The sequence below is a fragment of the Kitasatospora sp. NPDC093102 genome (genome assembly GCF_040683915.1).
In the GTDB taxonomy this organism is placed as follows: Bacteria; Actinomycetota; Actinomycetes; order Streptomycetales; family Streptomycetaceae; genus Kitasatospora.
The window spans coordinates 56374-112807 of record NZ_JBFBFA010000018.1 but is presented as its reverse complement, the minus strand read 5'-3'; the positions used below and the strand labels follow the sequence as shown (position 1 = coordinate 112807).

The 56434-nt window shown below is 73.6% G+C and carries 50 protein-coding genes and 1 pseudogene (2 of these 51 running past the window's edge); 19 read left to right on the top strand and 32 right to left on the bottom strand.

The window, feature by feature from the left end; genetic code table 11:
* Window positions 1-577, bottom strand: a pseudogene (locus tag AB0O11_RS22975) (AMP-binding protein); its annotated part reaches 1022 nt to the left of the window's first position; the annotation flags it as partial.
* 312 nt (window positions 578-889) lie between these two features.
* Between AB0O11_RS22975 and AB0O11_RS22970 the strand changes: the two are divergent.
* Both AB0O11_RS22970 and AB0O11_RS22965 read left to right on the top strand, forming a co-directional pair.
* Window positions 890-2149: a histidine kinase gene (locus AB0O11_RS22970; protein WP_363389999.1), complete on the top strand. Its 1260-nt coding sequence runs from the start codon at window positions 890-892 to the stop codon at window positions 2147-2149.
* The gene (locus tag AB0O11_RS22965; RefSeq protein WP_224283848.1) at window positions 2134-2781 is read left to right on the top strand and encodes a response regulator transcription factor; all 648 of its coding nucleotides are present in this window, start codon (window positions 2134-2136) and stop codon (window positions 2779-2781) included. Before AB0O11_RS22970 ends, AB0O11_RS22965 begins: the two co-directional genes overlap by 16 nt.
* A 19-nt stretch (window positions 2782-2800) precedes the next feature.
* Here AB0O11_RS22965 and AB0O11_RS22960 read toward each other — a convergent pair whose 3' ends face one another.
* Window positions 2801-3847: a hypothetical protein gene (locus AB0O11_RS22960; RefSeq protein WP_363389996.1), complete on the bottom strand. Its 1047-nt coding sequence runs from the start codon at window positions 3845-3847 to the stop codon at window positions 2801-2803.
* 610 nt (window positions 3848-4457) lie between these two features.
* On the opposite strand from AB0O11_RS22960, the gene AB0O11_RS22955 reads away from it, so the two are divergent.
* The 3 genes from AB0O11_RS22955 to AB0O11_RS22945 all read left to right on the top strand — a co-directional run bounded on the left by AB0O11_RS22955 (window position 4458) and on the right by AB0O11_RS22945 (window position 7556).
* Entirely contained in the window at window positions 4458-5651 is a 1194-nt protein-coding gene (locus AB0O11_RS22955; protein ID WP_363389993.1) for a peptidoglycan-binding protein, read from the top strand.
* Between the two features lie 159 nt (window positions 5652-5810).
* A complete protein-coding gene (locus AB0O11_RS22950; RefSeq protein WP_363389990.1) occupies window positions 5811-6476 on the top strand; it encodes a DUF2269 domain-containing protein in 666 nt (221 codons plus the stop codon).
* 60 nt (window positions 6477-6536) lie between these two features.
* Window positions 6537-7556 carry an MsnO8 family LLM class oxidoreductase gene (locus AB0O11_RS22945; RefSeq protein ID WP_363389987.1) on the top strand — a complete coding sequence of 340 codons (1020 nt, stop codon included), beginning with the start codon at window positions 6537-6539 and terminating at the stop codon, window positions 7554-7556.
* Window positions 7557-7687: 131 nt separating this feature from the next.
* On the opposite strand, the gene AB0O11_RS22940 is transcribed toward AB0O11_RS22945, so the two are convergent.
* Together AB0O11_RS22940 and AB0O11_RS22935 are read right to left on the bottom strand one after the other, a co-directional pair.
* On the bottom strand, window positions 7688-9235 hold the full coding sequence (locus tag AB0O11_RS22940; RefSeq protein ID WP_363389984.1) for an APC family permease: 1548 nt from the start codon (window positions 9233-9235) through the stop codon (window positions 7688-7690).
* Window positions 9236-9383: 148 nt separating this feature from the next.
* Entirely contained in the window at window positions 9384-11030 is a 1647-nt protein-coding gene (locus tag AB0O11_RS22935) for an amidohydrolase (protein WP_363389982.1), read from the bottom strand.
* A gap of 204 nt (window positions 11031-11234) precedes the next feature.
* Between AB0O11_RS22935 and AB0O11_RS22930 the strand changes: the two genes are divergently transcribed.
* From AB0O11_RS22930 to AB0O11_RS22910, 5 genes are all read left to right on the top strand, one after another.
* Window positions 11235-11894, top strand: a complete 660-nt coding sequence (locus AB0O11_RS22930; protein WP_363389980.1) for a TetR/AcrR family transcriptional regulator C-terminal domain-containing protein — start codon at window positions 11235-11237, stop codon at window positions 11892-11894.
* A 539-nt stretch (window positions 11895-12433) separates the two neighbouring features.
* Window positions 12434-12817, top strand: a complete 384-nt coding sequence (locus tag AB0O11_RS22925; protein WP_363389978.1) for a hypothetical protein — start codon at window positions 12434-12436, stop codon at window positions 12815-12817.
* Between the two features lie 4 nt (window positions 12818-12821).
* Window positions 12822-13919 (top strand): hypothetical protein, encoded by a 1098-nt coding sequence (locus AB0O11_RS22920; RefSeq protein ID WP_363389975.1) that lies wholly within the window; start codon window positions 12822-12824, stop codon window positions 13917-13919.
* Window positions 13920-14001: 82 nt separating this feature from the next.
* The gene (locus AB0O11_RS22915) at window positions 14002-14397 is read left to right on the top strand and encodes a roadblock/LC7 domain-containing protein (protein ID WP_363389972.1); all 396 of its coding nucleotides are present in this window, start codon (window positions 14002-14004) and stop codon (window positions 14395-14397) included.
* 79 nt (window positions 14398-14476) lie between these two features.
* The gene (locus tag AB0O11_RS22910; protein WP_363389968.1) at window positions 14477-14851 is read left to right on the top strand and encodes a hypothetical protein; all 375 of its coding nucleotides are present in this window, start codon (window positions 14477-14479) and stop codon (window positions 14849-14851) included.
* A gap of 149 nt (window positions 14852-15000) precedes the next feature.
* On the opposite strand, the gene AB0O11_RS22905 is transcribed toward AB0O11_RS22910, so the two are convergent.
* The 7 genes from AB0O11_RS22905 to AB0O11_RS22875 form a co-directional block, all read right to left on the bottom strand.
* Window positions 15001-16152: an NUDIX hydrolase gene (locus tag AB0O11_RS22905; protein ID WP_363389965.1), complete on the bottom strand. Its 1152-nt coding sequence runs from the start codon at window positions 16150-16152 to the stop codon at window positions 15001-15003.
* 113 nt (window positions 16153-16265) lie between these two features.
* Window positions 16266-17144, bottom strand: coding sequence for an SGNH/GDSL hydrolase family protein (locus AB0O11_RS22900; RefSeq protein WP_363389962.1), 879 nt, complete (start codon window positions 17142-17144; stop codon window positions 16266-16268).
* A complete protein-coding gene (locus AB0O11_RS22895) occupies window positions 17125-18321 on the bottom strand; it encodes a glycosyltransferase (RefSeq protein ID WP_363389959.1) in 1197 nt (398 codons plus the stop codon). The genes AB0O11_RS22900 and AB0O11_RS22895 overlap by 20 nt, the downstream gene beginning before the upstream one ends.
* Window positions 18318-19535: a glycosyltransferase family 1 protein gene (locus tag AB0O11_RS22890; RefSeq protein ID WP_363389956.1), complete on the bottom strand. Its 1218-nt coding sequence runs from the start codon at window positions 19533-19535 to the stop codon at window positions 18318-18320. Before AB0O11_RS22890 ends, AB0O11_RS22895 begins: the two co-directional genes overlap by 4 nt.
* Window positions 19536-19643: 108 nt before the next feature.
* Window positions 19644-19832 carry a DUF1508 domain-containing protein gene (locus AB0O11_RS22885; RefSeq protein ID WP_363389953.1) on the bottom strand — a complete coding sequence of 63 codons (189 nt, stop codon included), beginning with the start codon at window positions 19830-19832 and terminating at the stop codon, window positions 19644-19646.
* 628 nt (window positions 19833-20460) lie between these two features.
* A complete protein-coding gene (locus AB0O11_RS22880; protein ID WP_363389950.1) occupies window positions 20461-21375 on the bottom strand; it encodes a DUF4328 domain-containing protein in 915 nt (304 codons plus the stop codon).
* A gap of 476 nt (window positions 21376-21851) precedes the next feature.
* Window positions 21852-22529: a TetR family transcriptional regulator gene (locus AB0O11_RS22875; RefSeq protein WP_363389947.1), complete on the bottom strand. Its 678-nt coding sequence runs from the start codon at window positions 22527-22529 to the stop codon at window positions 21852-21854.
* 80 nt (window positions 22530-22609) lie between these two features.
* Here AB0O11_RS22875 and AB0O11_RS22870 point away from each other — a divergent pair, with 80 nt between their 5' ends.
* Window positions 22610-23503 carry an SDR family NAD(P)-dependent oxidoreductase gene (locus AB0O11_RS22870; RefSeq protein WP_363389944.1) on the top strand — a complete coding sequence of 298 codons (894 nt, stop codon included), beginning with the start codon at window positions 22610-22612 and terminating at the stop codon, window positions 23501-23503.
* A 66-nt stretch (window positions 23504-23569) separates the two neighbouring features.
* Here AB0O11_RS22870 and AB0O11_RS22865 read toward each other — a convergent pair whose 3' ends face one another.
* Window positions 23570-24217 (bottom strand): HNH endonuclease family protein, encoded by a 648-nt coding sequence (locus AB0O11_RS22865; protein ID WP_363389942.1) that lies wholly within the window; start codon window positions 24215-24217, stop codon window positions 23570-23572.
* Window positions 24218-24433: 216 nt separating this feature from the next.
* Window positions 24434-25879 (bottom strand): amino acid permease, encoded by a 1446-nt coding sequence (locus AB0O11_RS22860; protein ID WP_363389939.1) that lies wholly within the window; start codon window positions 25877-25879, stop codon window positions 24434-24436.
* Window positions 25880-26297: 418 nt separating this feature from the next.
* On the opposite strand from AB0O11_RS22860, the gene AB0O11_RS22855 reads away from it, so the two are divergent.
* A complete protein-coding gene (locus AB0O11_RS22855; RefSeq protein WP_363389937.1) occupies window positions 26298-26513 on the top strand; it encodes a hypothetical protein in 216 nt (71 codons plus the stop codon).
* A gap of 46 nt (window positions 26514-26559) precedes the next feature.
* Here AB0O11_RS22855 and AB0O11_RS22850 read toward each other — a convergent pair whose 3' ends face one another.
* Window positions 26560-27558, bottom strand: coding sequence for a deoxyribonuclease IV (locus AB0O11_RS22850; RefSeq protein WP_363389934.1), 999 nt, complete (start codon window positions 27556-27558; stop codon window positions 26560-26562).
* A 486-nt stretch (window positions 27559-28044) separates the two neighbouring features.
* On the opposite strand from AB0O11_RS22850, the gene AB0O11_RS22845 reads away from it, so the two are divergent.
* Window positions 28045-29127: a right-handed parallel beta-helix repeat-containing protein gene (locus tag AB0O11_RS22845; protein WP_363389931.1), complete on the top strand. Its 1083-nt coding sequence runs from the start codon at window positions 28045-28047 to the stop codon at window positions 29125-29127.
* 59 nt (window positions 29128-29186) lie between these two features.
* Window positions 29187-30221, top strand: a complete 1035-nt coding sequence (locus AB0O11_RS22840) for a methyltransferase (RefSeq protein ID WP_363389929.1) — start codon at window positions 29187-29189, stop codon at window positions 30219-30221.
* Between the two features lie 78 nt (window positions 30222-30299).
* Here AB0O11_RS22840 and AB0O11_RS22835 read toward each other — a convergent pair whose 3' ends face one another.
* The 9 genes from AB0O11_RS22835 to AB0O11_RS22795 form a co-directional block, all read right to left on the bottom strand.
* Window positions 30300-31022, bottom strand: a complete 723-nt coding sequence (locus tag AB0O11_RS22835; protein WP_363389927.1) for a class F sortase — start codon at window positions 31020-31022, stop codon at window positions 30300-30302.
* A gap of 103 nt (window positions 31023-31125) precedes the next feature.
* On the bottom strand, window positions 31126-31740 hold the full coding sequence (locus tag AB0O11_RS22830; RefSeq protein WP_363389925.1) for a hypothetical protein: 615 nt from the start codon (window positions 31738-31740) through the stop codon (window positions 31126-31128).
* 307 nt (window positions 31741-32047) lie between these two features.
* Window positions 32048-32368, bottom strand: a complete 321-nt coding sequence (locus AB0O11_RS22825; protein WP_049659041.1) for a TcmI family type II polyketide cyclase — start codon at window positions 32366-32368, stop codon at window positions 32048-32050.
* 5 nt (window positions 32369-32373) lie between these two features.
* Entirely contained in the window at window positions 32374-32829 is a 456-nt protein-coding gene (locus tag AB0O11_RS22820) for an SRPBCC family protein (RefSeq protein ID WP_363390056.1), read from the bottom strand.
* 1 nt (window position 32830) lies between these two features.
* Entirely contained in the window at window positions 32831-33091 is a 261-nt protein-coding gene (locus AB0O11_RS22815) for an acyl carrier protein (protein WP_363389923.1), read from the bottom strand.
* A 31-nt stretch (window positions 33092-33122) separates the two neighbouring features.
* On the bottom strand, window positions 33123-34361 hold the full coding sequence (locus tag AB0O11_RS22810; protein ID WP_363389920.1) for a beta-ketoacyl synthase N-terminal-like domain-containing protein: 1239 nt from the start codon (window positions 34359-34361) through the stop codon (window positions 33123-33125).
* 5 nt (window positions 34362-34366) lie between these two features.
* Window positions 34367-35623, bottom strand: coding sequence for a beta-ketoacyl-[acyl-carrier-protein] synthase family protein (locus AB0O11_RS22805; RefSeq protein WP_363389917.1), 1257 nt, complete (start codon window positions 35621-35623; stop codon window positions 34367-34369).
* The gene (locus AB0O11_RS22800; RefSeq protein WP_363389914.1) at window positions 35620-36045 is read right to left on the bottom strand and encodes a cupin domain-containing protein; all 426 of its coding nucleotides are present in this window, start codon (window positions 36043-36045) and stop codon (window positions 35620-35622) included. Before AB0O11_RS22800 ends, AB0O11_RS22805 begins: the two co-directional genes overlap by 4 nt.
* A gap of 41 nt (window positions 36046-36086) precedes the next feature.
* Window positions 36087-37262: a SchA/CurD-like domain-containing protein gene (locus tag AB0O11_RS22795; protein WP_363389911.1), complete on the bottom strand. Its 1176-nt coding sequence runs from the start codon at window positions 37260-37262 to the stop codon at window positions 36087-36089.
* Window positions 37263-37577: 315 nt separating this feature from the next.
* Here AB0O11_RS22795 and AB0O11_RS22790 point away from each other — a divergent pair, with 315 nt between their 5' ends.
* Entirely contained in the window at window positions 37578-39203 is a 1626-nt protein-coding gene (locus AB0O11_RS22790; RefSeq protein ID WP_363389908.1) for an FAD-dependent monooxygenase, read from the top strand.
* A gap of 57 nt (window positions 39204-39260) precedes the next feature.
* Here AB0O11_RS22790 and AB0O11_RS22785 read toward each other — a convergent pair whose 3' ends face one another.
* Both AB0O11_RS22785 and AB0O11_RS22780 read right to left on the bottom strand, forming a co-directional pair.
* Window positions 39261-40922: an APC family permease gene (locus AB0O11_RS22785; protein WP_363389905.1), complete on the bottom strand. Its 1662-nt coding sequence runs from the start codon at window positions 40920-40922 to the stop codon at window positions 39261-39263.
* A gap of 476 nt (window positions 40923-41398) precedes the next feature.
* The gene (locus AB0O11_RS22780) at window positions 41399-42025 is read right to left on the bottom strand and encodes a hypothetical protein (RefSeq protein ID WP_363389903.1); all 627 of its coding nucleotides are present in this window, start codon (window positions 42023-42025) and stop codon (window positions 41399-41401) included.
* Window positions 42026-42582: 557 nt separating this feature from the next.
* On the opposite strand from AB0O11_RS22780, the gene AB0O11_RS22775 reads away from it, so the two are divergent.
* Together AB0O11_RS22775 and AB0O11_RS22770 are read left to right on the top strand one after the other, a co-directional pair.
* Entirely contained in the window at window positions 42583-43062 is a 480-nt protein-coding gene (locus AB0O11_RS22775) for a hypothetical protein (protein WP_363389900.1), read from the top strand.
* Window positions 43063-43161: 99 nt separating this feature from the next.
* Window positions 43162-43422: a hypothetical protein gene (locus AB0O11_RS22770; RefSeq protein ID WP_363389898.1), complete on the top strand. Its 261-nt coding sequence runs from the start codon at window positions 43162-43164 to the stop codon at window positions 43420-43422.
* 54 nt (window positions 43423-43476) lie between these two features.
* On the opposite strand, the gene AB0O11_RS22765 is transcribed toward AB0O11_RS22770, so the two are convergent.
* Window positions 43477-43803 carry a hypothetical protein gene (locus AB0O11_RS22765; protein WP_363389895.1) on the bottom strand — a complete coding sequence of 109 codons (327 nt, stop codon included), beginning with the start codon at window positions 43801-43803 and terminating at the stop codon, window positions 43477-43479.
* Window positions 43800-44135: an SAV_915 family protein gene (locus AB0O11_RS22760; RefSeq protein WP_363389892.1), complete on the bottom strand. Its 336-nt coding sequence runs from the start codon at window positions 44133-44135 to the stop codon at window positions 43800-43802. Before AB0O11_RS22760 ends, AB0O11_RS22765 begins: the two co-directional genes overlap by 4 nt.
* 427 nt (window positions 44136-44562) lie before the next feature.
* Between AB0O11_RS22760 and AB0O11_RS22755 the strand changes: the two genes are divergently transcribed.
* Window positions 44563-46785, top strand: coding sequence for an NADP-dependent isocitrate dehydrogenase (locus AB0O11_RS22755; protein WP_363389889.1), 2223 nt, complete (start codon window positions 44563-44565; stop codon window positions 46783-46785).
* A 587-nt stretch (window positions 46786-47372) separates the two neighbouring features.
* On the opposite strand, the gene AB0O11_RS22750 is transcribed toward AB0O11_RS22755, so the two are convergent.
* Window positions 47373-47960, bottom strand: a complete 588-nt coding sequence (locus tag AB0O11_RS22750) for a YdcF family protein (protein ID WP_363389886.1) — start codon at window positions 47958-47960, stop codon at window positions 47373-47375.
* 123 nt (window positions 47961-48083) lie between these two features.
* Window positions 48084-49091, bottom strand: coding sequence for a cytochrome c oxidase assembly protein (locus AB0O11_RS22745; protein WP_363390054.1), 1008 nt, complete (start codon window positions 49089-49091; stop codon window positions 48084-48086).
* A 201-nt stretch (window positions 49092-49292) separates the two neighbouring features.
* Here AB0O11_RS22745 and AB0O11_RS22740 point away from each other — a divergent pair, with 201 nt between their 5' ends.
* Window positions 49293-50246, top strand: a complete 954-nt coding sequence (locus AB0O11_RS22740) for an NAD-dependent epimerase/dehydratase family protein (protein WP_363389884.1) — start codon at window positions 49293-49295, stop codon at window positions 50244-50246.
* Between the two features lie 225 nt (window positions 50247-50471).
* On the opposite strand, the gene AB0O11_RS22735 is transcribed toward AB0O11_RS22740, so the two are convergent.
* The 3 genes from AB0O11_RS22735 to AB0O11_RS22725 form a co-directional block, all read right to left on the bottom strand.
* Window positions 50472-54125 carry a hypothetical protein gene (locus tag AB0O11_RS22735; RefSeq protein ID WP_363389881.1) on the bottom strand — a complete coding sequence of 1218 codons (3654 nt, stop codon included), beginning with the start codon at window positions 54123-54125 and terminating at the stop codon, window positions 50472-50474.
* A 992-nt stretch (window positions 54126-55117) separates the two neighbouring features.
* Window positions 55118-56113, bottom strand: a complete 996-nt coding sequence (locus AB0O11_RS22730; RefSeq protein ID WP_363389879.1) for a 2-hydroxyacid dehydrogenase — start codon at window positions 56111-56113, stop codon at window positions 55118-55120.
* A gap of 135 nt (window positions 56114-56248) precedes the next feature.
* On the bottom strand, window positions 56249-56434 hold the 3' end of the coding sequence (locus AB0O11_RS22725) for a 6-phosphofructokinase (RefSeq protein WP_153465032.1). It continues 840 nt past the right edge of the window; the window shows 186 of its 1026 coding nt (coding positions 841-1026); its start codon lies off the right edge, out of view; the stop codon is at window positions 56249-56251.

The following is a 56434-nucleotide window of genomic DNA, read 5'->3' as shown; positions in this document are numbered from 1 at the left end:
CGGCGGCGGTCGGGACGGCGGGGAAACCGGCGGGCTTGGCGGCGCAGCGGGCGGTGAGGTCCTCGGGGCCGGTGCCGCCGTAGCGTAAGACGCGCAGGCCGGGGGTGTGCGCCCGCTCCAGCTCGTCCAGGAAGCGGTGGTCGCACAGGGCGAGGACCGGGCCGGCGATGCCGTGCAGCTCGGTCAGCTCGGCGGCCCGCAGCAGCGGCATGGTGGTGACGGCCACCCCGCCGGCCTTCAGCACGCCGAGCCAACAGGCCGCCAGCCACGGGGTGTTGGGGCCGCGCAGCAGGACCCGGTTGCCGGTGACGAGGCCGAGCTCCTCGGTCAGCAGACGGGCGATCCGGTCGGCGTGGTCGCGCAGCTCGCCGTAGGACCAGTGTCCGGTGGGGGTGAGCAGGCAGCGGCGGTCGGGGCCGAGGCGTTCGATGGTGTCGTCGATCAGGGCGGCGGCGCAGTTCAGGCGGTCGGGATAGGCCAACTCCGGGAGTTCGAAGAGGAGTTCCGGCCACTGCTCGAAGGGCGGGAGGTGGTCTCGACAGAACGTGTCCACGTGCGCTGAGGGGGAGAGCTCCATGGGCGGGCACCTCATCGTGCGAGCGGGGAGTGAGGCCAGTATGGCGCGTCGGTGACGTGAGTCAAGAGAGCGATACATGCATTCGGGCGACGGCCCCGCCGGCGCTCCCCGGGTGGCCCGGCTCCCCGCCGGTGCCCGCTGCGGCCGGGTGGCGCGGTCCAGGGCTTCGACGACGGGCAGCGCCGGGGCGGCCGGTATGGGCCTGGACCCACGACGGGGTGGGTCCAGCCACACCCCTCGGCCGACCCGGGCAGCGACGGGCTCCGCGGGGTGCAGAGTGGGAGCATCGAACGAAGAGCGAGGGGCGGGGACGTGAGACAGGCGGTTTCATGGGTCGAACGCGTGGGGGTGGGGTTCGTCCGGGCGTGCGCGGTGGCGGCCGTCACCCTGCTGATCCCGATGGTGTGGGCCGCCGCCGTGGCCCTGGGCATCTGGTGGGGCCCGGCCAATCCGTGGTCGTGGCTGCTGCCCGTGGTGCTGGTGGGCGCGGGCACGCTCGCCCTGGCCCGTCCGGTCTGCCGGGCGGTCCGCTTCCTGGTCGAGCGGTGGACGGGCACCGCCGTCCCGGCCGGCTACCGGACGGCCGGGCCGGTCACCCGGATGTCCACCGGCCACTGGTGGAACGGGTACGCGTACGAGCGCAGCCGCCGGGACGCCGTCATGGACCAGGCCTGGCGGATCTGGTGGAGCGACCCGGCCACCTGGCGTGACCTGCGGTTCACCGGGATCGCCCCGTTCGCGGCGGGCCTGGCCGCGGTGCTCCCGCCGGCCGCGGTGGCGGTGGCGGTGCTCGGACTGCTCCGGCCGGAGCCGGTGGCCCGGGTGGTCGGGGTACTCGCCGCGGTGGCGGTCGTCGCCGTCGCCCCGTACGCCTGGCGGCTGACGGAACCGGTGGCCGTCCGCTTCCTCGGCCCGTCCGCCGCGATGCTGCTGGCCGAGCGGGTGGACGAACTTACTGCGCAGCGGGCGGATGTGACGGTCGCGCAGGCCGCCGAGATCCGCCGGATCGAGCGGGACCTGCACGACGGCGCGCAGGCGGGGCTGGTGGCGCTCGGACTCTCGCTGGCGACCGCCGAGAAGCTGATGGAGACCGACCCCGAGCGGGCCAGAGCACTGATGCGGGCGGCGCGGGCAGGGGCGGCGAGCTCGCTGGCCGAACTGCGGGACCTGGTCCGGGGCATCAACCCGCCACTGCTGAACGAGCGTGGGCTGGTGGACGCGGTCCGCTCGCTCGCCCTGAACAGCCCGCTCGACGTCGTGGTCGCCGCCGACGGGCCGTTCCGGCTGGAGCCGCCGATCGAGTCCGCGGTGTACTTCGGGGCCGCCGAACTGCTCACCAACGCGACCAAGCACGCCCGGGCGACGAGCGTGCGGATCACCATCGCGCACAGCAGGACGGGCGTCGTGGTGGAGGTCCGGGACGACGGCCGCGGCGGTGCGGTGACGGGCAGTGAGGGCGGGCTGGCCGGACTGCGCCGCCGCCTCGCGGTGTTCGACGGCACCCTGGAGCTCACCAGCCCGGCGGGCGGTCCGACCTGTGCGACGATGGTGGTGCCATGCGAATCGTCGTAGCCGAGGACCTCTACCTGCTGCGGGACGGAATGGTCCGGTTGGTCGAGGCCTACGGGCACGAGGTGGTGGCGACGGCCGCCACCGGCCCCGAGACCCTGGACGCCCTGCTGACCTGGCGCCCGGACGTCGCCGTCGTCGACGTCCGGATGCCGCCGACCCAGTCGGACGAGGGCCTCCAGGCGGCCCTCCACGCGCGCCGGGCGGTGCCCGGACTGCCGGTGCTGATCCTCTCCCAGCACGTGGAGCAGCTGTACGCCCGCGAGTTGCTGGCCGACGGCGCCGGCGGCATCGGCTACTTCCTCAAGGAGAGCGTGTTCGACGGTGAGCAGTTCGTCGACGCCCTGGAGCGGGTGGCGGCGGGCGGGACGGCCATGGACCCGGCCGTGATCGGCGCGCTGGTCTCCTCCGCCCCCTCGAACCGGCGGCTCGACCGGCTCACCGGGCGTGAGCTGGAGGTGCTCGGCCTGATGGCGGAGGGGCTGTCCAACCAGGCCATCGCGCAACGGCTGTTCCTCAGCGACAGCGCGATCGGCAAGTACACCACCTCGATGTTCGGCAAGCTCGGGCTCACCGACGACGAGAACGGCAACCGGCGGGTGCTGGCCGTCCTGGCCTACCTCAACAAGCCCTGACCGCCGGCTCGTCAGCTCGTCAGCGCGCCGTCGCCCAGGAGGTGTCGGGGATGTGCCCCTCCTGCACCTGCCGGGCGCGCTCGGCGACCAGCTCGGCGAGGCCGGTGAACGCGGGCGCGGTGAGCTGGTGGCCCGGCCCCTCCGCGCGCACGATGAGCAGCACGCTGCCGACCCTGGCCAGTGCCACCGCCGACAGGGAGCCTTGGATGCGGATGGCGCTCTGGTCGCCGATCAGCGGGACGGCCACCGTCGGTGTCGTCCCGGCGGCCCGGTCGAGCGCGCTGTCGAAGGCGCGGGCGGTGGCCTCGGGGGAGGTGAAGGTGGCCACGCGGAACTCCACGGTCTGCGCCGAAGTCGAACCGAACGTCACGATGCCGTAGGCGAGTTGCTCGTCGCAGGAGTCCGGCAGCAGGCACGGCCGCTCGCCGTCCGTACCGAGCGCCGCCGTCGGCCCCCGCTGCACCCGCCAGTCGCCCGGCACCGCCCTCTCGTCGGGCAGCAGCCTCAGCACCAGCACCGGATTCCCCAGCGGCTGTGCGGCGTGCGCCAGGCCGGGCCCGCCCGGCTTCAGCAACGGACGGGAGCCCAGGTGCACGCCGAGCGCGACCAGCGCGGCGATCAGCACCAGGGCGAGTGCCAGCAGGATCCCCATGGTGCTTCTCCGGGCGGCGAGCGCCCGGGCGCGTGCGGCGGCCGCAGGGCCGGTCCGCAGCTGGACGGTGGTGGGGCCCTTCGGCGGCGGCGCGGACGGCGGACCGACCCGCAGCTGTACGGTGCCGGGCTCGCTCCGCAGCTGGACGGTCGGCGGATCGCCCGGCTTCCCGAGCCCGGTGGTGGCCAGGTACTGGGCGAACGCCTGGTCCGAGGCCAGCAGGTGTGCGACCGCGGCGGTCAGCAGCGCCCGTGCCCGCGCATCCCCCGGGCTCGCCTCCGCCGCCGCGAGGGCCCGGGCCCCCTCCGGTACCGTCCGCAACCGCGCCCGCACGACGTCCGCCACCGCCTGATGCGGCCCGTCGCCCAACAGCGCCGCCACCGCCTCCGGTGCCAACCTCCGGCCGTCCCCCATGGCAACTCCCCTTGCCGCACGAGTGGTTGCCCCTACGATCCCGGACCGCCACGCAGTTCGTACCCACGCCGAACGGAACGGAGACGCAACCGCAACCGCTTCCGGACGAACCCGGGCCGGAGAGCTTGGCTGTCGGGCCGGGGCGCGCAGGGCGCCCGGTGGCAGTGCCCGGTCGGCCGCGGCCGACCCGGCCCTGCGGGGGTCCGGGGCAACGGCCGCACCCGATGGGGTGATCGTCGCCGTCGGAGCTGAGCCGAACGAGTGATCTTCTGTCGAGGGCCGGCACAGGGCGGCGCAGGCCGACGCGGAGCGGTGCAGGGCCGGCGTGGGAACGGGCGGGCCGCTCAACCGACCGGCATGGAAAGGTGCACCGCCCGCCGCCCGTAGCGGGCGGCGGTCCGGCGGGGTGGAACGCGCCCCCGTCCGCACGATCTCCCGCCCCTGCGCGGCCGTTCGAATCGCACGCAGGGGCGAATGCCCCTGGCGGAGTCGAACGGCCGGGCGGGCATCGGGGGTTCACCGGCGGGAAGTTGCGCCATCAGGGTCAATCCGCGAGCCGTACCTGCCGATACCGGAGGTGATGCCCTCACGCCGTTCGGAGGAGCCCCCAATGCCCGAACAGTGGCTGCCCGGTGCCGAGATCCACGACCTCGGCGACCACGCGCCGACCGATCAGCAGTACCCGCCGAAGGCCATCGCCCACATCACCTGGGACCGCAACGCGACCGCCGCCGCACCGCAGGACTGGGTCCCCTACGAGAACCTGGTCGGCTACTTCACCGGCAGCGGCGCCGGCAGCGCGCCGCACCTGGTCTGGGACCCGTTCAGCGGTCGCACGGCACAGCTGTTCCCGGCCGATTCCCGCTCGAAGAGCCTGCTCAGCCCCGCCGAGAGCCCGACCCGCACCAACCGGGCCGGGCGGGTGGTGATCCAGATCGAGGCGGTGTTCTTCCCCTACTGCCGCTACCAGGGCGGCGTCTACGCTCGGCTGGTCGACACCCCGTGCGCGGGCTGGGACCGGATCCACGCCTGGATCTCCTCCTGGGGCGTGCCCGACGCCTGGCCGATGGGCCGGCCGACCGACTTCTCCAGCCACCGCGACGAACAGGTCTGGGAGACCCGCGGCGGCTGGTACGCGCACGCCCACGTGCCGTACAACGACCACACCGACCCCGGCTCCTGGCCGGACTTCACGGCCGGGTCCGGCGCCCCGGGCACCCCGCCCTCGCAGCAGCACCCGGTCCCCCCGGACACGCCCGCCCGCTACCAGATCAGCATCAACGGTCTGCCGTACGGCTACGGCGCCCAGGGCTACCAGGTGACGGCGGTCGGGCGGGCGCTGGTCTCGCACGGCTTCGGCGACCACTACCGCTCCGGCCCGGGCCCGAACTGGACGGACGCGGACACCGAGAACTACGCGGACTACCAGGGGAGCCTGGGCTACTCCGGGCAGGCGGCGGACGGCGTCCCGGGCGAGAGCTCGCTGCGCCGGCTGCTCGGCTACCTGCCCGGGCAGCGGACGGTCTCGGTGTCCCACGTGATCGCGGCGGCCCAGGCCGACCCGGGGGCCGAGCAGGGACATCTGACCTACGGGGCCGAGGTGGCGATCGTGGAGCAGGCGCTCGCCGACGAGGGGCTGCTCGAACAGCGCTGGGTGGACGGCTCGTTCGGCAGCCGGACGGTCTCCGCGTACGCGGCCTGGCAGCGGCGCTGCGGGTACCAGGCGGGGGCGGCGGACGGGATCCCCGGCCAGGCCTCGCTGCACCGGCTGGGCGCGGAGCAGGGGTTCGCGGTGACCGACTGAGTCCGGTGCTACTCCCGGGCGAGGCGAGGCTCGGCGGTTGCCGGGGGGCGCGTACTCGCCCGGGAGTAGGCGAGGTTACTTCCACCGTCAGATGCCGGATGAGGCGCGGACGGGAGAGCCTGGGGCCGTCCTCGTGACCCCGACTCGAAGGAGGTACCCGTGCGTTCGCCCACCGGCGCCGTCGCGGCGTCCGAACCGACGCCACGGCGGTCGGCGGCACCGGCGTCCGCCGGCCGGCGCCTGCGGCCGGCGGTGCGCAAACCGCTGGTCGTCCTGCACGTCGTCGCCTCGGTGAGCTGGCTGGCGCTGATGCTCTGCCTGCTCACCCTGGGCGTGACGGCGCTGACCACCGGGGACGCCGACCGGCTGCGCACCGCCTACCGGGCGATGGGGCTGCTCGGTGACGCGCTGATCCTGCCGCTGGGCCTGCTCACCTTCCTGAGCGGGGTGGCGCTCGGGCTCGGCACGTCCTGGGGGCTGTTCCGGTACTACTGGGTGAGCACCAAGTTCTGGCTGACGCTCGGGGCGATGACGGCCTCCGTCCTCGCGCTCACCGATCGGCTGCACGACGCGGTACGGGTGGCGGACGCGCATCCGACCGGCCCGATCACGGTGGCGGACCTCGGCTTCGTGCGCTACAACACGGTGATCGTCCCGGCGGTGGCGCTGACGCTCTACCTGTTCAACGTGGTGCTGTCGGTGTACAAGCCCTGGGGCCGCCGCAAGGCCAAGGCTGTGGGCGGCCGCAAGGCCAACGCTGCGGTGAGGCGCGCGGCCGAGGCCGCGGACGCCCGTCGGGGCCGAATACCCGGGGCGGGCGCCTGATCGCCGGCCGCCGGTCCCGGCCCCGGGCAATCCGGGGAATGTCCGCACGGAGGGCGGGCGTTGTCCACCCACGTGACCAGCGCCGCGCCCAGGACCAGGCTTTCCGTGCTCGACCGCTCCCGGACCAGACAGGGCGAGGAACCGGCCGAGGCACTGCGGTACACGGTGGCCTTCGCCCGCGAGGCGGAGCGACTCGGCTACCACCGGTTCTGGGTCTCCGAGCACCACGGCGTGCCGGGGGTGGCCGGGTCGGCGCCCACCGTGCTCGCCGCGGCGGTGGCGGCGGCCACCACGCGAATCCGGGTCGGCACCGGCGGGGTGATGCTGCCCAACCATCAGCCGCTGGTGGTGGCGGAGCAGTTCGGGGTGCTGGCCGCGCTGTTCCCCGGGCGGATCGACATGGGGCTCGGGCGCTCGGTGGGCTTCACCGACGGTGTCCGGCGCGCGCTCGGGCGGGAGAAGGACGCCGCGGACGAGTTCGGTGCCCAGCTGGCCGAACTGCTCGGCTACTTCGACGGTTCGCAGCAGACGCACCGGGGAGTCCACGCCCGGCCGGCCGAGGGCCTGTACGTCCCGGCCTTCGTGTTGGCCACCGGCGCGGGCGCCGACCTGGCCGCCGACGCCGGGCTGCCGCTGGTGATCGCCGCCGCGCGCGGGGAGGACCGGATGCTGGCGGCGATCGACCGGTACCGCACCCGCTTCCGCCCCTCCGCACAGGCCACCGAGCCGTACGTGGTGGTCTCGGGCACGGTGGCGGTCGCCGACACGGCCGAGCGGGCGCGCGAGCTGCTCGTCCCGGAGGCCTGGTCCGGCGCGTACTCCCGGACCCATGGCGAGTTCCCGCCACTGGCCCCCGCCGCCGAGATCCGCTCCCGGGAGATGACCGCCCGGGAGCGGGCCGCGTACGAGCAGTCGCTCAAGGGCCACATCGCGGGCACCCCGGAGCATGCCGCCGCCGAGCTGGCGGCGCTGGTCGAGCGCAGCGGGGCGGACGAGTTCCTGGTCACCACCAGCACCTACGACCGCACCGCGCTGCTCGACTCCTACCGGCTCCTCGCCGAAGCCGTCGGCCAGGCCTGAGCGGGCGGGGGAGGAGCCTGGCCGTCACCGGAGCCTGCCCGTCACCGGGGCCGGGCTGCACCGGGGCCGGTCCCCACCGGGCCCGGTGCGTCACAACCGGTGCCGTGCGTCACCGGGCCGCGTGCCGCCGCTCAGCCGGCGTCGACCTCGGTCGTCCCGAGCCGCGCGTAGACCTCCGGCCGCCGGGCCCGCAGCCGCCGGGCGATCCCGACGCCGGTCAGGAACACCACCGGCACGATCGCCACCAGCGGCCAGTTGACCTCCGGTCCGGCGCCGGTGAACAGGTCGAGCCGCCACACCACCAGCGCCGTGGCCCCGCACAGCAGCACGGTGGCGGCGAGCGGCGCCACGACCGTGCGGAACACCCCGGTGCTCGCGGCGGCCGCCCGGTTGCGGCGGAAGAAGGCGAACACGGCGAGACCGGCCAGCGCCTGGAGCACCAGGATGCCGACCACCCCGGGGGAGTTCACCCAGAGGAAGAACTGGTTGTACGGGTCCGCCCCGATCAGCGCCGCCACCCCGACGGCCACCGCCGCCAGCACCGACTGCGCGATGCCGCCGATCCACGGCGAACCGTGGCGCGGGTGGATCCGGCCGAGCGCGGCCGGCGCGGCCTGTTCGGTGGCCAGCGCGTAGCCGTACCGGGTGATGGTGTTGTGGAAGGCGAGCAGCGCCGCGAGCAGGCTGGTGACGATCAGCACCCGCTGCACGTCCGTCGCCCAGCCGCCGACGTAGTCGGTCATCGCGGTGAAGAACATCCCGGCCGGGTCGGCGGTGGCGGTCGCGACGGCTTCGGTGTCACCGAAGGCCTGCACGATCATCCAGGTGACGAAGGTGTAGAAGAGGCCGAGGAAGGCGATCGCGGCGTAGGTCGCGCGCGGCACGGTGCGGTGCGGCTGCCGGGCCTCCTCGCGGTAGATCGCGGTGGCCTCGAAGCCGATGAAGGCGGCGAAGGAGAGCCCCAGCACCCCGCCCATCCCACCGGAGAACACGTGCTCCGGGGCGAACGAGGACAGGCTCAGCCCGTGCGCCCCGCCCTTGACCAGCACCGCCACCGCGAGCACCAGCAGGATTCCGGTTTCGGCGATCAGCAGCGCCCCGAGCACCTTGGCGCCGAGGTCTATCGAGCGGAAGCCGAGGAACCAGACCACCGCGACCCCGAGCAGCGCCCAGACCGGCCAGGGCAGGTCCAGCCCGAGCAGATCGGCGGCCGTCGTGTGGGCGAAGAAGCCGAAGGCCCCGAACATGCCGATCTGGATCGCGTTGTACGAGAGCACCGCGAGCAGCGCCGCGCCCAGCCCGGCCGCCCGGCCGAGGCCGCGGGTGACGTAGGCGTAGAAGGCACCGGCGTTGCGGATGTGCGCGGTCATGGCGGTGAACCCGACCGCGAAGAGCGCCAGCACCACGCCGGTGGCCAGGTAGGCGACCGGCGCGCCGATGCCGCCGAAGGAGATCGCGAACGGCGCCACGCCGGCCATCACGGTCAGCGGCGCGGCGGCGGCCACGACGAAGAAGACGATGTCACCGGTGCCCAGCACCCCGCGTCCCAGACCGCCGGGGGAATCCGGGGTGGCCGAGGAAGCCGGGGACGCGGCGGGGCCGGCAGCAGCGGCGGAGCCGGGGGCGCGGTCGGGGGAACGGAGTGCGGAGGAGGAGGCCGCGTCGGAGGGCAGGTTCATGGGGGGCTCTCCTGGGGTCGTACGGACGAGGGTGGGGCGGTCGGCGGAGGACACGTGTCGGCCACCGACCGGGGGAACGAGGCACGGCCGTCGTGGGGGACGGCCGGAACGGGCCGGGAAGTCCGTCAGGGCGGGCAGCCGCGTCGCTTCATCGCGTCGAGCGGTCGCCGCCACCGGGTGGCCCACCGTGGGTGCGCCGCCCGCCGAGCCAGGTGCCGGCCACCTCGATCGAGGCCAGCTCACCGGCCGGCACTGCGTACGGATCGGTGGCCAGGTGCACCAGGTCGGCCCGCATGCCCGGCCGCAGCACACCCCACTCGGCCTCCTCGAAGGCCTGGTGCGCCACGCCCGCCGAGTACGCCGCCAGCGCCTCGGTGAGCCCGATCCGTTCCTCGGGCAGCCAGCCGCCGTCCGGCAGGCCGTCCGCGGTCTGCCGGGTGACGGCGGTGGCCAGCCCGGCCAGTGGCTCGTAGCGGGTGACCGGCCAGTCGCTGCCGAAGGAGACCCGGGCGCCGCTGCCCAGCAGGGCGGCGATCCGGTACTGCCGGGAGCCGCGCTCCGGCCCGATCCGGGGCAGGGTGAGCTCGGTCATCAGCGGGTCGGTCTGCGCCCACAGCGGCTCGAAGTTGGCGATCACGCCGAGTTCGGCGAAGCGCGGCAGGTCGTCCGGGTGGACCAGCTGGACGTGCGCGATCACCGGCCGGCGGGGGCGCGCCCCGTTGCGGCGGGCAGCGGCCTCGACGGCGTCCAGCGCGATCCGCACGCCGCGGTCGCCGATGGCGTGGATGTGCGGCTGGAAACCCAGCGCGTCGACGGCGGTGACGGCCTCCGCCAGTTCGGCGCCGGTCCAGTTGGCGACGCCGTGGGAGTGCGGGCAGTCGTTGTACGGCTCCAGCAGCGCGGCCGTCCCGGACTCGATGACGCCGTCGGCGAAGAACTTGACCGCCCGTGCGCTGAGCCGCCCGCGCCCGGCGGCCTCGACCCGCTCGCGGTCGGCGGCCAGCCGGGGGAGCCGCGCGCGCCAGCCGTCCGGTTCGAGCAGCAGGGCGAGCCCGGCCCGGACCGGCAGGTCCTCCTCGGCGACGGCCGCCAGCCAGGTGTCCACCTGCGCGGGCTCGACCCAGGCGTCCTGGAGCCAGGTGAGCCCGGCGGCCGCGAGCGCGGCGGTGCTCTCCCGCAGCGCGGCGACCTGTTCGGCCAACGGCCGCGGCGGGACGAGTGCGAGGACGGGGTTGAGCGCACCGAACTCGCGCAGGGTGCCGAGCGGGCTGCCGTCCGGCCGGCGGACGATCTCACCGCCCACCGGCTCGGGCGTGTCCGGCCCGTACCCGGCCCGGCGCAGCGCCTCGCTGTTGGCCCAGCCGGTGTGGTGGTCCATGGTGCGCAGCAGCACCGGCCGGTCCGGGACGGCGGCGTCGAGCAGCCGGGCGTCGAACAGCCCGCCCTCGGCCAGCCACGGATCCACGGCGTCGCCGGTGATCCACTCGGCCTCGGGGTGCCGCTGCGCCCAGTCGCGGACGGCCGCCACGACCTGCCCCAGGCTGGTGCAGTCGCGTACCGGCACGCCGCGCAGGCCGATGCCGCCGAGCAGCGGGTGGACATGGCCGTCGCCGAAGGAGGGCAGCAGGGCGCCGCCGCCGAGGTCGACGGTCTCGGTGCCCCCGTCGCGCAGGGCGAGGGCGGCGTCGCCGAGGGCGGCGATCCGCCCCGCGCTGACAGCGAGGGCATGGGTGCGGGGGAGGGCGGGGTCTCCGGTGTGGATCCGGCCGCCGGTGAAGATCGTTTCGGCGCGCATACGGGGGTGTGCGTCCTCTCCGGGGCAGGGCGGGCCGACGGGTGCGCGGCCTGCCTAACCGAATGGGGTTCGGTTACCGTAGGCGCGGCACCGGCGGGTGCGGAAGGGTTTACTGAAAGCCGTTCAGTAACGCTTGGATAACGACGATCTTGGTCTGCCGGGGCCGACGGGCCGCTCGGCGACCCCGAAGGTGAGGAACCGGGCATGCCCAGGCCGCGCACACCCCTGCTGGACCGGCGGCGCATCGTGGACACCGCGTTGCGGCTGGTCGACGAGGCGGGGGACCTCACCATCCCCGCCCTGGCCGGTGCGCTCAAGGTAAGCCCCTCCGCGCTCTATCACCACGTGGCCGGCCGGGCCGAGATCGTCGCCCTGATGCGCGTCGAGCTGGTGCGCACGATCGGTGAGCAGTCGATGTGGGACCAGCCCTGGGATGCGGCGCTGCGCACCTGGGCGCACGCCTATCGGGACGCCTTCGCCGAACACCCCGGCATCGTCCGGCTGCTCGCCACTGCGCCGCTTGCCGAATCGTTCATGCACGAGCTGTACGAACGGGCCGTCGCCACCCTGGAGGACGCGGGCTTCGCCGCGCAGGACGTGATGGGCCTGATCACCGCCCTGGAGAGCTTCATCCTGGGCTCGGCGCTGGACCTGGTCGCCCCGGACGTCATGGTCGACGCCGTCGACCGCGCCGCCACCCCGCGGCTGGCCGACGCCCTGGACGCCGTCCCCGCCGGGCGCGAGCGTGCCGACCGGGCCTTCGGGCTCGGGCTCACCGCCCTGATCGAGGGCTATCGGGCGCTGCTGGGCCGACCCGCCCCGGTCCGCTCCGGGGCCCCGGTCGCGATTTCTGACCAGGCGTGATGACCTGCTAGTGTTCTTCCTGTCGAGAGGAAGTGATCTTCCGGGAAACGGAATCTCGAACAGGCGTCAGCGGTGCTACCAGAGCACGCCCTACTTTCAGTAGGGAGAGTCCGTGCGACCCGGGCCTGGCGCTCCGATCGAAGGGGCCCGTTCCACTCAGTGGAACGGGCCCCTTCGTCATGTCCGGACTCCGCACCTGCCGTCGGTGCCCGCCTTCGCCGCCCATGGCTGCGCCCTCATATCGCATCTCCGGCCCCGAAACCCTTCTGTACGGTCCGATATCGGCCAAGGTCCTGTGCCAGGTGGCCGGTGAACGCCGCTCCAACCCCCCTGGTCCGCCGCTGGCGTCGGCGCCTCCTCGGGGCTGATGCGCCGTCATAGATTGGCTGGAACTGGCTGCCATTGGTGTGAATATGCCATTGGAATGTTCGTCATATGGAATCCGGCAGTAGCCTTCCGTGTCGACCTAGCCACTGCTGGTGGTGAACCGGTCGGCGTCGCGCTGCGTCCGACCGCCCAGACCCCGCGAAGGAGCCGGTGTGCCCGGTATCGACGAATGCCTCTCCGCAGCGATGGCGATCGCCGGGGCCCGCGCCGCGAGCCTGGTCGACTGGAGTAGCGGGCTCGCCCTCGGCAGCCTCGGGGACAGCCCGACCGGAGAGCACGAGACCTCGGCCGCCGAGGCAACCGACCTGGTGCGGGCGGCCGTTGAGAGCCAGACCTTCACCGCGGCGGAGGACCGGCGGGCCCCGTTGGAGGACATCATCGTCACCGCCGGCCGCAGTTACCACCTGATCCGCTTCATCGACACCGTCTTCGACAGCAGGCTCGTCCTGCACCTCTGGCTGGACCGCGGGCAGGGCAACCTCGCCGCCGCCCGCTTCCGGCTCCAGGCGCTCGCCGAGGAGCTGGTGCTGGGGTGAGCGCGTGACCGCCGCAACCGGCACCGCGCTTCCGCCCCCGGCGGAGGCCGCCACCCCGAGGACCCCGGGCGAGGCGCTCGCCCTGCTCGCCGACCGCCGTGCCACCGGTGCCCTGCACGGGCCGCTCGGCAGCCTCCACCTGGTCGACGGACAGGTGACCGCCGCCGAGTCCTCCCGGGCGCCCGGTCTGGCCGACCTGCTCATCGGCTGCGGCCGGATCGCCCCCGAGGACTGGGCGGAGCTGCTCCGGGTCCACGGCCCGCGGGCGGAGGTCGGCGAGGCGCTGGTCGAACGTCGGCTGATCACCCGGGGAGAGCTCGAACTCGGCCACCTGGGAACGCTGTTCGACGCCGCGTTCTTCGTCCTCGCCGACCCGTCCGGAGGTGTCTGGCGGTTCGAGGCCGACGCCCGGCACTGGCTCGGACCGGTCGCGGAGGTCGACCCGGCCCGGATCCGCCGCGAGGTCGAACGCCGTCGGCAGCTGCTCGACGGGATCTGGCCGTGGGCGCAGCTCGACACCGCGCCCGTCCGTCCGGCAGAGCACGGCCGCCGGCCGTCCCGCCGCCCGTGCGGCCGCCGGCGCCGCGAGCTGCTGGACCACGCCGACGGCCGCAGGACCCCGGCGGACCTGGCTCGGCTGCTCGGTCGCTCCGGCTTCGGCGTGACGGCCGACATCCGCCGGCTGGCCGCCGTCGGACTGCTGGACGCCCTGCGCCCGCCCGGCGCGCCGACGGCGGCTCCGGCGCCCGATGCTCCGCCAACGGCCGCTCCGGCAGCCGAAGTTCCCCCACCGGCCGCGAGTAGACCGGCCGGAGGGCTGCACCGCCGGGTTCCCGGCGCCGGTCTCCGAGGTGCCGGACTCCCCGGCGCCCCGGTCACGGCCGCCCCGGCCGCAGCCCCGACCGGGGCCGAAAGCCCCACCGGGACCGAAGCCCCCGCCGGGACCGACGCCCCCGCCGGGACCGACGCACCTGCCGGGACCGACGCCCCCACACGCTCCGAACGCCCGCCCACCACGGCAGCGGCCCACCCGCTGACCGTCCCCGACCCGGACATCGCGCTGCTGACCCGGATCCGAGACCTTCTGGAGGCCCGACTTTGACCGACTCCCCGCCCGCGACCCCGCCGTCCCGGCCATGAGGCGGGCGCTCAAGCAGCGTGTCGGAAGGAGACAACTGATCGCCTTGGAGACCGAGTTGCTCGCCGAACTGCGCGCCGTCAAACACCGCGTCCCGCACCTCGCGGGTGGCCTGGTCGCCAGCGTGGACGGCCTGTTGATCGCACACGACACCCATGGCACCGAGCCCTCCGGCCTGGCCGCGATGACGGCGGCCTCGCTCTCACTGGCCCAGCGGCTCGCCGACACCACCGGCCAGGGCGAGTTCCGCGAGTCGCTGGTGCGCGGTGAGAACGGCTACGTCGCCACCTACGCGGCCGGCGGCAGCTGCGTGCTGACCCTGCTGGCGCACCCGGACGTCAACGTCGGCCGGCTGCACCTGGAGGCCCGCCGCAGCGCGCAGCGCATCGCGGCGCTGCTCAACGACGCCCTCGTGCCCAAGGAGCCGCGCGACGCGGTCTGACCCGGACCAACCGCGACTCCACCGCGTCGCCGTACCACCCGAAACCTGAACAACCAACCACCGAAAGAGAGTTACCCAGATGACCGACGCAGCCGGCGCACTCAAGCAGGCCATGACCAGCATCGAGGGCGCCATCGGCGGGGCCCTGGTGGACTACAACAGCGGCATGGCGCTGGCCACCCTCGACGGCCCCGGCGGCCTGGACCTCAACGTCGCCGCCGCCGGCAACACCGACGTGGTGCGCGCCAAGATGCGCACCATGGACATGCTCGGCCTCCAGGACGGGATCGAGGACATCCTGATCACCCTCACCAGCCAGTACCACCTGATCCGCCCGCTGACCGGCCGTACCGGCAAGGGCCTGTTCCTCTACCTCGCGCTGGACAAGTCGCGCGCCAACCTGGCGATGGCCCGCCACCAGCTGAGCAGGATCGAGGCCGACCTGGAGGTCTGACGCACGACCCTGACGCACGGCCCTGGCGCGCCGCTCCGACGCTCAGGCGTTCAGGCGCACAGGGTCCCGGACGAGGCGCCGGCGGCGGCTCAGGCGCCGCGGGGCCTCGTCCGGTGGACCTCGCCGCCCGGCAGACCGGAGGCCCGGTCTCATCCCTGCGGCAGGTCCGGTCCGACGGTCCGCCCGCGCACCAACTCGACCGGCCCGCCCGACCGCCCCCGGGCATCCAGCGCGGCGGCCGTACGGTCCCAGGACGGGCCGGTCAGCAGCGCCCGCGCCTCGGCCGGATCGCAGAGCCGCCACTCCACCAGCTCCTCCTCCGGCAGCGCGATCGAGCTGAGCATCCGCTCCGTCACCGTGCCCCCGTCGAACACGTACACCAGGACGGCGGTATCCCGGCCGGTCGCCGGGTCCGCCTCCGGGTCGGCCGCCGCGCCCGGCTGCCAGTCCAGCGCCAGCAGCGGCCCCGGCTCGACCTCCCAGCCGAGCTCCTCGCGGATCTCCCGCCGGGCCGCTGCCCGGGGCATCTCCCGGTCCGCCTCGACCCCACCGCCCGGCAGCGTCCAGTGCGGCACCTGTCCGCGCGGCCCGTCCCACGGCCGCAGCCGCACCAGCAGCACCCGGCCGGCGGCGTCGGTGAACAGCGCCCGCGCCTTCACCCGGATGCGCGGCCGGGTGGCGTAGTAGGTCTCCCGGTCCATGGGTGGCTCCGGGGGCTCCCCGGCCGACGGCGTCAGGCCCGGTGCCGCGGCCAGTCCGGCGTACTCGGGCACCGGTCCGTCGGCGGGCAGCCGCCCGAGCGTGTGCCCGGCCGGCCGGCTGTCCTCCAGCTCCAGCGGCCCGGCTTCGCGCGGGGCCCGCAGGCAGGCCGTCACCCGGCGCGACAGCCGCGGTGGCAGCGCGTGCCCGGCCTGCTCCGGCGTCAGCCAGGTCCAGCCGCCGACCTCCGCCGCGTCCGGCCGGAACGCCGCCGCCTGTTCGGCCGTCAGCGGCTCGGCCCAGTACAGGTAGGCGACGATCGGCCGGTCGCCCTCGCGCAGCAGCGCCCAGTCCACGCAGGCCAGCGGCCCCAGCCGGGGCGTGAAGCCCAGCTCCTCGCGGATCTCCCGAAGGGCGGTCTCCCGGGGCGACCGGTCCGCCGGCTCCCACCCGCCGCCCGGGATCGCCACCGGATGCCTCCGGTCGTACGGCAGCCGCACCACCAGCACCCGCCCGGCCCCGTCCGGGAACAGCACCCCCGCCGCCGCCAGAACCTCCCGCCCGACCGTGCTCGCGCTCTCCACCCCGACTCCCTCCGTCACGCTCTCCCCGGACACGACAACCCGGGCCACCCGGATGGTTCCCGCACGGCGGCACCGCCGATCACCACGAACGGGGGATCCCCGGCGTGTCCGTCACCGCCCCGGCGCACCACTCACCCCAGTGAGGCCAGCGCCTGCGCCGCGGCCCGCGCCATCTGCTCGTCGTGCCTGCCGCTTCCGCCGCGCAGCCGGGCCACGCCCTCCGCGGCGGCCAGCGCGAGCAGGCCCGGCAGCAGGTCGGTGCTGCGGGCGGCGAGCCAGCGGGTGCCCCGGGTGGCCATCCACCAGAGGTCGGCGGCCAGGCCCGGCGGTGGTTCGGCCGGGGCGGCGGGCGGGGGCGAGCCGAGCGGGTGGCCGGCTTCGGTGAGCAGGCCGTGGAACCGTCGGGCGATCAGGTGGTGGCCCTCCGCGCTGGGGTGCAGGCGGTCCACGCTCAGCAGTCGGCGCTCCGCCGGCCACGGCAGCTCGGCGATGTGCAGGTGCACCGCCCGGTGGCGTTCGGTGAGGACGTGCACCACGGTGTTGACCGCCCGCATCCGGCGTGCCAGCGGACGGGCGAGCGGCGCCGGGAGCCGGAGCAGGCTGCCCGGGTCGGGCAGGCAGGCGGTGAGCAGCCTGGCGCCGTGGCCGGACAGTTCACCCATCGTGGCGTCCAGCTCCAGCGCGGTGCGGCGGATGTCGAAGCCCGCGCGCAGCGTGTCGTTGCCGCCGACCACCACCGCTGCCAGCTGTGGCCGCAGCGCCAGCGCCGCCGGTAACTGACGGCACGTCAACTCGGTGGTGAGTGCCCCGCTGTACGCCAGGTTGGTGAACTCGACGTCCCGTCCTGCGGGCGCCAGCGAGCCGGCGAGGACGGCGGCCCAGCCGCGCCGGCCCTCGCCGACCTGGTCCCCGACCCCCTCCGTCAGCGAGTCCCCGAGCGCGACGAAGCGCAGCAGTTCGCCCGCCGCGGGCCGCTCCTCCGCCGCCCGGTCACGTCCGGTTTCCAGCATGCTGGTCCCGACCCCCGTCCACCGCCTCGTCGTTGCGCACGCCGTGTGCCGCCAGGAACGCCGTCACCGCTGCCGGCCAGCCGTACCGTTCGGCCTGCGCCCGGGCGGCGGCCCGTCGCAGCTCCTCCGGCCGTTCCAGCAACTGCCGTACCGCGGAGGCGAATCCGTGACCGGTGTCGGCGGCCGCCACCCCGGCGGGCCCGACCAGGCCGGGCAGTGCGGAGGAGCGGCTGACCGCCACCGGGCTCCCGCAGGCCAGCGCCTCCATCGCCGCCAGTCCGAAGGTCTCCACCGGGCCGGGCGCGAGCACCACGTCCGCGCAGCCCAGCAGCCGGGCCAGCTCCGCGCGTCCGCCCAGGTGCCCGAGGAAGCGCACCGGCAGCCGCAGCCGTGCGGCCCGGGCCGCCAGCCGTTCCCGCAGCGGGCCGGTCCCGGCCACCACCAGGACGGCGGGCCTGCGCCGGGCCCGCAGGGCGGCGAGCGCCTCGATCGCCCGCTCGGGCCGTTTCTCCGCCGAGAGCCGGGAGCAGAGCACCAGCAGCGTCTCCTCCGGGGCGGCGTACCGCGCCCGCTCGGCTGCCCGTGCGGTCGGCGGCAGCGGGTGCATCGTGTCCAGATCCACTCCCAGTGGGGCCCGGACCAGGTTCGGGGTGCCGATCCGCCGGAACTCCGCCGCCGCCCAGTCGGTGGTGCAGAGCACCGAGTCGTAGCCGCGGGCCGTGGCCGCGTTGAGCCGGTCGGCCGCCGCGTCCGCCAGCGGGCCGGGCACGCCCCAGGTGCGCAGCACCCCGGCGGCGCTCTCGTGCGAGACCATCACCGAGCGCACCCCGTGACGCCGTGCCCAGGCGCCGGTCCAGCGCAGCGTGGTGCGGTCGGACACCTCCAGGCGGTCGGGGGAGAACCTGGTCAGCTCGGCGGCCACCGCCCGCCGGTCGGTGAGCAGCCGGTAGCCGCCGCCGGCCGGCAGCACGGGGCCGGGCAGGGTGACCACCACGCCCTGCTCGGTCTCCTCCTCGGAGCGCCGCTCGCCGGGGACGATGAGCACCGGACGGTGCCCGGCCGCCCGGTACCCGGCGCCCAGGTGGCGCAGCGCGGTGCGCAGGCCGCCGGAGACCGGGGTGACGAAGTTGGCGAGCCGGACGATCGTCAGCGCCCCGCCGTCGGGAACGGAGGTCATGCCGGCAGCTCCTCCGGCAGGACGGGCGCCACCGGCTCGACCGACGCCGGGGGAGCGGGCGGCAGCGGCCGTCCGTGGTGCTCCGCCACCACCTCGGCGTAGTGCCGCAGCAGCAGGTCCCCGACCGCTTCCCAGGTGCGCGCGGTCACCTCGGCCCGGCCGGCCTGCCCGTACGCGGCCCGCCGCGCCGGTTCGGCGGCCAGCTCGGCCACCGCCCGGGCCACCGCCGCGCCGTCCCGGGGCGGTACCAGCAGGCCGGTGCGGCGGTGGGCGACCAGGTCCAGCGGGCCGCCGGCCGCCGGGCCGATCACCGGTACGCCGCTGGCCATCGCCTCCTGGATGGTCTGGCAGAAGGTCTCCAGCGGGCCGGTGTGCACGAAGACGTCGAGGGTCGCGAAGCAGCGCGCCAGCTCGTCACCGGTGCGCCGGCCGAGGAACACCGCGCCCGGCATCGAGGCTTTCAGCCCGGGTGCCGAGGGGCCGTCGCCGACGACCACCACCCGCACTCCGGGCAGCGCCGAGGTCGCCGCCAGCAGGTCGACCCGCTTCTCCGGTGCCAGCCGCCCGACGTACCCGACGAGCACCTCCCCGCCCGGCGCCAGCGCCCGGTGCAGCGCCTCGTCCCGGTGCCGGGGGTGGAACCGCACCGAGTCCACCCCGCGCGGCCACAGTTGCACCCGCGGCACCCCGTGCGCGGTCAGGTCCTGGGCGGCGGGGGTGGAGGGCGCCAGGGTGCGGGCGGCCGCCCGGTGCACGGCCCGGATCCGCCGCCAGGCGGCGGCCTCCCCGAGCCCGCGCCCGGCCCGGTAGGCGTGCGCGTACCCGGCCAGGTCGGTCTGGTACACGGCCACGGCGGGCACCCCGAGCCGCGCCGCGACCTGCATTCCGCGCGCGCCGAGCACGAACGGGCTGGCCAGGTGGACGATGTCCGGCCGGTGTCCGGCGACCGCGGCCGCCAGCTGCCGACTGGGCAGGGCGATCCGCACCTGCGGGTACCCCGGCAGCGGCATCGACGGGATGCGCACCACGGGAATCTCCCCCTCGGCGGCGCCGCCGAAGGTCTCCGGCAGGCACTCGGCGCCCCGGGCCGGCGCGGGCGTGACGACAAGGGGCTGGTGGCCCCGGCGGACCAGATGCTCGGCCGTCCGCAGCACGCTGTGGGCGACTCCGTTGACCTCGGGCGGGAAGGATTCGGTGACGATGACGACGCGCATGCCAGTGTTCTGTCCGTGTCCGGCATGCACCCGGCCAAAGGGATCTGTCGTACAGACGAACGCGGGTCGGCGATTTGCACCACCGACCCGCGCTCCGGAGCGCGCCCGTCAGGCCGACCCGGCGGTCTCCTTGAGCTCCGCGTACGGCGCGAGCTTGCGGATCGACTCGATGCTCTTCAGGCAGTCGTCCTTGCTCTCCTGCGGGTCGCCGGTCACCACGATCGCCCCGTTGCTCGCCTTGAGCCGGAACCGGTGCATGCCGCCCTCGTCCACGTACAGCTCGAATTTGCCAGCCATGCCAGAAACAGCCTTCCGCTCGGATGACCCCCTGGAACCGCACCGTAGGCTCAAATCCCTTGCACGGCACGTCAGATGATCCATCCGGGTGGAAAGCTCGGGGGAGCGGTGTGATGGTTCACGGCTGGAAGCCGGCGGCCGTCGGGGATCCTGTGGGGAACACGCGCGGTGGGGGCCACAGGGAAGACGGAAGGGGTGGCGAGCTGGCCGCCACCCCTTCAGCGTCCTGCCGAACCATGCCGGTGCCAGCCGGTTGGGCCGGTATCTGCGATGTGACGGGAACCGGCTCGGGCGCCGGCGCAGCGGGGCGCGTCGCGCGAGGAACCACAGCCAGTGCGGCTTCGGCCTGAGCGCGCTGGTGCCAAGGAACCCTCCAGCGCCTCCTGCTCAACGGGACCGCCCAGCCGGACACCTGGCCACAACAGTCGGACAGGAACACCCCTTGCCCGGTGCGAATCCCGTCACCACGCGGGTGTGCAGTCGTCCGGCCTGTGGTGCCTGACGAATCGTCAGATCAGTCGCGACGAACCCTGCCGGACATTGCTGACAACACCCGCAGGCCGGGGTGGTAGCGGAGACCTGTAGGGGCCTGACCGGGGAACTCGTTCCCCGGCCAGGCCGTGCACCGTCAGGCCGGAGGCCGGCTCTCCGGCCCGGCGTCGCGCGGCGCCTCGGCGGGCGCGGGCGCTGCGGCAGCTGCCGGAGCCGACATCAGGGCCTGGACTTGGGCCTCCTGGGCGGCCATGGCCGCGAGCGGGTTGACGTCGGCCCGGCGCGCCTGCTGCATGGCGGTCAGGCGGTTGACCACCGCGATCGCCGCGACCGCCGCCACCAGCCGCAGTGCCGACCCGGCGGCCTCCACCCGGATGGCGTTGCGCAGGCTCTCGAGGTCACCGGGGACCAATGGGTCCACGCGACCCATGGCGCCTGCGATCCGGTTGACTATCAGAGAGCCGATCCAGGTGGACCACCACACGACGAGGACCTTCTCCGACGGCGTGCGCCGCCTTCCCTCCGCGTCCAGCGGCGCGCTCGCCCGCCAGCAGTCCACCATCAGCTGCCAGGGGAACCAGAGCAGGACGACCGGGGTGAACCAGGCCCCGATGGTCCAGCCGCGTCCCAGGCGGTGCCCGTTCGGCAGCAGCAGATCGGCGTTCTGGCGGATGCGGTAGAACCAGACGATGAACACCACGGCGGTGGCCAACGCCAACGGGATGGACACCCCGTTCAGCGCGTTCGCCACGGATTCCACGGCGTCGAAATCGTCGAGGCTGACGTCGTCCGACCCGTCCACCACCCGGCCCAGGGACACGTCGGACCAGAGGTCGACCGCAACCGCCACCGCCGCCACCGCAGCGTTCAGCCCCAGCAGGACGTAGACCGCCACGGCAAGGCCGTTCGCCGGGCGCAGCGCCGCCGCCCATCCGGGAGCCGCCTCGGCGCATCCGAAGCAGCGGCCGCTGTCCGTCCCCACGGGGCGTGTCCCGCACGCCACACACACCATCAGATCGTCAACTCCTGGAATTGCCGCGTGCTCGACCACGCGCGCCGGTACGCCACCACCTCGACCGGGACGGGCGCGCCGACTCTAGGGGATCCGAGGCAGCGGTTGCCAGCAGGAATTCGCAGCGCAGAGGCGGTATCGCCAGATAACCGGCAGATCACTCCGACGACCTGGCGCAGGAGACGGATCCGGTTCGGCGCCCCCTCTCCGGTACCGGGCCCGTCCGAGCTGCCTGTGTGCTTGACGAGCCACCTTTGGAACATTGGTGAAGGACATGCGGGGGACCGGCGGGGCAGGGGGAGCGAGGAGGGCCGGGCGGCTTCCCCGGCCGAGCGGTTGAGGTGAAGCCGCTTGCGCCGGTTGGGGTCTTCCTCGACAGTCGATTCCGACTGACCATCAGTCAAAGACGGGCAGGGCCTGTCCTGGAGTCGTGCGGACGTCGCGTCGTAGGTTCAAATCCCTTGCACTGCAAGTCGGATGAACCATCCGGGTGGACCGGAGCGGGCGCGGGCCGGTCAGGCGCGCGGCTCGCCCGCTCCGGCGGCCAGTCCGGTGATGGTGGCGGTCAGGATGCGGGCGAGCCGGGGTTCGACCTCGATCACGGCGTGGGCCAGTCGGGGGTCGGCGCGGTAGAGGTCGGCGACCTCGGTGCCCGGGTTCGCGATCTGCCACATGGCCCCGGCCAGTGAGACGGCGGTGGCGACCAGGTCGACGACGTCCTGCTCGTCCAGCGCGGGCAGTTGCCCGCGGACGGCGGCGCCGATCGGTTCGCGGGCGGCGAGCGTGGCGAGTTTGAAGTCGCGTACCGCGGCGAGCGAGACGTTGCGTTCGAGGTTCAGCGGGGCGTGGGCGAGCAGGTCGCAGAACATGCCGCGGGCCGCGAGGGTGGTGGCGAACGCCCGGGCCACGGTGGCCGGGCCCGGATCCGTGCTCTCCCGCAGCCGCGTGGTCAGCGCCTCCGACCACTCCGCCCAGCCCTCGGCGGTCAGCCGCAGGAAGATCTCCTCGCGGGTCTCGAAGTACCGCAGCAGCGCCGACTTGTGCATCCCCACCGCGGCGGCGATGTCGGTCAGGGTGACGTCCCTGATGCCGTGTTCGGCGCCGAGCGACCGGGCCGCCGCCAGGATCGCGGCCTCGCGCCGGCGCTTGGCCTCGGGCGAGCGTGCGCGCTGGAACTCCGATGCGTCATCCACTCGCCCATGGTAGGGCAACGGTGTTGCCGTAATACCGCAACGCTGTTGCGCTAATAACGCAACGGTGTTTTACTAGCGGCATGGAGAAGAACATGGAGCAGAACAAGGAACAGGCCTGGTTCGTCACCGGCAGCTCGCGCGGCTTCGGTCGCGCCCTGGTCCGGGCCGCGCTCGAAGCCGGCGACCGGGTGGCCGCGACCGCCCGCCGGCCCGAGCAACTCGCCGATCTCGCCGAGGAGTTCGGCGACCGCATCCGCCCGATCGCGCTGGACGTCACCGACCCGGCGGCCGCCCGGGCGGCCCTCGCCGAGGCGCGCGCCGCCTTCGGTCGGATCGACGTGCTGGTGAACAACGCCGGCTACGCCAATGTCTCGCCGATCGAGACCACCGAGGACGCCGACTTCCGCACCCAGTTCGAGACCAACTTCTGGGGCGTCTACCACGTCACCAAGGCCGCGCTCCCGCTGCTGCGCGAGCAGCGGGGCGGGCTGGTCGTGCAGTTCTCCTCGATGGGAGGGCGGGTCGGCGGCTCCCCGGGCATCGCCTCGTACCAGGCCGCGAAATTCGCCATCGACGGGTTCAGCCGGGTGCTGCGCGCCGAGACCGCGCCGTTCGGCGTGCGGGTCCTGGTGGTCGAACCCAGCGGCTTCCGCACGGACTGGGCCGGCGCCTCGATGGTCGTCCACGACGTTCCGGAGGCCTACGACGAGACGGTCGGCGCCCTGAACAGGCGCCTGCGCCAGGGCGACGACGGCGCCGCGGGCGACCCGGTCCGTGCCGCCGAGATCCTGGTCCGGGTGGCCAAGCGGCGTGACATCCCCCATCACCTGCCGCTCGGGGTCAACGCGGCCGAGGGCTCGATCGCCATGGACCGGCAACTCCTGGCGGAGGACGCCAAGTGGCGTGCGGTTTCGCGCTCGGCCGACTTCGCCGAGGCCTACCCGGTCGCCTTCCCGCCGGACTCGACCGACTGACCGGTCGGTGTGCACGGCACTGCGGCCCGGCGCGGGGTGCGCGCCGGGCCGCAGGGGCTGCCGGGTTCAGCAGTTGTTGAGGATGCCGGTGAGTGCGCTCTTCTCGGCGCTGTCCACGCTCAGGCCGTAGTACTGCTTCACCTGCACCCAGGCGCGGGCGTAGGTGCAGCGGTAGGAGGCCTGGGGGAGCCACTCGGCCGGGTCGCGGTCGCCCTTGGAGCGGTTGCTGCTCGCGGAGACCAGCAGCAGCTGGGGGTGGGTGACGTCGTTGGCGAAGGCCTGGCGCTGGGAGGTGGTCCAGGCCCAGGCGCCGGAGGCCCAGGCCTCGGAGAGCGGCACCAGGTGGTCGACGTCGAAGGAGGAGGCGTTGGTGGTGGTCGCGCCGTCGTAGGGCGAGGACCAGTTGCCGCTGGTGGCCTTGCAGGAGGTGTCGGTGGCGACGTTGCTGCCGTCCCGCTTGACGACCCACTCGCGGGTGTCGCAGGTGCCGCTGATGGTGATCCAGGCCGGGAACAGCGTGCGGTCGTAGGTGTCGCCGTGGGTCTCCGCGGTGGCGGGCATCGCGGCGAGGTAGCTGCGGGCGGTGGCCGCGGAGATCGGGGTCGGCAGGGCGGCCTGGGCAGGGGCGCCGGCCGTGACCACGGTCACGGCGGCGAGGGCGGCGGCAGCCGGTATGCAGGACAGGAACCGGCGCGCGGGCGCGGAGGGGGCCATGGCGGACGCTCCATCATCAGATCGGATGAACTGCTGAATTGCGTGCGCCAGTGTGGCGACCCGGTCGCCTACGCGGGTAGATCCGGGAAGTGAAATCCTCGTGCACATCGGACGTGCACCGGACAAGTCCGGCGCACGTCACGGTGGTTCGCGAGATTCACGGCGATTTGCGGGGATTCACGGAGAGACCCCGGGCGTCCGGCTGCCGCCGGGGATTCAGCCGCGGCGGCGGCCCGCCATCCAGACGTAGACCAGGATGCCCGCGAACAGGAACAGGACTCCCTGGTAGACGGCGGCGTAGCCGGCCCCGGCGAGCAGCCAGAGCGAGAAGCCGAAGGCGCCCAGGCCGAGGACGGCGTCGCGCACCAGCCGCCCGCGGTCGACCTTCTCGCCGGCCCCGCGCACCAGCCAGTACAGCTGGGCGGCGGTGGAGAGCAGGTACGGCACGGTGGCGGTGAAGGTGGTGACCAGCACCAGCATGTTGAAGGCGCCCTTCGCCCCGCTGGCGAAGTTGAGCACGGTCAGTGCCGAGGCCAGCGCCACGCTGACCAGCACGCCGAAGGTCGGCACCCCGCGCCGCTCCTTGCCGAAGGCCGCCGGGAACAGACCGTCCTTGGCGGCCGCGTACGGGGCCTGGGCGGAGAGCAGGGTCCAGCCGTTGAGGGCGCCGGTCATCGAGACCAGCGCGGCGACGGCGATCACCGTGCCGCCCCAGGTGCCGCCGAACATGGCGTCCACGGCGTCCGAGAACGGCGCGGTGGAGCGGACGAGCTGCTGGTGCGCCACGGTGCCGAACACCGCGATCGTGCCGAGCAGGTAGACCACCGCCGCACCGGTGGTGCCGAGCACGCTGGCCCGGCCGACGTTGCGCTCGGGGTCGCGGACCTTGCCGGCGCTCATCGCGGCCGACTCCACGCCCAGGTAGCTGAACAGCAGGATCGCCGCGGCGGCGCTCATGCCGCCCGCCCAGCCCTGGCCGGTGGCGTCGAAGGGCCCGAGGTTCTTCGGGTCGAAGAAGAACAGGCCGCCCACCGAGACCAGCAGCAGCGGGATGAACTTCAGTACGGTGGAGACGAGTTGGACCGCCCCGATGTAGCGGGTGCCGGCCAGGTTGGCCAGTGCGGGCAGCCACTGGAAGGCCAGTGCGGCGGTGATCTCCAGCGGGATGGAGTGGTGGAGCGGCAGCAGCACGTCCAGGTACCCGACGGCGGCCACGGCGAGGGCGGCGTTGCTGACCCAGGTGGTGATCCAGTACGACCAGGCCGACAGGAAGCCGGCGAAGTCCCCGAAGGCCTCGCGGGCATAGACGTACGGACCGCCGGTGCGCGGGCTGCGACGGGCCAGCTGTCCGAAGACCAGCGCCAGCGCGATCGCGCCCACGGTGAGCACCGCGAAGGCGAGCAGGCTGACCGTCCCGAACGGTGCCACCGCGGCCGGGATCATGAAGATGCCGCCGCCGATGATGTTGCCCATCACCAGGGCGGTGGCGGTCACCAGCCCGAAGCGGCGGCCGGTCTTCTGCGGCGTCGGGCCGACCGGTGCGGGGCCGACCGGTGCGGAGCCGACCGGTGCGGAGCCGGCGGGCGGGGAACCGGCCGGTGCCGGGGTCTCCGGGCCGCTCGGTCGGGCCGCCTGCCGGGGTGCGGCGGGACTGGTCTGCATGAGGGTGGTGCGCCTTTCGTGGTGCTGCTCCTGCTCCTGCGCGCTCGGTGGAGCGCACTGGAGCCACCGTTCATGCTCGGACCGGGCAGTACCTTGCGCAAAATCGACGGGATTTGTTCAGTTCGCCCGGTTCATCACCGCAAGTCTTGCGGTCCCGGGGCGCCCGGGCGGGCACTCGTCCGGTGTCCCCGCCCGACTGTTCGACCGGATTCACGGATGTACGCCCAGGTTCGTCCGGCCGGGGGAGTTGCTTCACCCGAATGCCTCAGCCCGGTTGCGGCGCGCGCCCGAAGGGGCGCGTTCGTGTGCAAACGTGGGCGCGGCGCCTCCCCGGTGGGGCGCCGCCCGGCCCGTCGGGCGGCCGAACCGGCCGGTCGAGGTGCGGGTTGAGGACCAGAGACGAACCAAAGGACATCAGATGTCGCTTCGTGGGAAGATCCGCAAGCTCGCCGTGATCGTCGCCGTGGCCGGTGCCGTGGTGGCGGTCCCGACCTCGGCCATGGCGGGGGGCTTCGCTCCGACGCAGTCGGAGGAGGTGAAGCTGCAGTCCGGCTCCGCGGGCGTCGGCCTGTTCGGCCCGCACGCCACCTGGCTCAACTTCGCCGAGCACGGCGAGAGCGACTGCGGCTGCTGATCCCCTCGGCGCCCCGAGCCCGGAGGCCGTCCGTCGGCCCCCGGGCTCACGGCTGTCCCGCGCCGGCCGGCTTCCGTGCCGCCTCCGGGCGCCGCCCGCCTCCCCGGGCCCGGACCGTCGCCCGGTCCCGCAGTTCCTTCAGCACCGCGATGTCCATCGCGTGCCCGGTGCCGTCCCCGCCGTGCTTGCGGTCCGGGGTCTCCACCACCAGGGGCACCCCGGCCGTCTCCGGGTGCTCGAACAGCTCGCGGAACGGCTCGGCGCCGATCATCCCGGCGCCGATGTTGGCGTGCCGGTCCTTGCGGGCGCCGACGACGTCCTCGGAGTCGTTGGCGTGGATCAGCCGCAGCCGGCCCGGACCGGCCGCGGCGGCCAGGGCGTCCAACGCGGCCGTCACCCCGCCCGGCTCCGCGAGGTCGTGCCCGGCCGCGAAGGCGTGGCAGGTGTCCAGGCAAACTCCCACCTTCGGGTGATGGTCCAGCGCCTCGACGTACTCGGCCAGCTCCTCCAGCCGCGAGCAGAGGGAGCTGCCCTGGCCCGCCGTCGGTTCCAGCAGCAGCCACGGCGCGTCGTCGCCCAGCCCGTCCAGTTCCTCCAGCAGTGGCCGGACGTCCGTCCGGACCTGCGCCATCGCCTCGGCCCGGCGCGAGCCGCCGCCGGGCGCGGTGCCGACCGCCGAGCCGGTGTGCAGGACCACACCGAGCGCGCCGATGGCGTGGCCGCGGCGCAGCGAGTGCCGCAGCGAGTCGGCCGAGCGCTCGCGGGTGGCCGGGTTGTCCGAGCCGAAGTTGATCAGGTACGGGGCGTGCACCCAGGCCGGGATGCCCCGGTCGGCGCAGGCGGCGCGGAACTCCTCGTCCTGGGCGGGGTTGCCCGGGGGAGTGGCCCAGCCGCGCGGGTTGGCCACGAACACCTGCACCGTCTCCGCGCCGACCCGGCCCGCGTACGCGAGGCCGGTGCCGGCCAGCCCGCGACCGGCCACCGGGACGTGGGCGCCGATCGGGTTACGGACGGCGCAGGCGGGCTGGAGGGGCGCGGTGGTCATGGCCCCGAGCATGCCACGCGCCCGGACCCGGGCGTCGGGCGGGCCGGTCCTGGCCCCGGAGGTCCGGCTTCCGACGAACCGGTGGAAACGATCATCCGCCGACCGGAGGAAACGATCCTCTGCGCTCGATCGAGTGAATCCGGCCCGGAAACCGGGGATCGCGCCACCCGCCTCCGTCACGATCCGTGACCAGTTGGCGAGCCGCGCCCGACCACCCGCCCCGGGCCGTCCCGGCCACCCGTCGCACGCCACGCCCGACCATCATCCACCGCGCCACGCCGAGCGACCCGCCTCCGGTCGACGCCCCGTCAGTCCCGCAGCCCAGCTCTGGTGGCGGGCCCACCCGGCCGCCCATACGGTCGACACGGCCGCACCTACCAGCCGTCACCGCCCGCGCACAGCGCGTCAGCCCACACCGCTGGACGTGCGGGAGGCCACGACACCAGCACGTATTCCGCGCGCGCCGAAAGAAACAGGTCACCGCTCATGCCCACGCGACGGGTCCACCACCTAGCCGCGGCAACTGCCGCCGCCACCGCCCTGACCACCGCCCTCGCCGCGCTGGCCGCCGCCCCGGCGGCCCGCGCCGACATCGGCGACCAGCTGCACTTCGTCCAGCCCGGCCAATCGATTCAGCGGGCCGTCGACGCCGCCCGGCCCGGCGACACCCTCCAACTGCTCCCCGGCGTCTACCGGGGCAGTGTCCGCATCACCACCCCCGGCCTCACCCTGCGCGGCTCCGGCGCGCACAGCGTGATCACCCCCGGGACCGGCACCGAGAACGCCTGCGCCACCGCCGGGCACGGCATCTGCGTGGTCGGGACCGAGGAGCATCCGCTGTCCGGCATCACCATCGACAACCTCGCCGTCACCGGCTTCCGCAAGAACGGCATCGACGCCAGCGGCACCACCGGCCTGACCGTCAGCGGCACCTACGTCCACGGCAACGCCCAGCAGGGCATCAGCCAGGAGATGTCCACCCGGGCCGTCATCCGCGGCAACCGCTCGACCGACAACGGCCAGTCCGGCGTGTTCCTCGCCAACTACGCCTACCGCGAGGGCGGCGCTCCCGACACCGGCGGCACCGTGGTCGAGGGCAACCGGCTGACCGGCAACCGGATCGGCGTCACCGTCCGCCGGCTGCGCGGGCTGGCCGTCCAGGACAACGGGATCAGCGGCAACTGCGCCGGTGTCGTCGTGGTCGGCGACGAAGGCGTGCCCCGCGCCGGCGACCTCGACGTCCGGCACAACACCGTCGTCGCCAACAACAAGTTCTGCCCGGCCACCCCGCGCCTGGGCGCCATGCAGGGCGCCGGGATCGTGCTCACCGGCACCGAGGACACCCGGGTGGCCGACAACGAGGTCCGCGACAACACGGGCACCTCGGACTTCTCCGGGGGCATCGTCCTCTTCAAGAGCTTCGTCGGCGCCCCCAACACCCGCGCCGTGATCACCGACAACCAACTGAGCGGCAACGGTCCGGCCGACCTCGCCGACCGCGACACCGGCGCCGGCAACACCTTCGCCCGCAACACCTGCGAGCGCTCCGAGCCGGCCGGTCGCTGCTGATCCCCGGCCCCTCGCCGCCCGCCGCCCCAGGAACTCCCAAGGACCCGAGGAACCCAGCCATGACCACCGCACCCGCCCACACCAGCACCCAGGCCGCGATGCGCCTGCGCGAGCTCGTCTTCGGCGCCGCCTGCGCCGCCGCCGTCCGCGCGGCCGCCCGGCTAGGCGTCGCCGACGCGCTCGGCGACACCCCGGCGACCGTCACCGACCTCGCCGCCGTACTCGACACCGAGCCCCGACAGCTGCGCCGCCTGATGCGCGCGCTCACCTGCTACGGGATCTTCGTGGAGAGCGGCGACGACCGCTTCGAGCACACCGAGATGTCCCGGCTGCTGCGGGAGGACGCCCCCAACTCGCTGCGCTACATCTCCCTCTGGTGCACCGAGCCGTGGACCTGGGAGGCCTGGCCGAGACTGGACGAGGCGGTCCGCTCCGGCCGCAACGTCTTCCCCGAACTGTTCGGCAAGGAGTTCTTCGACTACCTGCACAGCGACGCGGGCGACTCGGCGAAGGTCTTCGACAAGGCGATGACCACCTCCAGCCGGCAGTCCGCCGCGGACTTCGCCGAGTACCTGGACCTCACCGGCGTGAAGTCGGTGGCGGACATCGGCGGCGGCCAGGGCCACGTGCTGGCAAGCCTGCTGGAGAAGCACCCCGCGCTGCACGGCACCCTGCTCGACCTGCCCAAGGTGGTGGCCGGCGCCGACCCCCGGCTCCGGAAGGGCGGCGCCTTCTCCGACCGGGCCCGACTGGTGCCGGGCGACTGCCGGGTGGAGATCCCGTTCCGTGCCGACCTCTACATCATCAAGAACATCCTGGAGTGGGACGACGACAGCACCCGCCGCACCCTCGCCAACGTGGTGAAGGCGGCCGGCCCCGGCGCCCGCGTCGTGGTGGTGGAGAACCTGATCGACAACAGCCCCTCGATGCGCTTCACCACCGCCATGGACCTGATGCTGATGCTCAACGTGGGGGGCGCCAAGCACTCGGAGGAGAGCATGGCCGGGCTGATGGCGGAGGCCGGGCTGACGGTCGTCGCGGTCCGCCCTGTCAACCCCTACCTGCACGCCTTCGAGGCCACCGTGAACGGCTGAACCGCCGCTGCCGCCGTACGCACGGACGACCGCCGATCCCCGACTCACGGGGGCCGGCGGTCGTCCGCGTCAGCCGGGTCAGGCCTTGTGCGAGGACTCCAGGTGCGCGAAGACCACCACGTTGTCCCGGTAGTCCTGGCGCTTCTTGTCGTAGGCGCCGCCGCAGGTGATCAGCCGCAGCTGGGCGTCCGGCACCTTGCCGTACACCTTCTGGTCGGGGAAGGCGTCCTTGGCGAAGGTCTCCACCGAGTCCACCGAGAACACCGCGACCGTGCCGTCCACACGGTTGACCTCGACCTTGTTGCCCGGCCGCAGCAGCTTCAGCAGCAGGAACACCGCCGGGCCCTTGGCGGTGTCCACGTGCCCGGCGACGAGCGCGCTGCCGCGCTCGCCCGGGGTGACGCCGTCCCGGTACCAGCCGACCAGGTTCTTGTCGCCCGGCGGTGGCGCGTTGAGCCGGCCGGTCGGGTCCAGGGTCAGCTCGGTGAACGGCGCGTCCACGGCGATCTGCGGGATCCGCAGCCGGGTCGGCTGGGCGCGCTCCAGCACCGGCGTCTGCGGCACCGGGGCCGGGGCGGCCGGCACCGGGACCGGGGCTGCCGGGACCGGGACCGGGGCCGGGGCACCCGGCGGCCCAGGGAGGGCCGGTGCGGCGGCAGCCGGGGGAGCAGGCTGGCTCTCCGCCCGGTTGGTCCCCGGCCCGGTGTCCACCGAGTTGAAGATCAGCAGTAGTCCGACCGCTGTCGCGCCCATCCCCACGCGCAGCAGCCGGGGAATTCCAGTGGCGGAACCGTCCGTCATTCCTGTCCTCCGCTCAACCGGTTCCACGATGGGCCCGCCGCCCCCGGCTCGCCCGCCCCGTCTGGGGTGGCGCCCGGAGGCGGCGGGAGCAGGACGTCAGGCGTCAGACGACCGCGCCGGAGGTGCGGCGGCCGCGGCGCAGGGCGTACGCACCGGCCCCGAGGCCACCGAGCAGGAGCACCGCGCCGGAGGCGAGCCCGCCGCCGGTCGACGCCGTGCCGCCGCCACCGGCGTGCACGCCGCCGTGCGGGCCCTTGTTGTCCTCGCCCCGGCCTTCGTTGCCCCTTCCTTCGTTCCCTCGGCCCTCGTTGCCCCGGCCTTCGTTGCCGCGGCCCTCGTTGCCCCTTCCCTCGTTCCCTCGGCCCTCGTTGCCCCTTCCCTCGTTGCCACGGCCTTCGTTGCCGCGGCCCTCGTCGCCCCGGCCTTCGTTGCCCCTTCCTTCGTTCCCTCGGCCCTCGTTGCCCCGGCCTTCGTTGCCGCGGCCCTCGTTGCCCCTTCCCTCGTTGCCGCGGCCTTCGTTGCCCCGACCCTCGTCGGAGCCCTTGTGCTCGTTGTTGCCGCGGTGCTCGTCTTCGCCCCCGGAGTTCTCGGCGGACTTCTCCTGCCAGGTGAGGTTCTTGTCCTGGTTCGGGGCGCCGTCGGCGAACGCCATGGGGGTACCGGCGGTCAGGACGGCGGCGACGGCCGCCCCGGTGAGCAGCGTGCGTGTAGAACGCATGAGGATGATCCTTCCGGCGCGCAGGACCGCGACCGCCGGCACGATGCCGGACAAAGGGACCCGCGGAGGAGGCGCCTGATTTACCGTCACCCACTGCGCGGCCGCCTGCCACCGGAGCGTGGCCGTATCGGCACGGAGCGTGCGCCCTTTGGGTGGAGTCCCGAGTGTGTTCACTCGGGTGCCGAGTGCGATCCGGGTGAATCCGGTCCGCTCCCCGGCCGGTCGCGGGGCGTCCACGGACCGGGGCGCACACATGGGCCCGCCCCCGGCGCACGGCCGGGGGCGGGCCCATCGGGGAGCCGCCGGATCAGCGGTCCCAGCGGTAGAACTCCCGCGCCATCGCATCCTTCGGCTCCCGCCACGTGGCCGGGTCGTACGCCTGCACGTAGGCGGTCAGACGGTCGCTGACGGTCCGGAACTCGGGGTGCCCGACGACCTTGGCGACGGCCGGGCCCGGCGGGCGGTCGGCCTCGATCAGATGCAGGTAGACGTCGCCGAACTGGAACAGGCTGCGGCCGGTGACGCCGATCAGGTGCGGCAGCTCGCCCTGGTCGGACTCGGCGAACACCTCGGCGATGTCCGGCGCGGCCTCGGGCTTCATCCGGGCGACGATCAGCGCCCGGTGCACGCCGGTCACAGCTCCGCCGCCCGCTTCTCGACCTTCTCCCGGATCAGCTGCATCTGGACCTTCGAGTTCCGGTTGATGTGCTTGACCATGCCCTCGGTGTCGACCGGGGCGGTCGGCTTCATCGCGAAGTCCTGGATCCAGCGCATCTTCGTGCCGGCCGGCACCTCCGCGTACTCCCAGCGGATCTCCATGAACTCGAACGGGCCGGGCTCGACCCGGCGGGCGCGCACCGAGAGCGCGTCCCGGTCGGTCTCCCGCTCGGAGACCCAGCTCCACACCTGGTCGTTCTCGTCCGGGTGCATGGTGAGCCGGAACCGGACGAGGTCGCCCTGCCGGTCCAGCACCTCCACCGAGGCGTACTCGCTGAACAGCCGTGGCCAGTTCTCCAGGTCGTTGGTGATCTCCCAGACCAGGTCGAGCGGAGCGGCGATGACGATCTCGTTGTCGGTGTGTCCGGGCATCTCAGGCACCAGCCTTCATGGTGAGGGAGGAGTTGACCAGTTCCAGGAACTCGGCCGGGGTCTTGGCCGACTCGGCGCCCGAGGTGACCTTGAGGCCGTGCCGGTTCTCCAACTCGCCGACCACGCCGAGCAGGCCGAGCGAGTCGATGCCGAACGTCTCGAACTCCGCGCCCGGCAGCGCCAGGTCGCCCGGGGCGACGGCGACCCCGGCCCGGGCCTGGAGCAGCGCGGCGAGTTCGGGATAGCTGAGGGGGTTGTTCACGGGGTGTCCCTTCGAAGGTGTGACGGGTGGTTCAGGGTTGTCCGCGCCGGAGGACCAGCGCGGAGTTGGAGCCCATCAGCCCGCGGCTGAGCACCAGCGCGGTGTTCAGCTCGGCCGGGCGGGCGCGGTCGGTCACCAGGGCGAGGTCGTGGCAGACCTTGGTGACGTTGGGGGTGGGCGGCACCAGGCCGTCCTCCATGGCCAGTACGGCGGCTGCCACGTCGAGCATCGGGGCGCCGCAGTAGGCCCGGCCCGTACCGGTCTTGGGTGCGGTGACCGGGACCTGTTCGGCGGCCGGGCCGAGGGCGTCGGCCAGCGCCAGGGCCTCGGCCCGGTCGGCGGCCGGCACCCCGAGGGCGTCCGCGAAGACCACGTCGATCTCCTCGGGCACGACGCGGGCCTCGTCCAGCGCGATCCGGATCGCGGCCGCCAGTCCCTCCCGGGACTCCGCCCAGCGGGACGGCCCGGTGAAGGTGGCGGCGTGCCCGGCCAGCAGCGCCCGGACGTTGGCGCCGCGCAGGCGGGCCGTCCGTTCGTCCTCCAGCAGCAGCATCGCGCCGCCCTCGGCGGGGGAGAACCCGCAGGCCTGCTCGGTGAACGGCAGGTACGCGCGCTCGGCGTCCTCGGCCAGGCTGAGTTCGGGGTAGCCGAGCTGGCAGACCATCGAGTACGGCGCCAGCGGGGCCTCGGCGGCGCCGACCACCACCGCGTCGGTGCCGCGCTCGATCGAGCGGGCGGCGTGCGCGAGGGCGTCCAGCCCGCCGGCTTCGTCGCTGGCGACCACCCCGCACGGGCCCTTGTAGCCGCCGCGGATCGAGATCTGGCCGGTGCTGGCCGCGTAGAACCAGGCGATGGACTGGTACGGGCCGACGAACCTCGGTCCCTGGCCCCAGAGTTGTTGCAGCTCGCGCTGGCCGAACTCACCGCCGCCGGAGCCGGCCGCGGTCACCACGCCGACCGCGAAGGGCTGTTCCGGATCGGGCCGGAACCCGGCGTCCGCGACGGCCAGGTCCGCGGCGGCCATCGCGTAGTGCGTGAACCGGTCGGTCTGCACCAGGAAGCGGTTGTCGATCGCCGACTGCGGGTCGAACCCGTTCACCTGGCCTGCGATCCTGAGCGGCAGTCCCGTGCAGCCCTCGCGGGATATCCGGTCGAGGACGCTCACGCCCTGCCTGGTGGCCTTCCAGAAGGCGTCGGCCCCGACCCCGTTCGGTGCCACCACGCCGAGGCCGGTGACCGCGGCCCGGCGGCCCTGCTGACGTGACGTCATGGAACTCACCCCGTTCTGTTGAGCACGACGGCGGACTGGAATCCGCCGAATCCGCTGCCGACCGAGAGGATGTGGCTCAGCGGCAGCTCGCGCGCGGTGCGCGGCACGTAGTCGAGGTCGCACTCCGGGTCCGGAGTCTCGTAGTTGGCGGTCGGCGGCACCACGCCGTGGGCGAGCGCCAGGGTGCAGGCGACGACCTCGATGGCGCCGATGGCGCCGAGCGAGTGCCCGACCATCGACTTGATCGAGCTCATCGGAGTGCCGAAGGCGTGCCCGCCGAGCGATCGCTTGACCGCGGCGGTCTCGTGCCGGTCGTTCTGCTTGGTGCCCGAGCCGTGCGCGTTGACGTAGTCCACCTCGGTGCGGTCCACCCGGGCGTGGGCGAGCGCGTGGTCGATCGCCCGGGACATCTCCAGCCCCTCCTTGGTGAGGCCGGTCATGTGGTAGGCGTTGCCGAAGGTGGCGAAGCCGCCGATCTCGCCGTAGATCCTGGCGCCGCGGCGGCGGGCGTGCTCCAGCTCCTCCAGTACGAGGACGGCGCCGCCCTCACCGAGCACGAAGCCGTCCCGGCCGGCGTCGAAGGGGCGGGAAGCGTGCTGCGGGTCGTCGTTGCGTTCGCTGGTGGCCTTGATGGCGTCGAAGCAGGCGACGGTGATCGGCGAGATCGGGGAGTCGGAGGCGCCGGCGACACAGATGTCGGCGCGTCCTTCCTCGACCGCCTGGAAGCCGTAGCCGATCGCGTCCAGGCCGGAGGTGCAGCCGGTGGAGACGGTCTGCACCGGGCCGTGCGCGCCGGTACGCTCCGCGACCGCGGAGGCCAGCGTGCTGGGCGCGAAGGCCCGGTGCAGCTGTGGCTCGGCCTGCCGGTGGTCCACGTCCCAGCGGGCGCCGGCCGAGCTCACCAGGGCGTAGTCGTGCTCCAGCCGGGTGGTGCCGCCGACGGCGGTGCCGAGCGAGACGGCGATCCGCCACGGGTTCTCGGCGGCCAGGTCCAGACCGGCGTCGGCGATCGCCTCGTCGGCCGCGACCATCGCGAACTGCACGTAGCGGTCGGCCCGTTGGACGTCCTCCGGGCCCAGCCCGTGGGCCGCCGGGTCGAAGTCGACCTCAGCGGCGATCCGGGAGCGGAACCCGGTGGGGTCGAAGAGCGTGATGCCCCGGGTCGCGGTACGGCCGGAGGTCAGCAGGTCCCAGAACGCCGGGACACCGACCCCGCCGGGTGCGACCACGCCGATCCCGGTGACGGCGACGCGCCGGGTCACGAGCCCACCTTGGCGTGTTCCGGCGGCCCGGAGGCCGCGGTCCCCTCGGTGCTCACGTGGCCGAGGTCGGGGCGCGGGGCGAGCGGGCCGAGGTGGAAGACCATCCGGGCCTCGGTGTCGCCGACGTTGCGGAAGCGGTGGCGCATGTTGATCGGGATCATCAGGCCCTGGTCCGGCTTGAGCGGCCGGGTCTCCCCGTCCAGGTCCACCTCCAGGTCGCCGCAGACGACGAACACGAACTCCTCGGAGTACGGGTGGTAGTGCTCGCCGATCCGCTCGCCGGGCTTGACGATCGCCAGGCCCATGAAGCCGCTGGTCGCGCCGCAGCTGGTCGGGGTGAGCATGGTGCGCAGCTCGGCGCCGTGGCGGCGGTTCTCCGGTGCCTCGTGGACGTTGACGATCCGTGGGTACTGCGTGGTCATGATGGGCTCCTCCGGTGGCACTGCCGTTAAATGACGGAACGTCAGTTGTTGATCGGGTCGGCGGAACTGCGGTCGGTGACCGGGTTCATGGCGCGGGCGGCGAGGAAGGCACTGAGCCCGGCGGCGGTGCGCAGGTCGCCCTGCGGGCCGAGGTCGAGCAGCCCCGCGAGTACGGCCGCCTGCCGGTCGCCGGCCACTCCCAGGGCGGCCGCCGGGTCGGCCTCGGCCGGCACCCGCAGGTCGACCAGGCGCACCACCACGTCCTCGCGATGGAAAACGGTGGCCGCTGCGACCGGCCCGGTCGGGTCGGCGGTGGCCAGGTTGTCGTGCCCGGCCAGCAGCTCGGCAACGGCCTGCCCCTGGCCCGGACGGACCGGGTAGAGCACGGCGTGCCGGTGCAGCCGGGCGGAGTTGGGGGAGCTGGCGATCGCCTGGTGCCGGGCGGGCAGCGCGGCCTTGGCGAAGAAGGCCCGGGCGGCCTGCGGGTCGCCCAGCTGGCGGGCCTCCTCCAGGTGCGGGTTCAGCGCCTCCTCGACGGCCCGCACCTCGGGCTGCATCGCCACGTGGCGCAGCGCGTCGCCGAGGTTGCCGATCACCTCGACGGCGCGGACCACCCGGTTTCCGAGCATGAACAGCGAGGTGCGGCGCAGCCGGGTGTGCTCGTCCACCTCGGCCTGGGGGGAGGCGTAGCCGGAGAGGATGCGGGCCACCTCGGGCTCGCTGCCCGGCTTGACGGTGAAGGTCAGCGCGTGGCGGACCACGCCGTCCGGACCCGGGTCGGCCTTGGGCGGGCCGACGTGGCCGGCCGGGGCGGTGCGGGGCAGGCCGGGCGGCACCTCCATCGGGGCCCGGGTGCCGGTCGAGCCGGCCGCCGAGGTCTCGCGCAGCACGGCGTAGCGAAGCGAGCGGAAGCTGTCGCTGACGCAGCCGTGCATCGGCTTGACCATCTCCCGGTGGGCCGGGCTCTCCACCCACTCCAGGAAGGTCTCCTGGTCCTCCCACTCGCTGGTGATCAGCCACTGGCGCGGGTCGCTGATCGACTGGCACAACTGGTCCCTGACGTGGCCGGGGACCGAGGCCACCTGGTGGCGCAGCTGCTCGTACACGTCGAGGAAGCGCTGCTGGGCGCCGTCCTGGATCTCCAGCATCAGCACCACCCGCAGCCGGGTGTCGACCTCGTCCTGCTGCTTCGGCTGGGGTTCGGACAGAGTTGTCATGATCCACTTTCTGCTCTGGGCCGCACGCTGCGGGCCGTGTCGGCCGTGCCCGGCGGGTGCTCCCCGGCCTGGGAGGGCGGTGCGACGGCGGTTCGGCCGGGCGAGTCGGCGCCAGGCCTGAGGTCGATCGTGGGCGGCGCACCGGGCGCGGCGCGAGATTTGCGGGCCATCCGGGCGAAGGGGCGGCACGGGCGCCCTCGGGCGGGGGCGGGCGGGGGATGGAAGAGCGGGGCCCCCGGCTGAGCGGGCCCCGTCGAGGGCGGCGCCGAGCCCAGTCGCCGGGCCGCGGAATCCCCTGACAGGGCGGAGCAATTGATGAATCCGAAGGTTGACGACCGGGTGCCGGTCCTGATCGTGGGTGGCTCGCTGGTCGGGCTGTCGGCCTCACTCTTCCTCGGTCGACTCGGGGTCAGACACCTGCTGGTCGAGAAGCACGCCGACACCTCGCATCACCCGCGGGGGCGAGGCAACAACGTCCGCACCATGGAGCTGTACCGGGTGGCCGGGATCGAACCGGCGATCCGCGAGGCGGCCTCGATCCTGGCCCCCAACCACGGCATCCTCCAGGCGCCCTCGCTGACCGGCGCCGAGCAGGAGTGGCTGTTCCGGGAGATCGACCCGGGCGGCAGGCTGGCCCGGTTCAGCCCCAGTTCCTGGTGCCTGTGCAGCCAGAACGACCTGGAGCCGGTGCTCCTGCGGGCGGCCCGAGAGCTCGGCGGCGGCCTGCGGTTCAGCACCGAGCTGGTCTCCTTCGAGCAGGACGAGACCGGCGTCACGTCGGTGCTGCGCAGCCGGGAGAGCGGGGAGGAGCGGGTGGTGCGCTCGGAGTTCCTGATCGCCGCGGACGGCCCGCGCAGCCCGGTCCGGGAGCGGCTGGGCATCGGCCAGACCGGCAAGGGCGAGCTGTTCCACAACGTCAGCATCACCTTCCGGGCCAAGCGGCTGGCCGAGGTGGTCGGCGACCGGCACTTCATCGCCTGCTATCTGACCAACCCGGAGGCGGACGGAGCGCTGCTGCCGGTGGACAACCAGGAGGAGTGGGTCTTCCACGCGCCCTGGCACCCCGAGCACGGCGAGCCGCTGGAGGCCTTCACCGACGAGCGCTGCGTGCGGCACATCCGCACCGCCGTCGGCCTGCCGGAGCTGGACGTCGAGGTGACCGGCCGGGCTCCCTGGCACGCTGCCGAGCGGGTGGCGGAGCGGTACGGCACCGGGCGGGTCTTCCTCGCCGGGGACTCCGCCCACGAGATGTCGCCGACCGGGGCGTTCGGTTCCAACACCGGCATCCAGGACGCCCACAACCTGGCCTGGAAGATGGCCGCCGTGCTGTGCGGCTGGGCCGGGCCGCGGCTGCTGGAGACGTACGGGCAGGAGCGCCGCCCGGTCGCCCTGGTGACCGGCGAGCGGGCCTCGGCCCGCTCCGCCGAGCACAGCCACCCGGGCTACTCGGTGGTGCCGGGCGTCGGCCGGCAGGCCGGGGTGCTGGCGGTGGCGCTCGGCTACCGGTACCCGGTGGGCGCGGTGATCGGCGCGGACCGGACCGGGCCGGTGGTCCCCGAGCAGTTCGAGGCGGCGGGCGAGCCGGGCAGCCGGGCCCCGCACCAGTGGCTGCTGCGGGCGGGGGTCAGGCTCTCCACCCTGGACCTGTACGAGCAGGCGATGGTGCTGCTCACCGGACCCGAGGGTGGTGCCTGGCAGGCGGGCGCCCGGCGCGCGGCCGACCGGCTGGCGGTCCCGCTGGACGGCTACCGGATCGGCGACGGCGCCGAGGACGACCTGGCCCCGGAGCCCGGGACGGACTTCGCCGGCCTGCACGGCATCGGCCCGCAGGGCGCCGTGCTGGTCCGCCCGGACGGCTTCGTCGCCTGGCGCTCGCCCGGCCCGGCGCAGGACGCGGAGGCCGAGCTCACCACGGCGCTGCGGACGGTGCTCAGCCTCTGACGCACGTGGAAGGGCCCGCCGGTCGCACGGCGGGCCCTTCCTGTCGGTCGTCGGTGCTCAGTGGCCGCCCTCGTCGACCACCTCGACGTCGGAGACCTCGTGCTCGATCGCCTCGGCCGGCAGCGCCACCCGGATCGCCCAGAAGTAGATGACCAGCGAGAACACCGCCACCAGGGCCATGTCGGCCCACATCGGGATGTTGCCGGTGCCGTCCCCGAAGCTGCCCTGCCAGGAGATCAGGCCGAGGCCGACCAGGTAGGGGGGCAGCCACTGGGCGGACTTCCAGCTCAGCCGGGGCGCGTTCGGCAGGCCCTTCTTGATCGCGTACGCGGCGTAGCTGCCGAGGAGGACGTAGCCGAGCACGATCGCGATGCCCAGGCGGGAGAGGGTGTGCCAGCCGGACCAGTAGATGATGAGGCTGGAGACCACGAACGCGGCCGGGGAGATCAGCTCACCGGCCGGCAGCCGGTAGGGGCGCTCGCGTTCGGGCAGCCGGCGGCGCATCGCGCCGAAGGCCAGCGGGGCGCCGGCGTACATCAGCACGCTGGCGGAGGTGATGAAGCCGACCAGCTCCTGCCAGCTCGGGAAGGGCAGGAAGCAGATCACGCCGGTGACGAAGGCGATGGCCAGGCCGAACCACGGCACGCCGTTCCTGTCCAGCTCCTCGAACTTCCGCGGGGCGTAGCCGTTGCGGCTCAGGCCGTAGGAGATGCGCGAGGTCGAGGTGGTGTAGATCAGGCCGCTGCCGCCGGGGGAGATCACGGCGTCCACGTAGAGCACCCAGGCCAGCCAGCCGAGGCCGACCAGGGTGGCGAGGCCCGCGAAGGGGCCGTCGATGCCGGGGAAGTCGAGCTTGTCCCAGCCGTTGGCGAAGGCGCTCAGGGGCAGCGCGCCGATGAAGACGACCTGGAGCAGGGTGTAGATCAGGCTGCCGATGGCGACCGAGCCGAGCACGGCGCGGGGGATGTCACGCTTGGGGTTACGGCTCTCGCCGGCGAGCTGGATGGCCTGCTCGAAGCCGAGCAGGGCGAAGATGATGCCGCTGGTGCTGATCGCCGCGAGCACGCCCTTGGCGCCGAACGGCGCGAAGCCGTGCGAGGTGAAGTTGGAGCCGTGGAAGTTGGTCACGGCCAGCACGAAGATGGTGAGCAGCGGGACGAAGATCTTCAGCCAGGTGGCGATGTTGTTGGTGCGGGCCAGGACGCGCACACCGAGGAAGTTCACCGCGACGAACACCGCCATGAGGACGGTGGAGACGGCGAAACCGCTGGCGGTGAGGGTGTTGTTGTCGTTGAGCAGGCCGTCGGCCCAGGGCCAGTGCCGGGCGTAGCCGATCATCGCCTCGACCTCGATCGGCGCGACGGTGGCCGCCTGGAGCCAGGAGAACCAGCCGAAGGACATCCCCGCGAGGCCGCCGAAGGCGTAGTGCGGGTAGCGCGCGGTACCGCCCGAGACCGGGAACATGCTGCCGAGTTCGGCGTGCACGAGCGCGAGCAGCACGATCGCGACCGTGCCGATGCCCCAGGACAGCACGGCGGCCGGGCCGGCCGCCATCACGCCCTCCTTCGCGCCGAACAGCCAGCCGGAGCCGATGATCGAGCCGACCGAGGCCCACATGAGGCCGACGAGGCCGACGTGGCGGCGCAGCGACCGTTGGGTGGTCCCGTCGGGGCCGGTGCTCTGGCCGGGTGGGGAGGAGACCTGGTTGAGGGAAGCCATGAACGATCTCTCTGTGGGTGGGGGCTCCGAGGTGGGCGGAGCGCGGAGAGTTGCCACACAGTAGGTCTATTCATAGAGGTCTGCACAGATTTCATTACTGAATATTTACGTTCTTTGCCGGATATCCGTGCAGGTAGGGGGCCTCCCGCTCTTGTGCGTGTTACCCGACTCGCGGGTAGGTCCGGTACTTGAGCGTGAATTGAGCTTCGCTCCCGGGTCCCGGCAATGCGGAGCCCCATTCGTTCGTGGAAGTGGCGGGTATCGCATGGTTGTGCAGGTACCCGCCGCCGTGCCGTGTCTGGCGACCCGCTGCGCATCACGCCGGACCGCCGAGTGGCCGCTGTTGGGCCGCCTCGGCGGACGTCACTCACAGGTTGGGTTCGTAAACTTATGGGACACTGCACATGTCGGTGCCCCGGCCCGATTACGGCGGGCCGGGGCTCCACGTTATGCCGTTATGTCGTTATGCCGTTGGATCAGCGCTTCCCGCCCTCGCCGTAGCCCTCGCCCTCGCCGTAGCCCTCGCCGCGGCCTTCGCCGTAGTGGTGCACGACTCGGAAGCTGCCGACGACGCCGTCCTTGACCTCGATACCGTCGTGGTGGTGGAGGTGCTTCGGGCGCACGCCGTCGCTGGAGCTGCGGGGCCCGACGGTGGCGATGGGGGCGCCGTTGTCGCAGACCGCGCCGCTGAAGACCTCGACGGTCCGGTGGCTGTCGTTGCGGATGTTCAGCGTCTTGGCACCCAGGCCGCTGACCACGGTGATGCAGCCGAAGTCGTCGGCGGAGTACGAGCGCTCGTTGACGTGGATCACGCCCCGGTGGTGGCGCTTGTGCTCCCGGTGCTCCCGGCGCTCCTCGCCCCTGCCCTCGTTGCCCTTGCCCTCGTTGCCCTTCGAGCCGCCGTCGAGCGGCGCCAGGGCGGGAGCGGCCGCCGGGGCAACAGCCGCCGGGGCGACCGCTGCCGGAGCGGCCACCGGGGCCGCCTTCTGAACGACCGGGGCCGCCTTCGCCACGGGCTCGGGAGTGGCCGACGCGTAGGTGATACCGGTCACGGCGACGGCCGCCGACGCCGCGAGGACAATGGCGGTGGTCATCTTGTTCATGGACCTTCTCCTGTTTCTGGACTGGATCGGCTTGGTGCCGACATGAATGAACGTACCTACTGGCTAAATGACTGTCATATCAATCCGTGCCAAATGGTTGACGCCCAGGGCCGAACGGGTGGTCAAGTGCGTCGTCGAACTGCCCTCAGGATCGATTCGGCCGGTTATAAGTACTTCTCAAATCGCCTGGAAATTGGGGGAGTTGGCGGCGTGGGCTGGGTCGTTCAGGTGGCGCCAAATCCTGCTCACTCATTTGGAGTGCTGCCGGCCTCGCCCGCCGCGGCGGGGTCGGAATGACGGGGTGCCACATTGCGGGGGCGCCGCTGTTCGCTCCGAGGGTCGGTGTCGGGTCGGGTGGCCGTGGCGTGCCTGCCGCTGCCGCCGTCCGGGAGGCCGCCGGTCCCGGCCTGCCCGCCCGGCCCGCCCTCGGTGTCGGTGCTCGCCTGTCCAGCCCTCAGCCAATCGAACTCCCTTGGCGCCAGGACGGGTTGACGGTTCACCGGGGCGCCTCGACCAGGCCCGACGGGGCGGCATCAGCGTCGCGCGGCGGGACGGCGATGCCCTCGCCGTCCACCTGGTCCGGCGCGGCCGAGGCGGAGGAGGCCCTCGGTCGGCTCGCCCCGCCGGCGGGCCCGCGCCCGGCCCTCGGCGTCGCGCCGGCCGCCCTCGCGGGCGCAGGGCGGAGCGGCATCACCCTTTGGGCCCGGGGCGGCACCGGCGCCTTCACCTCCGGTCTGTTCTGCCGCCTCCCGCTCGCGGCCGTCCGGGGCGTCCAGGGCGCCCTACCGGCGGGACGGGACCCGATGGTGACGGCGGTGGAGCCGCTCCTCCTCGGCGCGGTGCCCACCCTGTTCGCCTTCCACTGGCTACTTCACCGGCCCGACCACCGTGCCCGGCACGGCGGCCGGGGTGCTGCTCCTGCCGGAGCCCGCGACGGCGGCGGTGACCGGCGTGCCGGTCCCCGGCGAGCCGCTGACGGCGGGCCTGCCGGCGGGCTCGGTGCCGCTGCTCGCGGCCGTCGCGGCGCCGGCGCCTGAGGAGCGGATGACGGCCGGTCCGCGGGGGCCACCCCGGCGGCCACCCGCGCGGGCGCCCTGTGGTCGCCGGGGCCCCGGTGGCGTGCTGTGGTGGTCCGCATGAACAGCTCACTCCCGGCCCGGGTGGCTACCGCGACCGCCTCCGTCCTCCTGCTCGCCGCCGCCGTCGGAACTGTGGTCGCGGCCGCCGGACCGGCATCCGCAACCGGACGCCGGGACGTCACCGCGGACCAGTGCCGGAGCGCGGGCGGGCACGTCGAGGGCAGCGGTTACTGCGTCGGCGCGGCCGGCGACGACACCTGGGGCCAGCCGATCGACGGCCAGGCGGTCAACCCGGACCCGCGGCCCGGAGAGGAGTGAGCGCGGTCGGGCGCCCCGCCCCGGACAGGGAGCGGGGCGCCGGACCGATGCCGATCAGGGCACCGGCCGCAGGGTGACGGGGGCCGGGGTGAGAGCGCGCAGGACGAGGTCGATGTGCACCCGGGCGGCGCCCGCGCGGTGCAGGGCGGCGGCGATCGTCCGCAGCTCCTCGGGGCCGGTGCAGGCGAGCCGCAGTTCGAGGTCGGCCTCGCCGACCAGGGACAGGCCGCTCTGGACGGCCGGGAACTCCGCCGCGAGGCGGTCGAAGTCGAGCGGGACCGGGCCGTGGCTGATCCGGGCGATCGCGTGCAGCGCCCGGACCGGCTGAGCCCGTCCCGCCGGAGCCGGACCGCCCGGGACGATCTGGAGCGGGGCCGTCACCGGTGCTGGAACCGGACGGTCGGGGCCGGGACGGGTGGTGCGGCGGGGGTGGCAGCGGGCGGGGCGGTGACGAACGGGACGGTGACGGAGGGGGCGACCAGCCTCGGGTCCACCACCAGGGTGTCGATCCCGAGCGGGACGGTGAGGTCACGGAGGGCGGGCTCGCCGAGTTCGACGTGGCCCTGGTCGGGCCCGAGGAGGGCGACGAGGGCCTCGGGGCTGGAGAATCCGACCGCGCAGCGGCGGCCGTCGCGCAGGTGGAACAGACGGAGTGCGGCGGTGCCTCCGGTGCCGGAGGCGGTGACCGGAACGTGCCAGACGACGCGGGCCATGCGGATGCTCCCGAGTGGGGTGGTGGTGCCTGCCGGAACTGACTGCCTCGACGCTAGGACGGCCCGGCCCGGGTGCCGCCGGTCCTGACGCGGCGTTGACCGAATGGGGACGTGCGTTGACGCAGCCCTGACGTCCGGCTCACCCGAGTGGACCAACCCACTGGTCGAGCGCTCCGCTTGCCGCGCGTCCCGAGCCGGACGACCGTGGAGTTCGTCCCCTGTCACGTCCCCCGTCGCGAGCCCCGTCACGACCGCTGTCGCGACCGCCGGAGCGACCCCGACGCGAGGGCCGCAGCGCCCCCGACGCGAGGGTCGCAGCGCCCGCCGACCGGGCCGGTGCGCGCCCGGGGGCGGGGGGAGGTGGAGCTGGGGGCCCGTGACGAGATATCTTGACGTCAAGACGTTGGAGACGTGAAGCGGAGTACCGATGACTGACTCGACCATCATCTATACGCACACCGACGAGGCTCCGGCCCTGGCGACCTACTCGTTCCTGCCGGTGGTCCAGGCGTACGCCTCGACCGCGGGTGTGCGGGTGGAGACCCGCGACATCTCCCTGGCCGGGCGGATCATCGCGAGCTTCCCGGAGCGTCTGACCGAGGCGCAGCGGATCGGCGACGCCCTGGCCGAGCTGGGTGAGCTGGCCAAGACCCCGGGTGCCAACATCATCAAGCTGCCGAACATCTCGGCCTCGGTGCCGCAGCTCAAGGCCGCCATCGCCGAGCTCCAGGCCCAGGGCTACGCCCTGCCGGACTACCCGGACGACCCGCAGACCGACGAGGACAAGGACGTCCGCGCCCGCTACGACAAGGTCAAGGGCAGCGCCGTCAACCCGGTCCTGCGCGAGGGCAACTCGGACCGTCGCGCCCCGCAGTCGGTCAAGAACTACGCCAAGACCCACCCGCACCGCATGGGTGCCTGGACGGCCGACTCCAAGACCAACGTCGCCACCATGGGTGAGAACGACTTCCGGTCCACCGAGAAGTCCGCCGTGATCGCCGCCGACGGTGCGCTGCGCATCGAGCTGCTCGGCGAGGACGGCACCACCACCGTGCTGCGTGAGAAGGTGCCGGTGCTGGCCGGCGAGGTCGTCGACGCCTCGGTGATGCGGGCCGCCGCCCTCAACGAGTTCCTGGCCGCGCAGGTCGCCCGTGCCAAGGCCGAGGGCGTGCTGTTCTCGGTGCACCTGAAGGCCACCATGATGAAGGTCTCCGACCCGATCATCTTCGGCCACGTGGTCCGCGCCTTCTTCCCGAAGACCTTCGCCAAGTACGGCGAGGTGCTGGTCGCCGCCGGTCTGAACCCGAACAACGGCCTCGGCGGCATCCTGGCCGGCCTCGACAACGTGCCGCACCTCGGTGCCGAGATCAAGGCCTCCTTCGAGGCCGAGCTGGCCGAGGGCCCGGCCCTGGCCATGGTCGACTCCGACAAGGGCATCACCAACCTGCACGTGCCGAGCGACGTCATCGTCGACGCCTCGATGCCGGCCATGATCCGCACCTCCGGCCACATGTGGGGCCCGGACGGCGAGGAGGCCGACACCCTCGCCGTGCTGCCGGACAGCAGCTACTCCGGCGTGTACCAGGCCGTCATCGACGACTGCCGCGCCCACGGTGCCCTGGACCCGGCGACCATCGGCTCGGTGCCGAACGTCGGCCTCATGGCCCAGAAGGCCGAGGAGTACGGCTCGCACGACAAGACCTTCGAGATCGACGCCGCGGGCACCGTCCGCCTGGTCGACACCGAGGGCAACGTGGTGCTGGAGCAGACCGTCCAGCCGGGCGACATCTTCCGTGCCTGCCAGACCAAGGACCTGCCGATCCAGGACTGGGTCAAGCTGGCCGTCACCCGCGCCCGCGCCACCGGTGTCCCGGCGGTGTTCTGGCTGGACGAGCACCGCGCCCACGACGCTGTGCTGATCGAGAAGGTCAAGACGTACCTGTCGGAGCACGACACCACCGGCCTGCAGATCGAGATCAAGTCCCCGGTCGAGGCCACCAAGTTCTCGCTGGAGCGCATCCGCCGCGGCGAGGACACCATCTCGGTGACCGGCAACGTGCTGCGCGACTACCTGACCGACCTGTTCCCGATCCTGGAGCTGGGCACCAGCGCCAAGATGCTGTCGGTCGTCCCGCTGATGGCGGGCGGCGGCCTGTTCGAGACCGGCGCCGGCGGCTCCGCCCCGAAGCACGTCCAGCAGCTGGTCAAGGAGAACTACCTGCGCTGGGACAGCCTGGGCGAGTTCTTCGCGCTGGCCGCCAGCTTCGAGCACCTGGCCAGCAGCACCGACAACGCCCGCGCCCAGGTGCTGGCCGACACCCTGGACCGCGCCACCGGCACCTTCCTCAACGAGGACAAGTCGCCGAGCCGCCGCCTCGGTGGCATCGACAACCGCGGCAGCCACTTCTACCTGGCCCTGTACTGGGCCCAGGAGCTGGCCGAGCAGACCGCCGACGCCGAGCTGGCCCAGGCCTTCGCCGGCCTGGCCGCGGCGCTGACCGAGCAGGAGTCGGCCATCGTGGACGAGCTGATCGCCGTCCAGGGCTCGCCGGTCGACCTCGGCGGCTACTACCAGCCGGACCCGGCCAAGGCCGCCGCCGTGATGCGCCCGTCCAAGACCTTCAACGAGGCGATCGCCAACCTCGGCTGAATCCGGCCGAGTTGAGGCACCGGGAGGCCCCCGGGTCCGTCCTACGGACCCGGGGGCCTCCTCCGTGCTCAGGCGCCGGCCGTCCGCCGGCGGCCGAGCAGGCCGTCCTCGGGCAGGAGGATCAGCTGCCCGCCCCAGACCAGCACGGTGGCGACCAGGCAGGCGAGTGCGATCAGGATGCCCATCCCGATCCTGAACGGCCGGTGCTCGGCCACCTCGCCGGTCGAACCGTCCGCCCAGACCTGCTCCTGACGGCCGTCCGGATGGTTCCCGCCGGGGGAGCGCCGGACCTGCTCCCAGTCCTGCCCGGCGGTAGGTGCAGCTGTAGACGTCGACCGCGCCGATCGGTCCGCGGTCGGTGTCCAGGGTCTCCGAACCGGAGACGTGGCAGCCGCTCAGGGTGGCCGTCACCGCCTGGTCGCTGCGCATCCAGCTCCGGATGTCGTACGTGGCGGACGCCGTCATCAGGACGCCGAGCAGCGGTGGCACGAGCAGGAAGAGACCGACGCCCGCGACCGCACCGGGGGAGAGCTCGTCCCGCAGGAACGGCCCCGAGGTGGCCCAGAGCCCGGCTCCGGGACCGGCCCTCAGGCGCGGCCGAGCAGGGCGAGGGCGGTGCCGACGGCCTCGCGCAGCAGGAGGTACGGGCCGTGTGCCAGCGGGCCGTCCGCGCCGAGCACGGCGGCGGGGACACCGGCCCGGCGGGCGGCCAGGGAGGAGCGGACGGTGTGGAAGCCGTTGGTGACCACCGTGCAGCGGTAGCCGGGGCGCTCGGCGGCCATCAGGGCGGCGCTGAAGCGCAGGTTCTCGGCGGTGTTCACGGCCCGCTCCTCGCGCCGGATGCGCTCCTCCGGGACGCCCCGGGCGACCAGGTAGCGGGCCATCGCGGCGGCCTCGGTGCAGTCCTCGTGCGGGCCCTTCCCGCCGGTCACCAGGACCAGCGGGGCGTACCCGGCGGCCTCCTCGGCAGCGAAACGTTCCAGCGCGGCGTCCAGCCGGGCCGCCAGCGGGGGTGCGGGCTCGCAGCCGTCCAGCGCGGCGCCCAGGACCACCAGGTAATCGGAGCCGGCCGGCGCGGGCCGGCGGCGGTGGTACAGCGCCAGGCCGAGGAAGCCGAGCAGCCAGAGCAGGACGTACCCGCAGAGCAGGGCGGCGACGATCGGCAGGACGTGCATATCCCTTCGAACGCATCCGGCGGAACGACCGTTCCGTCGTGGGCCGCACACGGCGGAACCCCCGTTCCGGAGGTGGAACGGGGGTTCACGGGAAGGGGGGTTCCGTGGAGGGCGGCGGCGGCCTCAGCCGGCGTCGGCCGCCGGGGCGGCACCGGTGACCGGGGCGGCCGGGGCCGCGCCCGCGCGCCGGTCGCGCTTGTGCAGGGAGGCCAGGTAGGCGTTGTACGCCTCCAGCTCGGCGTCGCCGGAGCGTTCCTCGGCACGGTCGGTGCGGCGGGCCTGGCGCTGCTCGGAGCCCATCCACTGGTAGACCAGTGCGATCAGCACGATCGCGGTCGGGATCTCGCCGAACGCCCAGGTGATGCCGCCGGCCAGCTTCTGATCCTCCAGCAGGTTCGTGCCGGGCGGCGAGCCCTCCGCGGTGAAGGTGGTGACCAGCGGGTGGCCGGCCATCATCACCGCCACGCCGAAGAAGGCGTGGAACGGCATCCCCATGAACAGCTCGATGATCCGCATCACGTGGCCGGGGCGGTGCGGGCCCGGGTCCACGCCCATGATCGGCCAGAAGAAGGCCAGGCCGGTGAACAGGAAGTGCACCATCATGAAGATGTGCCCGAGGCGGTACTGCATCAGGAAGTCGAACAGCGGGGTGAAGTAGACCCCGTACAGGCTCGCGATGAACATCGGGATGGTGAACGCCGGGTGCGAGATGATCCGGACGTACCGGCTGTGCAGCAGCGCCACCAGCAGCTCGCGCGGCCCGCGCGGACGGCCCTTGCCGGCCGGGCGCAGCGCCCGCAGCGCCAGCGTGATCGGGGCGCCGAGCAGCAGCAGGATCGGCGTCAGCATGGAGAGCACCATGTGCTGGATCATGTGCGCGCTGAACAGCACCATGCCGTAGTCGTTCAGCCCGGTGCAGGTGACCAGCAGCATGCTGGCGACACCCGTTGCCCAGCCGACCATCCGGCCGATCGGCCAGCGGTCGCCACGCCTGTACAGCCGCACCACGCCCGCCGCGTACAGCCCCAGCACGACCAGGCCGCCGAGCAGGAACACCCAGTCCGGGGACCAGGTCCAGACGTTCGACAAGGTGAACGGGCCTAGCTGGGTCATCCCGCCGTGGTGGTGCATTCCTGACATTCCGTCGCCCATCGGCGGGTCCTGCTTTCCGTCCTCGTGGTCCCTGGTGCGGGTCCGGTTCGCCCGTTTTGCTTGACATACAGCCTAGGTGGGCCTTACCTCGGGCCACCCCCCGCCCCCTCCGTACGGGTGCCTCCCCACCGGGGCGCCTCCTGGCTAGACTGACCGGCCGGTCGGCAGGGAGGCTCGGAGATGGCGGCGGAACACGGACCCGCGGCGCGCCCCACGGTCGCGCTGACCGGGGCGACAGGCTTCATCGGCTCCGCCGTGCTGGCGGCCCTCGCGGCGCGCGGCGTCCCGGTGCGCGCCCTGGTCCGCAAGCCGCCGCAGAGCGCCGTACCCGGCACCGCCTGGGTGCCGGGCGACCTCGCCGACCCGGTGGCGCTCACGGAGCTCTGTACCGGCGCCGGGGCGCTGGTGCACCTCGCCTCCCGGGTCGACGGCGGCGCCGAGGAGTGCGAGGCGGTGAACGACCGGGGCACCGCCGCGCTGGTGGCGGCCGCCACCCGTGCCGGGGTGCGGCGGATCGTCCACCTCTCCACCGCGGCGGTCTACGGCGAGGGCCCGCACGCGGGCATCGAGGTGGACGAGGCGCCGCCCGCCCCGGTGTCCGAGGCCAGCCGCACCCGGCTGCTCGGCGAGCGCCACGCGCTGGCGGTCGGCGGGTACGTGCTGCGCCCCGGGCTGGTGACCGGGACCGGCGACCGCTGGGTGGTGCCCGCGCTGGCCGAGCTGGTCCGCCGGGTGCCGGTCCGCTGGGAGGGCGGCAGTGCCCGGCTCTCGATGGTGGACCGCACCGACCTGGCCCGGCTGATCACGGTGCTCGCCCTGGACGGGCACGCTGCTGCGCCGGGCGTCCACCACGCCTCGCACCCCGAGCCGGTCCGCGGCGGCGACCTGCTCGCCGCTCTGGCCGCCCTCGGCCTGCTGTCCGCCCCGGACGGCCCGGCCGTGCCCTGGGAGGAGTGCCGTCGGCTGTTGGCCGTCGCGCCCGGCCGGGTCTCCGAGCGGCAGTTCGGCCTGATCGCCCGCGATCACTGGTACCGCAGCGAGCGGATCTGGCGGCTCGCCGCCTGCCCGCCCGGTCCGGGCCCGGTGGCCCGGCTCCCGGAGGCCGTCGCCTGGTACCGGGAGGCGCTGGGTTAGGCCTGCGGCGCGGCCGGGACCAGGGCGTTCTCGTTGCTGCGGCCGGCGGCGAAGCCGTCGATGCCGCGGGCCGTGGTGTCGATGATCCGGCCGACGGGGTGCGGGTGAAGTCAGAGCCGCCCGTGCACGTACGGTCGCCGTCGACCGCACAGCGTGTCCGCCGAAACGGCGCCGCCGTGCCGCCCGGGGATCGGGCGGCACGGCGGCGTTCGGGGCGGTGCGGGATCAGGCCGTGAAGTAGCCGTTCAGGTCGGCGATCACGTGCGTGTCACCCCACTGGTTGAAGAGTGACACCCGGCCGTCCACCACCGGGACGACGACCAGGTTGGCCCTGGTCTGCCCGGCCGTGAAGGTGAGGTTCGCCGCGTCCGGGCGGGCGGTCCCGTGCGGGTAGACGGTCAGTCGGCTGTCCGCCGTCGGCTCGGTGACCGTGACGTTCAGGACCACGGCGGTCACACCGGTGGCCGGCACGCCCTCGATCGCGGTCACCGGCACGCTGAGGACGCCGCCGGGGCCCACCGTCCCGGCCCGGGCGCCGACACCCTTGCGGGTGTCCAGCAGCCGAACCGGGGTGGTCGGGGAGAAGGCCGAGCCGGAGTCCCCGTAGTAGCCGGTGACGTCGGCGGTCAGGTCGACCGAGCCTGCTTCGTTGCGCAGGTCGACCTTCCCGTTCACCACCGGCACCGTCACCAGGTTGGAGACGGTGTGCCCGGTCCCGAAGTTGAGGTTGGACACGCCCGGAAGCGGCCCGCCGTCGGGGTAGACCGTGACCCAGCCCGGTTCGGTCGGGTCCACGGCCGTGACGTTCATGACGACCGCCGTGACCCCGGTCGCCGGGACACCGTTCACACCCGCCACCTGAAGCTCGACCACGCCGCCCGGGCCGACCCGCTGCGCGGGGGCGCCGGTGCCGTCCCGGGTGTCCAGGAAACGGGCCGGAGTGATCGGGGAGAAGGCCGAGCCGGTGGCCGCGTCGGTGTAGTAGCCGGTGACGTCGGCGGTCAGGTCGACCGAGCCTGCTTCGTTGCGCAGGTCGACCTTCCCGTTCACCACCGGCACCGTCACCAGGTTCGGGACGGTGTGCCCGGTCCCGAAGTTGAGGTTGGACACGCCCGGAAGCGGCCCGCCGTCGGGGTAGACCGTGACCCAGCCCGGTTCGGTCGGGTCCACGGCCGTGACGTTCATGACGACCGCCGTGACCCCGGTCGCCGGGACACCGTTCACACCCGCCACCTGAAGCTCGACCACGCCGCCCGGGCCGACCCGCTGCGCGGGGGCGCCGGTGCCGTCCCGGGTGTCCAGGAAGCGGGCCGGAGTGATCGGGACGAACCGGCTCCTGGCCGGGGCGGTGGCGGCGGTGACGGTGAAGGCGTCGGGGAGCGAGACCCCGTAGACGCCGTCGAGCTCGATGCCGTAACTGCCCGGCGCCAGGCCGTTGGTGTCGAGCAGCACGTCGAGCGCGGTGCCGTCGGCGTTCACGGAGAGCGTCGACAGCAGCGGCCAGCTGGAGGAGCCGTTGCCCACCAGCTTGGCCCTGCTGCCCAGGGTGAGCCCCTTGCCCCGGATCACGGCCTGGACCCTCGTCCCGGCGGCGCCGCTGGACGGGCTGACCGAGGTCAGGGCCGTCTGCGGCCGCGGTACCGGGCAGGCGGAGTCGCAGGTGCCCTGCATGCTGTACTCGACCGGTGTGCCCGCCGTGACGCTGCTCAGCACCAGTACGGCCTGCTCGGCCTGCGAGTCGGACAGGCACCGGCCCCCGAAGGTCCCGTAGTTGGAGATGCACTGGTAGCCGGAGTAGTCGTCCCACCGGGAGCCCCGCATCAGGCCCAGCCACGGGATGTCGTTCATCCCGGTGGCGCTGCTGGTGCCGACCACGTTGAAGGACTGGTTGGCCTTCATGTCGACCACCGCGCAGTAGCCGGTCGAGTCGTCGGTGAACACCCCGCTGCGCTGCGGGAAGCCCTCGACGGCGATCGGGTTCGTGGTGCACTCGGGCGCCCAGCCCTCGGCCGTCTGGAACTTCCAGGCGTCGACCCTGGTGTGGATCGGCTTGCCCTGGTACCCGGAGGCGAGCACGACCGCGGTGTACGAGCCCGTGCCGGTGAGCTTGCAGGCGGTGCCGAACTGGGTGCAGAGCCACTTGCCCTCGGTGTCGACGACGCTGAGCAGTGCGTTCTTGCCGTTCGGGCCGTCCGAGGTCCGGACGCCCAGCGTGTACTTGTCGCTGCTCGCGGCGGTGATCCGGACGCAGCGGGCGTCCAGCGCCGAGGTCAGGTCGAAGGAGGTGCCGGGGCCGCCGACCTTGGTCGAGGCCGGGGTCAGGCAGTTCCCGCTCGGCGAGATGTCGTGCCGGACGAGCTTGTACGTGTCCGGCCCGCCCCAGCCGTTCAGCAGCGCGGTGTACGGGGCGCCGGCGGCCAGTCGGCAGGTCTTGGCCGAGTTCCCGTACGAGACCGCCGTGCAGACCGGGGTACCGGCGGCGTCGACCACCGTCACCTCGGCGTTGAGCTGGTTCTTGATGTTGGTGTAGTCGACCAGTTCGAGGGTGGAGTGCCGGTCCGCGGGCAGGCTCAGGCAGGCCTGCGGTGCGGCCGCGGTCAGCGGGACCTCGGCGCCCCAGGTGCCGTCGAACCCGCTCTGCGGCCAGGCGGTGCAGCCGTCGGTCACCTCGGTCCGGTGGACCACCAGCCCGTAGGCCTTGGACGGCGTTCCGGTCAGCACCGCGCGGAACGGGGCGGTGCCGGTCAGCTTGCAGGTGGTGGACGAGCCGCCGCTGATCTCGCACTGCTTGGCGCCCGAGGCGTCGAGAACCTGGGCATTGACCGGCGCGCCGTCGGCGGGCGGCCGGTTGAGCAGGTGGACGCCCTTTCCGGAGGCGGTCGGCAGGGACAGGCAGAGTTGCTGGCCGGGCCCGTCGAAGGTGCCCGTGGCCGGGCCGGCCGTCAGGCCGGTGTCGTTGGTGGCGACGCAGCCCCTGGTCTCCTTGGCCGAGTGGAAGGCCATGCCGAACGCGCCGACCGAGGTGGCGTACGCGTCGACGGCCCAGGTGTAGTCACCAGGTGTCAGGTCGCAGGCGCCCTGGTAGCAGAGTCCGCCCTTCGGGGTGCCGTCGGCTGCGAGCAGCCCGCCGGAGACGGAGCCGTCGTTCTGGACGACCGGGCCGAAGTCGTACCTCGCGGACTCCGGGACGCGCAGGGTGCGGCACCGGGCGGCGGAGGTCGGGTCCGGGGAGACACCGAACGCCTGGGGCTCGACCAGCGTGCAGCCCTCCGGGTGGGAGAGCCGCGCCGCGAAGAAGTCGTACGCCAGGGCCTCGCCGTTGTAGCGCTGGACGGTGATCCGGAACGGTGCGGTGCCGGTGAGCCGGCAGTCGGGGTAGACCCACCGGCCGCAGACCTGGGCGCCCGTGGCGTCGTAGACGACGACGGTGCCGCGCTGGACCGCGGAACCGGTGCGGAGCATGTCGCCGGCGACGAGGTCGTTCGCCTGGTAGCAGTCACCGGCCGAACCGAGTGCCAGCGAGCCCTGGAAGACGGCCGGGGCGCCCAGGGCGAGGTCGGCGGCGCTCACCGTCCGGCAGGCCGCGGTGGACAGCAGCGGCAGGTACGACACCGCGAGACCGGTCGCCGAACCGGTGACGGTGCCGACCTTCAGCGTGTACGTGCCCGCCTGGGTGGTGGCGCACCGCAGGGCCTTGTTGCTGCCCCAGCTCGGGCCGACCGGGTCGTCGCAGCTCACGATGGTGCTGTCCGGTGCGACCACGGTCGGGGTGATCGATCCCTGGGCGGCGACGATCTGCACGAGCAGCAGGTCCTTCTGCTGCGGCAGGGTGAGGCTGAAGACGGCGGTCGCGCTCTGGTCGAGGGTGCAGCTCGCCACCGTGCCGGGCTGCAGCTCCGTCGGGCACGGGCCGTTCGAGGCGGCCTGCTGGAGCTCGCGGGCGGCGGCTCCTCGGTCGGCCTTCCGGTCCGGCGCGGCGGCCGTGGTGCCCGCGGTCGCGGTCGGGCTCGGGTCAGCGGTCGGGCTCGGGTTCTGGCTCGGCTTCGCGGTCGGGCTCGGGTCAGCGGCCGGGCTCGGGTCAGCGGTCGGGCTCGGGTTCTGGCTCGGCTTCGCAGTCGGACTCGGGTCAGCGGTCGGACTCGGCTTCGAGCTCTGGTCCGCCGGAGCGCCCGCCTGCGGCGCGGCGGCCGCCGTAGGCGGTGCCCCCACGGCCTGGGCCGGTGCGGCCTGGCCCACCAGCGAGGCCAGAACGGCCAGCAGGAGAGCCCCGGAGGCGGCTGCGCGGCCGCCTCCACCTCGCTTCCGTCGTACTCGTCTGCCGATCGGCAGCACGTTCATCCATTCCCCCCATGTTGGGCAGGTCGCGCTCACGGAAAGACCACACATGTGATCGAGCGGGCGGAGTCTAGCGAGGCGCATACGCACGGTGCCATCGGATTCCGGAACTCCGACCAGACCGTCCCGCACCCCAGCTGACGATGGATCAGGGGCCTCCGGCGGGAGGGCGGCAGGACCGTGGGTTCGGATGCGGCCCGTGAGGGCGCGAGGTCGGCGAGGGTGTCGTCACCGTCGCGTTGGCGGGACGTCGGCGCGTGTTCCGCGGATGGGCTGTGCCGGTTCCGACCCCGAAAGTGCCCGGACGACGCTGGGCGGGTTCCACTTCCTCGGCCTGGGCTCCGTGCTCCGACACGGACTGCCGGGTCCCGGAGGCGTGCGGCGCCCTGGGAAGGGGGCCCCGGGCCCCGGCAGGACGGTCGGCGGTGCGGCCCGGCGAGGCGTCGGCCGTCCGTCGCCGCCGGACGTCCTTCGCCCGCTGTGGCCGGCGGGCCTCACGGTCCGTGAACGCCGGGACGACCCGGCTCCTCGCGGGGTCAGGCCTTCGGTACCAGGGTGTTCTCGTTGCGGTGGCCGGCGGCGTAGTCGTCGATGTTGCGGGCGGTGGCGTCGATGATCTGGCCGACGGCGGTGCGGGTGAAGTAGGCCTGGTGGCTGGTGACGAGGACCTGGGGGAAGGTGACGAGGCGGGCGAGGGTGTCGTCGGTGATGCCCTGGATGGAGCGGTCGGTGAAGAAGACGCCGGTCTCCTCCTCGTAGACGTCGAGGCCGACGCCGGAGAGGCGTCCGGCGCGCAGCGTCTCGACCAGGGCGAGGCTGTCGACGAGGCCGCCGCGGCTGGAGTTGATGAGGATGGCGTCGTCCTTCATCCGGGCGAGGGCGGCCCCGTCGATGAGGTGATGGGTGGCGGGGAGGAGGGGGACGTGAAGGCTCACCAGGTCGGCGCGGGTGAGGAGTTCGGGCAGCTCGGTGTACGTCATGCCGAGGTCCAGGCAGGCCGGGTTCTGCGCGATGTCCCAGCCGAGCAGTTCGGTGCCGAAGCCGGCCGCGATCCGGGCGAAGCACTCGCCGATCTTGCCGGTGCCGATCACGCCGACGGTCATGCCGTGGACGTCCCGTCCGAGCAGGCCGTCGAGGCGGAAGTCGAACTCGCGGGTGCGGTTGGCGGCGCGGTTGAGGCGGCGGTTGACGGCCAGGGCGAGGGCCCACGCGTGCTCGGCGACGGAGTACGGGCTGTAGTGGGAGACCCGGGCGACGGTGAGGCCGAGCTCGGCGGCGGCGTCGAGGTCGATGTTGTTGAAGCCGGTGGAGCGCTGGGCGATGAGTTTGGTGCCGCCCGCCGCCAGGACCGTGAGGGTCTCGGCGTCCAGGACGGCGTTGACGCTGCTGCTGACGGCCGGGTAGCCGGCGGCGAGTGGGGCGGTGTCGCGGTTGAGGAACACGTCCAGGCAGCGCAGCCCGTGCCGGCCGGCGAAGGCCTGCTCCAGCAGCGGCCGCTCGTCGGCCTGCACTCCGTACGCGAGGATCTCCATGCCCGGTCCCTCCAGTCGGCTCCTGCGGCCACGCTAGCGGGCGGGGCCGGGCGCGGGCCACCGGACGTCCCGGACGTGCGCAGGCCCCCGGAGCGCGCGGTGCGGTCCGGGGGCCTGCGGGAGGGCGGAGGGCGGTCAGATGACCGTCTCGGCCTCCAGGTAGCGCTCCTGTGGCACGGTCTTCAGCTCGGCGACCGCCTCGGCCAGCGGCACCAGGTTGATGTTGGTTCCCTGCAGCGCGGTGATGTGTCCGAAGGCGCCCTTGTGGACGGCCTCGACGGCGTGCCAGCCGAAGCGGGTGGCGAGCACCCGGTCGTAGGC

Bases quoted from the DNA above. Each gene is read 5' to 3' on its own strand.
- AB0O11_RS22965 (WP_224283848.1), top strand. From the start codon at position 2,134: ATGCGAATCGTCGTAGCCGAGGACCTCTACCTGCTGCGGGACGGAATG.
- AB0O11_RS22960 (WP_363389996.1), bottom strand. From the start codon at position 3,847: ATGGGGGACGGCCGGAGGTTGGCACCGGAGGCGGTGGCGGCGCTGTTG.
- AB0O11_RS22955 (WP_363389993.1), top strand. From the start codon at position 4,458: ATGCCCGAACAGTGGCTGCCCGGTGCCGAGATCCACGACCTCGGCGAC.
- AB0O11_RS22940 (WP_363389984.1), bottom strand. From the start codon at position 9,235: ATGAACCTGCCCTCCGACGCGGCCTCCTCCTCCGCACTCCGTTCCCCC.
- AB0O11_RS22935 (WP_363389982.1), bottom strand. From the start codon at position 11,030: ATGCGCGCCGAAACGATCTTCACCGGCGGCCGGATCCACACCGGAGAC.
- AB0O11_RS22930 (WP_363389980.1), top strand. From the start codon at position 11,235: ATGCCCAGGCCGCGCACACCCCTGCTGGACCGGCGGCGCATCGTGGAC.
- AB0O11_RS22910 (WP_363389968.1), top strand. From the start codon at position 14,477: ATGACCGACGCAGCCGGCGCACTCAAGCAGGCCATGACCAGCATCGAG.
- AB0O11_RS22900 (WP_363389962.1), bottom strand. From the start codon at position 17,144: ATGCTGGAAACCGGACGTGACCGGGCGGCGGAGGAGCGGCCCGCGGCG.
- AB0O11_RS22895 (WP_363389959.1), bottom strand. From the start codon at position 18,321: ATGACCTCCGTTCCCGACGGCGGGGCGCTGACGATCGTCCGGCTCGCC.
- AB0O11_RS22890 (WP_363389956.1), bottom strand. From the start codon at position 19,535: ATGCGCGTCGTCATCGTCACCGAATCCTTCCCGCCCGAGGTCAACGGA.
- AB0O11_RS22885 (WP_363389953.1), bottom strand. From the start codon at position 19,832: ATGGCTGGCAAATTCGAGCTGTACGTGGACGAGGGCGGCATGCACCGG.
- AB0O11_RS22870 (WP_363389944.1), top strand. From the start codon at position 22,610: ATGGAGAAGAACATGGAGCAGAACAAGGAACAGGCCTGGTTCGTCACC.
- AB0O11_RS22865 (WP_363389942.1), bottom strand. From the start codon at position 24,217: ATGGCCCCCTCCGCGCCCGCGCGCCGGTTCCTGTCCTGCATACCGGCT.
- AB0O11_RS22860 (WP_363389939.1), bottom strand. From the start codon at position 25,879: ATGCAGACCAGTCCCGCCGCACCCCGGCAGGCGGCCCGACCGAGCGGC.
- AB0O11_RS22855 (WP_363389937.1), top strand. From the start codon at position 26,298: ATGTCGCTTCGTGGGAAGATCCGCAAGCTCGCCGTGATCGTCGCCGTG.
- AB0O11_RS22850 (WP_363389934.1), bottom strand. From the start codon at position 27,558: ATGACCACCGCGCCCCTCCAGCCCGCCTGCGCCGTCCGTAACCCGATC.
- AB0O11_RS22845 (WP_363389931.1), top strand. From the start codon at position 28,045: ATGCCCACGCGACGGGTCCACCACCTAGCCGCGGCAACTGCCGCCGCC.
- AB0O11_RS22840 (WP_363389929.1), top strand. From the start codon at position 29,187: ATGACCACCGCACCCGCCCACACCAGCACCCAGGCCGCGATGCGCCTG.
- AB0O11_RS22835 (WP_363389927.1), bottom strand. From the start codon at position 31,022: ATGACGGACGGTTCCGCCACTGGAATTCCCCGGCTGCTGCGCGTGGGG.
- AB0O11_RS22830 (WP_363389925.1), bottom strand. From the start codon at position 31,740: ATGCGTTCTACACGCACGCTGCTCACCGGGGCGGCCGTCGCCGCCGTC.
- AB0O11_RS22820 (WP_363390056.1), bottom strand. From the start codon at position 32,829: ATGCCCGGACACACCGACAACGAGATCGTCATCGCCGCTCCGCTCGAC.
- AB0O11_RS22810 (WP_363389920.1), bottom strand. From the start codon at position 34,361: ATGACGTCACGTCAGCAGGGCCGCCGGGCCGCGGTCACCGGCCTCGGC.
- AB0O11_RS22800 (WP_363389914.1), bottom strand. From the start codon at position 36,045: ATGACCACGCAGTACCCACGGATCGTCAACGTCCACGAGGCACCGGAG.
- AB0O11_RS22795 (WP_363389911.1), bottom strand. From the start codon at position 37,262: ATGACAACTCTGTCCGAACCCCAGCCGAAGCAGCAGGACGAGGTCGAC.
- AB0O11_RS22790 (WP_363389908.1), top strand. From the start codon at position 37,578: ATGAATCCGAAGGTTGACGACCGGGTGCCGGTCCTGATCGTGGGTGGC.
- AB0O11_RS22785 (WP_363389905.1), bottom strand. From the start codon at position 40,922: ATGGCTTCCCTCAACCAGGTCTCCTCCCCACCCGGCCAGAGCACCGGC.
- AB0O11_RS22780 (WP_363389903.1), bottom strand. From the start codon at position 42,025: ATGAACAAGATGACCACCGCCATTGTCCTCGCGGCGTCGGCGGCCGTC.
- AB0O11_RS22775 (WP_363389900.1), top strand. From the start codon at position 42,583: ATGCCCTCGCCGTCCACCTGGTCCGGCGCGGCCGAGGCGGAGGAGGCC.
- AB0O11_RS22770 (WP_363389898.1), top strand. From the start codon at position 43,162: ATGAACAGCTCACTCCCGGCCCGGGTGGCTACCGCGACCGCCTCCGTC.
- AB0O11_RS22760 (WP_363389892.1), bottom strand. From the start codon at position 44,135: ATGGCCCGCGTCGTCTGGCACGTTCCGGTCACCGCCTCCGGCACCGGA.
- AB0O11_RS22755 (WP_363389889.1), top strand. From the start codon at position 44,563: ATGACTGACTCGACCATCATCTATACGCACACCGACGAGGCTCCGGCC.
- AB0O11_RS22750 (WP_363389886.1), bottom strand. From the start codon at position 47,960: ATGCACGTCCTGCCGATCGTCGCCGCCCTGCTCTGCGGGTACGTCCTG.
- AB0O11_RS22745 (WP_363390054.1), bottom strand. From the start codon at position 49,091: ATGCACCACCACGGCGGGATGACCCAGCTAGGCCCGTTCACCTTGTCG.
- AB0O11_RS22740 (WP_363389884.1), top strand. From the start codon at position 49,293: ATGGCGGCGGAACACGGACCCGCGGCGCGCCCCACGGTCGCGCTGACC.
- AB0O11_RS22730 (WP_363389879.1), bottom strand. From the start codon at position 56,113: ATGGAGATCCTCGCGTACGGAGTGCAGGCCGACGAGCGGCCGCTGCTG.